The sequence below is a fragment of the Streptomyces sp. NPDC002888 genome (assembly GCF_042888465.1).
Classification (GTDB): domain Bacteria; phylum Actinomycetota; class Actinomycetes; order Streptomycetales; family Streptomycetaceae; genus Streptomyces.
This window is the reverse complement of record NZ_JBIAPU010000054.1, coordinates 1-41,110: the sequence shown is the minus strand read 5'-3', so window position 1 is coordinate 41,110 and position 41,110 is coordinate 1. Positions and strand designations below refer to the sequence as shown.

Genomic DNA, 41,110 nt, shown 5'->3' with positions numbered 1-41,110 from the left:
GCGGGTTGGGGGGGGGGGTGGGGGGGGGGGGGGGGGGGGGCGGGCGGCGCGCCCCCCCCCCCCCCCCCCCCCCCCCCCCCCCCCCCCCCCCCCCCCCCCCCCCCCCCCCCCCCCCCCCCCCCCCTCCGCCCGGACTCCACACTGAAAACCGATCAGTTTCCATTCTGTTGAAATCGAGTTAACCTCGCAGCATGACCACCGAGGCGAAGCCCAGCCCCCGAGAGCGGCTGCTGAATGCGGCGGCCACGCTCACCTACCGAGACGGTGTCGGTATCGGCGTCGAGGCCCTGTGCAAGGCGGCAGGGGTGTCGAAGCGCTCCATGTACCAGCTGTTCGAGAGCAAGGACGAACTGCTGGCGGCGAGCCTGGAGCAGCGCACCTCCGCCTTCGTGGCGACACTCCTGCCCGCGGCGGACGACCGTCGTTCACCTCGCGAGCGAATCATGCACGTCTTCGAACAGGTGGAACGGCAGGCGGGTACGCCCGAGTTCCGAGGCTGCCAATATCTGGCTGTCCAGATCGAGCTCAAGGATCAGAGTCACCCCGCGAGCCGGGTCGCCCATCAGGTCAAGGCGAACCTGACCGCCTTCTTCCGCGCCGAGGCCGAACAGGGCGGGGCAAGCGATCCCGATCTGCTGGCCCGGCAGCTCAGCCTGGTCTTCGACGGCGCCAGCGCCCGCGCGGGGATCGGAGCGGACAAACTGACGGGGCTCATCGCGCCCACGGTGACCACCCTGCTCGACGCAGCAGGCATGCGCTGACCCGTCACCTTTCCAGAACGCCCCGTTACCGCCCGGCGCTCGGGGGAAGCCCAATAGCCGCAAGCGTGTTACCGAGCATGCCGCAGGCGAAGAAGCTCGCCGTCTCGTCGGCATCGGCGCCCAGCGACAGGTAAACGGTTTCCCAGATCCTCAACCAGCCGACCCGGACAACCTCACCGATCAAGTCGTCACCCTGCGCCTCGGCGGCCGCCACCACGGCGTATCCCTGCATCTGCATCAGGAGCGTTTCGGGACGCGTCGAGATCAGCTGCGCGTAAGCGTCCGCCATGGCAGGGAGCGCCCGCTCGCCGCCCTCCGCCCCGTCGGCCGCCCTCTCGAAAGCCAGGCGAGTGTCTTCCATGCTCCGCATCAAGGCGGCGACGAAGATCGCCTTCTTGTCCGGGAAGAGCCGGAAGAGATACGGCTGCGCGACGCCGACGCGCTTGGCGATCGCCGCGGTGGACGTGCCGTAGTAGCCCCTGAGCGCGAATTCGGCGACCGCCGCGCGAATGACGCTCTCACGCCTCTCCGGCGCACTGATCCTGTCCATGCCGTCATTCTGCCCGCCTGAGCTTGCACCCGGAAACCGATCGGTTTACAGTGATGGAAACCGATCGGTTTCTCGATGTACAGGAGTCCATGATGACGACAGATCGGCCGGTGGCACTCGTAACGGGTGCGTCCTCCGGCATAGGCAGGGAAACCGCGCTCGCACTGGTCGCGGCGGGTTTCGACGTGGTCGGAACAGGCCGCGACACCTCACGTGTCACCCCGCTCGGCGGTGTGACGTTCCTCGACCTCGACGTGGTCAGCGAAACCTCGGTCACCGCAGTGGTCCAGGAGGTGAGCGAGCGGTTCGGGCGGATCGACGTCCTGGTCAACAACGCCGGCGTCGGCTCGATGGGTGCGGCCGAGGAAACCTCCCTCGCGCAGACCCAGGGCATGTTCGACACCAATGTCTTCGGGGTCATGCGCATGGTGAACGAGGTCCTGCCGCACATGCGCGCTCAGCGACGCGGGCGCGTCATCAACATCTCGTCCGTGCTCGGGTTCCTGCCCCAGCCCTACATGGCCGCATACGCCGCCTCCAAGCACGCGATCGAGGGCTACACCGAGTCCCTGGACCACGAGATCCGTGACCACGGCGTCCGGGCGCTCATCGTCGAACCCGCCTACACCAGGACCGGATTCGAGGCCAACAGCGCGAAGCCCGACACCCCCCTGCACGCGTACGCGAAGCAGCGACAGACCGTCGACCGCGTGATGGCGGAGGCCGTCAGGGACGGCGACGCTCCCGCCGTCGTCGCCAAGGCGATCGTCGCGGCAGCGACCGACCCCAAGCCGAAGCCGCGCTATACCGCCGGCCCCCTGGCCGGACGCGCACGCGTACTGCGCCGCCTCGCTCCCGCCCAGGTCTTCGACAAGCAGATCCGCAAGATGAACAAGCTGGCCGGCTGACGCGCAGGCGCTCCCCGGGCTTTCTGGCCAGATCACCAGCCGGGGAATCGTCCAATACGCCTTCCCCGTCCTGAATCCGCAGATCACCGCATCCACGGGCTGGTCGGCGACCGCCACCACCGCCGCCTTCTCAGGCGGGGGCGGAGTGGAGTTGGCGTACCAGCTGCGGGGTGAGCAGCTCGCCGGCACGATCGGCGAGGACGGCCATCTCATAGCCGACGAGGCCGACGTCGCACCGTTCGGCGGCGAGGACGCCGAGGCAGCTGCCGTCGCGGATGCGACCGACCATGAGGAAGCCCCCGAGCATTTCGATCATGACGAGCTTCATGCCGTGGAAGCCGTGTGCCGTCGCCGCGTTCTGGGCGAGGCTGGTGATGCCGGAGACGACGGCGGCGAGGTGGTCGGCGCGATCTCGGCCGAGGCCGTCCGAGGCGGCCATGAGCAGGCCGTCGGAGGAGACGGCGACGGCGTCGGTGACGCCGTCGGTGGCGCGTACGAACTCCGAGACGAGCCAGCCGAAACTCTGGACGGCGGTGGTCACGATGACGCTCCTTGGGGGTTTCTGGCTTCGGCGCGGGCTACACCTGCCCGGAAGCCGTTGAGGAGGGAGGAGACAGCGGGTCTGGCAGGCGGGGGCGGGGTGGAGGTGGAGGGGCCCTCGGCGGGTGCGAGGAGGCGCCCGGGGAGGGCGAGGAGTGCGGACAGGCCGCCGCCAGGAGTGTCGAAAAGGTGGACTTGGGTGCCTTCACCGAGGCGGTGGGCGAGTCGGCCGACGACGAGGTGGCCGAGGAACCGGGTGGGCGCGGCGAGGAGGGCCTCCTCGCCGGAGTCGGAGAGGAGGGCGACCGCACGTTCTTTGTCGGCTTCGGACATGCCGACGCCATGGTCGACGACAGCGAGGCAGTACGTGTCGTCCTCGGTGTCGTACCAGCCGTGCACCTCGACCAATTCCGTCGGTGGCGAGAAGTTCAGCCCGTTCTCGATGAGTTCGGCGAGGATGTGCGCAACATCCGCGACGGCGTGCCCACGCACCCGCATCGGCTCCACTGTCGAGATCAGGACTCGGCGGTACTGCTCCACCTCGGCGACGGCGGACTGGACGACCTCCAGGCCGTCGGCGGGTACTGCCGTGGGCCGCGGGGGGTTCTGCCCGGCCAGGACCAACAGGCTTTCGGCGTTGCGCCGCATACGGGTGGCGAGGTGGTCGAGCTCGAAGAGCTCGGCGAGCGCGTCCGGGTCGAGTTCCTGCCGTTCCAGGCGGGTGATGAGGGTGAGCTGGCGACGCACGAGGTTCTGGTTGCGGCGGCCGAGGTTGGCAAGCGATTCGGTGGTGTTGCGACGCAGGCCGGCCTGCTCGGCGGCCAGACGGAGGGCGGTGTGTTCCACCTGGTGCAGGGACGCCGCGACCTCGGTGATCTCGGCCGCGCCGCGCAGGAGCCGTGCGTCGGGGTTGCCCGCGTCCGCCGGCGGGAGGATCTCCGCATGGTCCTGCGGGGACTGCTGGATACGGGCGACGGCCTCGGGCAGCCGCTGCCGCGCCACGTCCTGGGCGGTCGCGGCGAGCGCACGGAGTGGGCGAGTGAGGGACCGGGAGGCGAAGGCGGCGAGGCTCACGACCAGGAGGGCGATGAGCGTGCCCGCGACGAGGTAGGCGGCGAGGGCCAGTTGTGCGTCGTGGCTGAGCCGGTCGGCCCGGTGCCGTACATCGTCACCGACCGACTGCTGGACGGCGTACAGATCGTCGACGAGCACGGTCATCGCGTCCCACCAGGTGCCGGCGTCGGCGCGCAGCGGGGAGTCGTCGGCGGCGCCTTCCGCCTGTTCCTCGTAGGCGGCAGCGCGTTCGGCGTCCTCGGTTGCGAAGGCTTTCTTCAGGGCCGCACGCTGAGGTGCGGTCGCGACCTGCTGGAAGCGGGCGAGGGCGGCGACGCGTGTGGCACGTACCTCGGTGAAATCGATGTACGCGTGGCCGCTGAAGGCGCCTTGGGCGAACACGCCGTTGAGAAGTCCGCGTTCGAGAGCGACGGACTCGGTGGCGGTGGCCAGTTCCCGCAACGCGGCCAGCCCGTCGCGCAGTTGACGGTCGGCGCCGGTCGCGGTCTCCGCCACCGGATCGACGGCGTTCAGGGCCTCGACGGCGCCGGTGTAGAAGGTGAGGGTCGCGGACTGGTCGGCGGTGCCTCTGTCGGCGGCGGCGCGGATGTCGGGCAGGCGCCGCACGTGCCGCTGGACGACGTCCTCGACCGCGCTTTCGCGACGCATTCCGCGCAGCGCCGTGTCGACGCGCTTGCGGGTGGCGGCGAGCGGTGGACGGAACTCCTCCTCACCGCCCAACAGGCCGTTGGTCAAGCCTCGTTCGCGTTGCAGCTGGTGCACCAGAGCCTGGATGCGCAGGCTGAGGCCGACCTCGGCACGGGTCGTCCGGGCATCGCCGAGGGCCTCGGCGCGGCCGTGCACGGCGAGACCGGCCACCGCCAGCAGCAGGCAGATCGGGACCGTGATGACCACCGCCACCCGGCCCCTGATGCTGCGCCAGCCAGGCATCGTCCGCAGGGCGGGAGCCGTTCGGCCACCGCGACGGCGCACTGAACCGCCCTTGCCGAATCCGCCCTTGCCGATCGCGGCAAGCCTGCCGTGCAGCGGCCGTACCGGCATCGACACCCTCATGTCACAAAGCTAGTCCGACCGCCGTAGCGGCCGGTTTCCCGCCTGTTAGGCCGCATGGGACATTGCGTTGCGCCGGTCTCACACCACGGGGCAGGAGATTGTGACCGCGGATCGGTCGAGCATCCTTGACCTGCGCCCGGCACCTGGACCCACGTGCACGGATCGCCGATCGACGAGGCGCTACTACGATCGCCGGTCATGGACTGGCTCGAGCGCGCCGCGAAGCTGAGGCAGTGGAGCAGAAACGGGGCCCGCGCTCCGCACAAGCCGCTGCTGTTCCTGTACGCGCTCGGCCGGTTCCAGCAGGACGTCGACGGCGAACTGCGGTACAGCGCGGTGGAGGACGACCTCGGGCGACTGCTGGCCGAGTACGGCCCGCCCAACAGGACGACGCCCGCCTACCCGTTCCACCACCTGGTCAGCGACGGCGTGTGGGAAGTACGCACCGATCGCGGGCCGGGCAGCCCCGGCAGCGGGGTGCGGGAGCTGCGAGCGGCAGGGGCCGCGGGGCGGCTGGCGCCGGAACTGCGGGCGGCGCTGCGGCACGAGCCGTCGCTGCTCGGCCGTATGGCACGGGTCCTGCTCGACTTGAACTTCCCGCCCTCACTCCACGGCGAACTGTGCGAATACGTCGGGCTGGAGCTGGAGCCTGCGGAGACCGGACAGCTCTCGGTCGTGCGCAAGCAGCGGGACCGACGCATGCGGGAGCTGGTCCTGACGGCCTACGAGTACCAGTGCGCTTTCTGCGGCTACGACGGCATGATCGGCACGGTGCCCGTCGGGCTGGAGGCCGCGCATGTGCGCTGGTGGGCGTTCGGCGGACCCGACGACGTCGACAACGGGCTGTGCCTGTGCTCGCTGCATCACAAGCTCTTCGACAAGGGCGTCCTCGGCATGGGCGACGGCCACCGCATCCTGGTCTCGCAGCGCTTCGTCGGCCGCAGCCCCGCCGCCCGCGAGCACGTCACCGCACTCGCCGGCCGTCCGCTCATCGGCCCTCAACCCGGCGCCCGGCCCATCGCCGCCGCCCACCGCTCCTGGCACACCAGCCAGGTCTTCCACGGCGCTCCACGCCCTGCCACGGCCCCGTGATCACCGAATCGTCGGTCACGTGGCCCGCTGCACGGCCACGAGTACGCGATCAACGCCGTACTCGCCGTCATCGCGCGACAGCAGAAAGGGCAGATCATCCCCTTCACCTCAGACGTGGACGACTTGGAGAAGCTGGTCCCGGACACTGTCGTCGTCAGGAAGGTGTGACCCGGCCCACGTTGGTCTCAGTTGCCAGATGCAGAGGTCACAGTCACGCTCAAGGAGGGTTTCCCTTCGGTCGCGGACGTGGACAGCCGCCGCCGCTGGCGCATACTGGCGACAATGACAAAGCCAGCTGCACCGAAGCGTCATCTGCCTACCAGCCCCTTCAAGGCCCCGGTCGCGCCACCTCTCAAGCAGTTCGAGGTGGGTGACCAGGTCACACACGACATGCACGGCCTCGGCCGGGTGATCGGCATCGAGGATGGGATCGCCGCGCTTGTGGACTTCGGTTCGACGCAAGAGCGGATCTTGAGTCCGTACTCCAAGATGAGCAAGCTGTAGGACCGCTGTGCCCGGTCACGGCACGCCAGGCGCCTGCATGGCCCTGTACCGAATGGGAGAGCTCTCATCGACCTGACCTCATTGTTCTCCGCCCCGCAAGGGGCGCCACGCAGTACCACCGCGACATCGCCGCCCCCGGCGACGAACCCCTTCCAGGCCCCGGATTTCGGGGAGAACGAGACCTTCCTGATCAAGGATGCGCACGCATCCGCGTCGGACATGGGTACGGCCCGACCCGACGCAAGCTAGCTCCGGCCCGAGACAGAGATCGCCGGCGCCGACGGAGCTGGTCAGCTGCGGCTCGTCGGGCGTGGCCGCCGCCACGCGGTCGTACCCCGCCATCAGCCGTTCGGCTGATGCTGCTTCGAGCGGGTTGGCCGATGTCTGTGCCTGCCCTGTCCCGGCACGCTCTTGTGCATGGCAATCATCGAAGTCAGCGGCCTGCACAAGGCCTACGGCGGCAGGAAAGCCGTGGATGGCGTGTCCTTCGCCGTCGAGGCAGGGGAGATCTTCGGGATCCTCGGTCCCAACGGTGCCGGCAAGACCACCACTGTCGAGTGCGTGGAGGGGCTGCGGCGGCCCGACGGCGGCACCATCCGCGTCGACGGGCACGACCCTGTAGCTGACCGCGGGCCCGTCACCCGGATCCTGGGCGCGCAGTTGCAGGAGAGCGAGCTGCAGCCCAAGATCACCGTCCGGGAGGCGCTCGAACTGTATGCCGCCTGCTGTCCGGACCCCGCCGATTGGCGTGTCCTCGCCGAGCGCCTCGGGCTCACCGAGAAGCTCCGCACCCGCTTCGCGAAGCTCTCCGGCGGGCAGAAGCAGCGCCTGTTCATCGCGCTCGCCCTGATCGGCAATCCGCGCATCGTCGTCCTGGACGAGCTGACCACCGGGCTCGACCCGCGGGCCCGCCGCGACACCTGGCAGCTCATCGAGGACGTACGCGACAGCGGTGTCACCGTGATGCTGGTCACGCACTTCATGGAGGAGGCACAGCGCCTCTGCGACCGGATCGCCCTGATCGACAAGGGCCGCGTCACCGCGCTGGACACCCCGGCCGGGCTGATCGGCCGGGCCGCGAGCGGCACGGCGATCTCCTTCCGTCCCTCCGCCCCGCTGGACACACGGCTGTTGGCGGAGCTGCCCTCGGTCGCGTCCGTGACGCGGACGGAGAAGGACGGCCGGATCGTCGTCAACGGCACCGACGAGACGGTGGGCGCCGTGCTGTCGCTGCTCGCCGGGCAGGGCGTCACCGCCCACCAGCTCCGGGTCACCGAGGCCACCTTGGACGACGCCTACCTCGACCTGACGGGACTGGACGCATGACCGCCATCACCCCCGCCCACACCCACACGCGCCCCACCGCCGTCAAGGGCAGCGCCGTCGCCGTCCTCAGGGCCGAGGCACGTCTCTTCCTGCGGGAGCCCGCCGCCCTCTTCTGGGTCCTCGCCTTCCCCACGGTCCTGCTGTGCATCCTGGGCTCCATCCCGTCCTTCCGGGAGCCGTCGGACGATCTGGACGGCCTGCGCGTCGTGGACCTGTACGCCCCCGTCGCCGTACTGCTCGCCATGATCATGTCCGGCCTCCAGGCGATGCCGCCCGTGCTGACCGGCTACCGCGAGCGGGGCATCCTGCGCCGCATGTCCACCACACCCGTGCGGCCGGGCGCCCTCATCGGCGCGCAGATCGTGCTGCACGGCGCCGCCGTGGTCCTCTCCGCCTCGCTCGCCCTCGCGGTGGGCCGGATCGTGTTCGACGTGGCCCTGCCCCGCCAGTCGGCCGGGTACCTGGTGGCCTTCGTCCTTGCCACCCTGGCCACCCTGGCGCTCGGCGGCACCGTCTCCGCCGTGAGCCGCACGACCAAGATCACCCAGGCGGTAGGGTCCGTGGTGTTCTTCCCGGCCATGTTCACCAGCGGTGTCTGGTTGCCCGTCTCGACCATGCCCGACGCCCTCCAGCGCATCGTGGACCTCACTCCCCTGGGTGCCGCCGCGCAGGCCCTCGACGCCGCCGCCGCAGGGGACTGGCCCAGCTGGACGCATCTCGGGGTCACGGCGCTGTGGGCGGTGCTGCTGATGGCCGCCGCCCGGCGCTGGTTCAAGTGGGAGTAGGGCAGGCTCGTATGAGGACGACGGTCGAGGGAGGCGTCACGGCGACGGTCGAGGAACGCTGGGCGCAGTTCTTCCGGTACGGCCCGTACGCCCTGCTGGGCCTCGCCACGCTCATCGGTGCCGCGGCCGCCGACGCCGTGATGACCCGGCGGGAGATGTACGTCGCGGGGGGCCTGGTTCTCGCCTCGCTGGTCCTCCAGGCGTGGTGGGCGCGGGCGGTGCCGCGGCTGCCGGCGCCGGATTCCGCGGCGAGCTGCGCCGACAGCGGCGCCCCGGATGGGGGCCCCGTCCGTGTGGCGTCCGCCCGCTTCGGCTTCGGTGCCCGCATCCCGCCCGGGGGTACCACCACGGGGTACGTCTACTTCGCGCTGCGCACCGCCCTCGCCTTCGCACTCACCTGGCTCAACCCCTTCTTCGCGATCTACGCGTGCCTCGGCTACTTCGAAGCCGGACCTCTGCTGTCACCGCGCGCCGCCCGGGCCGGGCTCGTGGTCACCGCCGTCACCATGGCGGGCTCCCAGTCCGGCGGCCTGCCGCCCGCCTCCCCGATCAACTGGGTCGTCTTCGGAGCCCTGTTCCTCGTGAACACGGCGCTCGCCATCGTCATGAACCACCTCACGGCCCAGGAGGCCGAGAAGGCCAGGGAGCGGGCCGAGACCATCGCCGCCCTGGAGCAGGCCCTCGCCGAGAACGCCGCCCTGCAGGCCCAACTCGTCGTCCAGGCACGGGAGGCGGGCGTGGCCGACGAACGCCGTCGCCTCGCGGCCGAGATCCACGACACCATCGCCCAGGGTCTGACCGGCATCATCGCCCAGCTCCAGGTGGTCGTCTCCACCGCCGACCCGGCCCTGGCCCGCACACATCTGGACCGCGCCCAGGCGCTGGCCCGGCAGTCCCTGGGCGAGGCCCGGCGCTCCGTACAGAACCTCTCCCCGGCCGCCCTGGAGCACGACACACTCCCCGAGGCACTGAAGAAGACCGTCGCCGAGTGGTCCGAACGCACCGGTGTCACCGCCCGGTTCACGGTCACCGGCACCGAGGAACCACTGCACGACGAGGTCGCCGCCACCCTCCTGCGGATCGCCCAGGAAGCCCTCGCCAACGCGGCCGGACACGCCGGTGCCGGCCGCGCGGGCGTCACCCTCTCCTACATGGGCGACGAGGTCACCTTGGACATACGCGACGACGGACGCGGCTTCGACCCCCTCGCCCTGCCGCCGCGCACCGGCACCGGCGGCTTCGGCCTCGACGGGATGCGCGCCCGCGCCGAACGCATCGCGGGCACCGTCACCGTCGAGTCGGAACACGGCCAGGGCACCGCGATCAGTGCTCGCGTACCGTTGGTGCGCCATGACTGACCGCGTCATCAGCCTGCTGATCGTCGACGACCATCCCGTCGTACGGGACGGTCTGCGCGGCATGTTCGCCTCCGATCCCGGCTTCGACGTCCTCGGCGAGGCCGGCGGCGGCGTCGAGGGAGCCGAACTCACCCTGCGTCTCGACCCGGACGTCGTCCTCATGGACCTGCGCATGCCGGCCGGCAGCGGCGTGGAGGCCATCGCCGAGCTCACCGGGCGCGGCGCCCGTGCCAAGGTCCTCGTCCTCACCACGTACGACACGGACTCCGACACGATCCCCGCGATCGAGGCGGGCGCCACCGGCTATCTCCTCAAGGACGCGCCCCGTGAAGAGCTGTTCGCGGCGGTCCGGGCCGCCGCCGAGGGCCGTACGGTCCTCTCGCCCGCCGTCGCCTCCCGCCTCGTCTCCGCCGTCAGGAAGCCCGCCGTGCCCGCGGGCGAGGTGCTCTCGGCCCGCGAGCGCAAGGTGCTCGAACTGGTCGCCAAGGGCACCTCGAACCGTGAGATCGCCCGGGAACTCTTCATCAGCGAGGCGACGGTCAAGACCCACCTCACCCATCTGTACGGCAAGTTGGGCGTGCGGGACCGCGCGGCCGCGGTGGCGGTGGCGTACGACCGCGGCATCCTGGGGTGAGCCGGTCAGGCGTCGCTGGAGTCGGGGTCGGGGTGTGGGGGCGGGCCGCCGTAGCCGTGTTCCGAGAGGGTCCCGGTGGGGTGGGTGACGCGGATCTTGGACTGGCCGTGGGGGAGCTGTTCCCAGTCGGTCATGAAGCGGGCCGAGAGGCCGTGTTGCTCGGCGAGGGCGACGAGGGTCTCGGTGCGGTAGTAGAAGTCCTCGCGCAGGACGTGGTGTTCCTCGCCCTCGGTGCGGTCGAAGGTGAAGTCGAACCAGCCGCCCGGTGCCAGCACGCGGCCGACGTTGGCCAGGCACTCCTCGATGACCGGGAGCGGGGAGTGGGAGAAGACGCTGTGGGCGTGGATCACGTCGAAGTGGGCCGCGGGGAGGAAGCCCAGGGTCAGGTCGCGGACCGGGGTGAGGGTGGGGAGCCGTTTCTGGAGCCCCATGGTCACGATCGTGTCCTGTGCGGCGGCGAGGATGTCGGGGGAGATGTCGATGCCGTAGTAGTGCTGCGGTTCCAGGTGCCGGATGAACCGCCAGCCGGCCCGCAGGTTGCCGCAGCCGATCTCCAGCATCCGGTGTTCCGGGCGCAGGCCGTGACCGAGCAGGTAGTCGAACTGCATCGCCCCCAGTGCCAGCCACCGCTCGCGGCTGCCGCTGCCGACCGCCGCGTCCGGGTCGGCGCGGGTGTCGGAGCGCATCACCGCGCGGTAGTAGGAGACGTGGTCCGGCCAACGGTGGCGCAGCCAGGCGTCCCGTGCGGCGCGGGCCATGTGGCGCGGGACCCGCTCGGGGTGGCGCAGGGCGTAGGCGATGCGGTGCCCGAGGGCGGAGCGGTCGACGGTGACGTTCTTGGCCGGCACGCGGGTTGTTCCTCTCGTCGGCGCGGACGAGGCGGCCGGGCCGCCGCGTCTCGCGGGTCTTCATGCCAGCCTGGGTGCAGGAGCGGGGGCCTGGCGCGGCCGTACGGATCCGATACGGGGGCGGTTCGGCGGATGCCGGTGTCAGCCGATCGGGGGTTGCGGCGCCGGGTCGGGAACGGTAGGCACGCCAGGCGGGTGGGCGAGGGCAACCGCCTGTGAGGAGGGGCCGGGTGAGGCTGTGAGGAGGCCATGGGTGCGGCGCGGAGGACGGTCATGGCGACCGTGGCGGACATGGCAGATTTGGCAGTCGTGCCAGGTGTGCGGCCGGTGACCGCGGCGATCGGGCGGCTCTCCCGAGGAGAGTCGGGAAGGCCCGATGGGGGCGAGCCGGGCGGTCCTGACGACCGGTGGCTGACGGTCGTCATGCACGCCGCGTTCTTTCTGCTGCTGGGCTCGTCGCTCGTCCGGTTCCTGACCCGTGACCAGGGGGGTGGTCGTACCGCATGGGTCGTCGCGCTGTTCGGCGCCTTCTGTACGGTCTACGTCCTCGGACAGTTCCTGGCGCCCGCACCGCGCCGCGGTGCCCGGCCCACCGCCCGGCATCTGGTCTGGCTGGGTGGGGTCTCGGCGGTCTGGGTCGCGCTGCTGGCGCTGGCGCCGAGCGCCACGTGGTGTGCGATGCCGCTGTTGTTCGCCGGTCTGCACACCCTGCCCGCGCGGATCGCGGTGCCGGTGGTGGCCGGGCTCACGGCGCTGGTCGTCGCCTCACAGGTACGGGTGTCGGACGGCGGCATCAACCCCAACATGGTGGTCGCGCCGCCGGCCGTCGCCGCGGTGGCCACCGCCGTCCTGGTCCATCTGCAGCGCCAGGCGGCCCGGCAGCGCGCCCTGATCGACGACCTGGTCCGCACCCGACGTGACCTGGCCGCCACCGAGCGGCGGGCCGGCATCCTGGCGGAGCGGCAACGCCTGTCGTCGGAGATCCACGACACCCTCGCGCAAGGGCTGTCCAGTCAGCAGATGCTGCTGCAGGCAGCGGAGCGCGTCTGGCAGGCGGACCCGGAAGCGGCCCGCGGGCATGTCCGGGACGCGGCCGGGATCACGTCCCACAGCCTCGCCGAGGCCCGGCGGTTCGTCCATGACCTGGCCCCGGCCGACCTCGCCGAACACACCCTGGCCGAGGCGCTCGGTGCCCTGGCCGAGCGGGCGAGCGGTCCGGGGCTGACGGTGGTGTTCCGGCTCGACGGCACGCCGGGACCGCTGCCGGAGCGGGTCGAGGCGGCACTCCTGCGCATCGCGCAGGGCGCGCTGGCCAATGTGCGCGAGCACGCCGCGGCGACACGGGCCGCGCTGACCCTGACCTGTCTGGAGGACCACATCTCGCTGGACGTCGCCGACAACGGCCGCGGCTTCGATCAAGACGGCGTCCCGGCTCCCGAAACGGACCGGGCACGCGGGCACGGGCTGCCGGCCATGCGGATCCGGGCACGGCAGTCGGGCGGCACACTCACCGTGGAGTCCACACCCGGCGAGGGCACGGTGGTGTCGGTGGCCGTTCCGCTCACCCCCACCCCGACCACACTCGTCCCCGACGCTCACGCTCCTCGTCCGAGAAAGGCCGCACCATGAACTCGCCGGAGTCCTCAACGCCCATACGGCTGCTGCTGTGCGACGACCACGCGGTGGTGCGGGCCGGGCTGCGTGCGCTGCTGTCCAGCACCCAGGGCATGGAGGTGGTCGGTGAAGCGGCAAGCGGCGAGGAGGCCCTGGCCATGGCCGCCCGTGTCCGGCCCGACGTCGTGCTGATGGACCTCCAGCTCGGCGGCGGCATGGACGGCGTGACGGCCACCCGGCAACTGTCGTCCACAGGTGGGGAAAACTCACCGTGTCCGCGCGTGCTGGTGCTCACCATGTTCGACACCGACGCCGACATCACCCGCGCCATCGAGGCGGGCGCGACCGGCTACATCCTCAAGGCCGAACGGCCGGAGGAACTGTTCGCGGCGATCCGCAACGCGGCGTCCGGCCGCACCGCGCTGTCGGCCCCGGTCGCCGACCGGGTACTGGCCCAACTGCGCAGCCCGCGCCCCGCCCTGTCGGAGCGTGAGCGGGACATCCTGCAGCAGTTGGCCGGCGGGCTGGGCAACCGGGAGATCGCGCGTGCCCTCTTCATCAGTGAGGCCACGGTGAAGACCCATCTGGGGCGGATCTACGGCAAGTTGGGTGTGGAGACCCGGGCAGCGGCGGTGGCGGTCGCCAAGGAGCGGCGGTTGCTGCCCTGACCGAACAGCGCGGCCGAAGCGTCTCCGCTGTCCCGCGCATCCCTCCGCCGTGTGACCTACGAGGCCGGTGCCTGGGTAGGTTCGCCCCACGACGCTTCGGATGTGACCGTCGGGATGACGGAGTCGTCCAGCTCCGGGGACGCCGTCGGGGCGGGTTCGGTGGCGGGGTTCGAGGTGAGGGCGGAGGGGCTGGTGGGTGTGGGCGCCCAGGGGCTGGAGGGTACCGGCGAGGGGGCGGTGGACGGGTCGGACGGTATGTCGGAAGGTTCGGCTGTGGGGCCGGCCGGTGTGGGTGAGGGGCTGTTCGCCGGTGACGGCGGGGCCATGGGGACCGTCGGGGTCGTGGGCTTCTCGGGTGCCGTGAGGCGCAGGGGCAGCGCGACCAGGGCCGCGACCGCGCAGACCAGGCCGGCACCGGCCGCGGTGCGCAGCATCCGGCGCCGGAACGCGCCGCGGCGGATCGCCTCGTAGTGGCCGGGCGGCGGTCCGAGATAGGCGGACGAGGGTGGTCGCAGGATGACGGCGAGAGGGTCGTCGGGGTCGAAGTCCGGACCGTCGTCAGAGTGTGTGATCAAGACTTCTCCTCAGGTGGGCGCGGAGCAGTTCGCGAGCCGTGTGAAGGTCGGCCTTGACGGTTCCTTCCTTGCGCCCGGTCAGCACGGACACCTCCCGGATCGGCATGTCAGCGTAGTAGTGCAGCAGGATCGGGACGCGCAGCCGTTCCGGCAGCGACTGCACGAGCAGGCGTACCGAGGGATCCGCCTGTTCCGGCTGCGGTCGTACGGCGGCCTCGGCGGTGGCGCGGTGCACGGCCCTGCGTTCGCGTTCGAGCTTGCGCCAGTGGTCCCGGACGAGGTTGGCCGCGGTGACGTAGAGGAAACCGCGGGGCTCCGCCACGGACGTCCAGCGGGCCCAGAGCCGGGTGAACGCCTCCGAGGCGATCTCGTGGGCCGTCTCGTCGTCGTCGACGAGACGGCGGCACCAGCCGGCGAGGCGTGGGTAGAGGGCGGCGAACAGCTCGGACGCTGCCTTCTCGCGGGACCGTTTCAACGCTCTCCAGGGTCGTGGGGCACCCGTACGGGGGTGGGGTCAGGGGGTGGCGGAGCTCAGCTCGGCGAAGACGATCACGTTGTCGCGGTAGCCGTCACCGGTACGGGGGCCACCGCACGTGATGAGCCGGAGCACCGGGCGGTTCACGTCCCCGTAGACCGCCCGCGTCGGGAAGTCCGCCTTGGCGACCGTGCGTACGGTGTCGACGGAGAACTCCGCCGTCGTGCCGTTCCCCAGGCGCGCCTCGATCCGGTCGCCCCGCCGGAGTCGGGCGAGGTCGTGGAAGACGCCGTCCCCGTAGGCGCCGACGGTGGCGTGGCCGAGGATCACCGACGGGCCGACCTGGCCCGGCGTCGGCGAGTGCCCGTACCAGCCGGCCTGGTCGTGGGCCGTGATCGGGGGCACCTGCACGCTGCCGTCCGCGGCGAGGCCCAGCCGCATGAGCGGGGTGTCGACCTCGACGGCGGGGATCCGCAGCCGGACCGGGACCGAACGCGCGAGGGCGTGGGCCGCGTTCGGGGAGGGCCGCGAGGGGGCCGGCGTACTGCCGTCGGTGCGCGGGCCGTTCGAGGCCGGGCCGGTCCGGCCGGACTCGTCGGACCCGCCGCCGCAGCCCACGAGCAGCGTGGCCAGCGCCGCGGTGAGGCAGGCGCGCCTGGAGAGCGAGGTCATGCCCCGGTCGCCCGCCGGCGCCGTACGACGAAGACGGTCGCACCGCCGACGAGGAGGGCCGCGGCGGCGCCCCCGCCGATCACACCGCCGTGGCCGCCGTCACCGGAACTCGACGCCACCGCGCCGGTGTCGGGGGCGCCGCTCGGTACGACGCTGACCTGGCTGCCCCAGGACGGCACGGCGCTCGGGTCGGCACCGGCCTGGCCCGGTGTGGGCGCGACGGTCGGCTCGGCGCTCGGGTCCTCGGTCGGCGGGAGCGTCGGTTCGGCGCTGGGGGCCGTGGTCGCCGAGGCGGTGGGGACCGGGGTCGCCGTGGCGGTGGGGACCGGGGTCGGCTCGTCCGCCAGCGCGGGCGCGGTGCTCGCCAGTACGGCGGTGCACGCGAGTGCCACGGCACTGAGGATGGTTCGGCGCATCAGTCGCTCTCCTTGGTCGGTCATTGCTCGGTCAGCCGGGCCGGTGGGCCGGGGGCTGCGTTGCTGATCGACGGGAGAGACGAGGGGGCGGCGGGGCAGGTTGTAAAGAGATGGCAAAGTCGCGGGACACGGTGCCGCCGAGCAGGCGGCGCCCCGCCCCGACCGGTGGTCAGCCCTCGATACGGACCTGCTTGGTCTCGCTCACCTGGTCCACGTCCGACACCCGCACCGTCACCTTCATGTCCCAGGTGCCGGCGATGGGCAGGTTGAAGGAGTCGGCGCCCCAGTAGCCGCCCTTGTCGGTGACCCGGGTGTCGAGGGGGCCGATCTTCTGGCTGGGGAGGGTGAAGGAGACGCGCAGTTCGGGGACGATGGCCGCGGTTCCGTCGAGGCCGAAGACGATGGCCTCCACCGCGTTGTCGCCGGCCCGGTTGGACTCGAGAGTGACCTGGACGCGGCCGCGCGCCCTGCCGACCTCGAAGGGGACGTCGGTGACGGAGGCGGCGATCACCGCGTCGGAGCCGGAGGGGGCGGACGCCTCGGCCTGCGCGCGGCCCGGGAGGGTGTTCGTCAGTACGGTCGTGATCATCAGCACCACGACGGAGACGGCGACCTCGACCAGCACCGAGCGGCGCAGGGCCTTGCGGTGGGCGTCCTCCGCGCCGGACACAACGGGGGCGACAGCACTGGGGGCGTCCTCCCGGCTCTCGGGCGCGGAGGGTCCGTCAGCCGCCGGTCCCCCCACCTGCGCGGGCACGTCAGACGCCGGTCCCCCCACCTGCGCGGGCACGTCAGACGCCGGTCCCCCCACCTGCGCGGGCACCCGTTCCTTCACAGCCACCTCGGCCTCCGTCTCTGTCTCCGTCTCCGTCTCTGTCTCCGTCTCCGCCGTCACCAGCCGAGCCGTCCAGCGCCGTGAGTAGCCCGCCGCCGCCAACAGCAGCGTCACCGCCGCCAGCTTGACGAGCAGGATGCGGCCGTACGACGTCTCCGTCAGCGCGTTCCAGGAGCCGAGGCCGCGCCAGGACTGGTAGACGCCGGTGACCGCCAGGACGATGACGGAGGCGAAGGCCAGCCGGGAGAAGCGGGCGACGGTGAGCGCGGGGAGCGGGCCGCGGTGGAGCAGGGTGAGCAGCGCGGTCAGGCCGCCCAGCCAGGCCGCCGTCGCCAGCAGGTGCAGCACGGAGGACGTCATCGCCACCGGGACCTGGATCCCGGCCGACGCATGCTCCGCCGAGGCCCAGGTCAGCGCCAGGCCGACAGCGACCGCGGCACCCGCGCCCACGGTCAGCCGGGTGGCCCGTTGCTGCTTCCGGGCGCGCAGGAGCACCGCGGCCGCGACCAGCAACAGCAGCAGGCGGGCCAGCAGGGCCAGGCCCGGCCGGGTGTCCAGGGTGCGGCTCAGGGTGGACGGGTCGAAGGCGGCCGCCGGCCCGGTGCCGGACTCGTAGGGAGCGCGCAGCAGGAGGAGGACAACGCTGGAGGCCAGCAGCGCCCACCAGCCGACCACGAGCGTCCTGCGCAGCCGGCCGGGCTCGGGCGGGCGGCAGACGACGAGGAAGACGGCCGTACCGACGAGCAGCGCCGCGGCGCCGTACGCGATGTAGCGGGCGAGGTCGTAGAGACTTGCGGTGGCCGGGTCCTCGACGGGGCCGGTGTTGATCACAGCCGGGGTCGGGGACGGCTTGCCGACGGAGTAGGTGAAGGCGCCGGCGACCGGGTGGCTGTCCGCGGACACCACCCGCCAGGCCACGATGTAGGTGCCCTCGGTGGCCTTCGCGGGCAGGCTGACCTGCACGGTGTCCGACCGGCCCGACGCGTGCCGTGCCTCGCCCTCGTCCACCCGGCGGTTGTCGGGGTCGAGGACGCGCAGGGAGTCGTCGAGCAGGCCTACGGACTCGGTGAAGGTGAGGGTGAGGGAGCGGGGTGCCGTCTTGAGGACGGTTCCGTCGGCGGGGTCGGTGTCGCGGAGGGCGGCGTGGGCCGACGCCGGTCCCGCGCCGCCGAGGACGAGCAGGACCAGCATGGCGCCCAGCAGCACCAGCCCTTGAAGTCGCCGGGTTCCGCCTCGTCGTCCGCCATCGCGTCCTTCGCCCACGTCACTTCTCCGTCTTCGGACTCGCCGCTTGGGCTTACGTACGGATGAGAGCCTCCCCGCGCTCACCTCGGGGTCGCGGTGACACGTCTCACCACGTGGGCCGCGCCGACACCCCACCGTCGACCACCAGATCCTGCCCGGTGATCCAGGACGCGAGCGGCGAGGCCAGGAACACGCACGCGTCGCCCACGTCCTCCGGCCGTCCGAGCCGGTCCAGGGCGACCGCCCGCCGCCACCGCGTCACACCCTCCGGCCATGCCTGAGCCAGCCCTTCGCGGTCGATCAGGCCGGGCGAGACCGTGTTGACGCGGATGCCGTACCGGCCGTACTCCAGGGCCGCCGACCGGGCGTGCATCACGACCGCCGCCTTCGAGGCGGCGTAATGGGCGTGGCCGTCGGCGGGCAGTCGGGCCTCGACGGAGGCGATGTGGGTGACCGTGCCGCCGCCGTCCTGTTCGCGCATGATCCCGGCGGCCGCCTGGGTGCACTGGAAGACGCTGGTCAGGTTGGTGTCCACCACGGCCCGCCACTGCGCCGAGGACATCTCGGCGAGCGGGCGGACCGGCTGGACGCCCGCGTTGTTGACGAGGGTGGTCAGCCGGCCGCCGCCCCACTCGGCGGCCTCGCGGACCAGGCGACGGCACTCCTCCTCGTCGGTCAGGTCGGCGCGCAGCACGACGGCCCGGCCGCCCAGCTCACCCACGAGGGACGCCACTTCGCGCGCGGAGTCGACGGCGGTACGGCAGTGCAGCGCCACCGCCGCGCCCTCCTGCGCGAACCGCAGCGCGATACCCCGGCCGATGCCGCCGCCCGCGCCCGTGACGAGGGCGATCCGGCCCGCCAGCAAGCCCCGTGGCTCCGGCGGCGCCAGACCTTCGCCGTTGCTCATGGACGGCACAGTTCCACGATCCGCGACGCCCACGCCGGATAACGCGCCGTCAGCTCCGCCGCGTCCCCGTGCTCGTACCCCTCGTCCGTGAACCCCGGCGCCATCGTGCAGCCGAAGAACGTCCACGCGCCGCCCGCCACCACCCGGCCGCCCATCCAGGTGCCCGCGGGCACGGTGAGCTGAAGGTGCTGCCCGGCCAGGACGTCCGGGCCGAGGACGGCCGTGCGGGAGGTGCCGTCGGGGGCCAGGAGCAGCAGTTCCAGCGGGTCGCCGAGGTAGAAGTGCCAGACCTCGTCGGAGGGCAGGCGGTGCAGGGCGGAGAAGTCGTCCGCGGTCAGCAGCGCCACGATGGCGGAGCCCTCCGGGCGGCCGTCGGCGCGCGCGGGTCCCGCCCAGGTACGGCGGAACAGGCCGCCCTCGCGCGGGATCGGCTCCAGTCGGTAGTGGGCGACGAGCTCCTCGGGGGTCACCCCGGGAAGGCTACCTCCCGGCGGAGGAAGGCGAGTTGGGCCTGCTTCTCCGGCAGGTACACGTCCGGCAGGTCGATCTCCGGCAGCGTGACGACCGGGCCCGCCTCAAACCCCTGCCGCAGGAAGCGGGACACCGCCTTCACGTTGGCCACGTCCGGGTCCACCACGACCCGGCGCCGGCCCAGGCCCAGCAGGACGTACGAGGCGATGACCGACACCAGCACCGCGGTCCAGCCGGGACGCGCGCCCTCGGGGCCGGCGGGGGCGAGGAGCAGGTGGACGCCTATGTCGCCGGGCTCGACCCGGTAGCACTCACTGACCCGGTCGGCCTCCGGTTCGTACGTCTGGAGGAGGGCGGCGGGTTCGCCGTCCTTCACGACGAGGAAGGCGTGGTGGGTGTCGAGGGTGTCCATGTGGGCGTAGATCTCGGCGACCTGGTCCCTCGTCAGGCCGTTCATGCCCCAGAAGGAGGCCCGTTCCTCGGCGGCCCAGCGGTGGATCACCTCGGCGTCGGCCCGCGGGTCGAGGTGCAGGACACGGACGGTGCCGAAGCCGTCGAGGACCTGCTCGTGGACGGGGGTGCGCTGGTCAGACATCGGTTTCCTCCGTGAGACGGCCCCGGTCGGCGCACACGGGGATGAGCTCCCCGCGGAGCCACAGCGGGTGTTGGTCGTGGTGGTGCGGGTCGCCGGGGTCGCCGGACGCGCCGAACGGCACCACCCAGCGGCTGTCCTCGCGCCGGGCCAGGTCCCACACGTAGCGGGCGGCCGGGCCGCGCGCGGCGAGATCGGTCCAGCCGGGCACGGCCGAGGTGCACAGCACGCAGTCGTGGTCGCCGGACAGGGCGGTTCCCTCGTACGAGGGGTCGGTGAGCGCGCGCCAGGGGGCGAGGCGGTGGGTGTCGCCCCAGCGGGCGGGCGGCACTGCGGCGACCTCCTCGACGGCCGCGCGGACCGTCGCGGGGCGGTCGACGCCGTACAGCTCCTCGGCGCGCAGCAGATGTTCCAGCGCGAAGCCGATGCGCGGGACGAGGGCGAGCCAGGGGAGGAGGACCTCCGGGTAGGCGGGCGGGGTGGTCAGCGCGGCGAACGCCGGGTGGGCGGCGAGGAGACGGACCACCGCGCCGCGCACCGCCGCGTAGGCGGCCGCGTCCCGGCTGTCCGCGTCCATGCGGCGGTCCCAGCGCAGGAGGCGGTCGCGCAGGGCGGCGCCCTCGTCGGACAGGTCGTCGAGGGCGGCGAGGTGGTCGAGGAGGGGTCCGGCGGAGCCGAGGTGGGTGTCCGTGTGGATCGCGGGCATGTCCGCCGCGGACCACTGGCGGCGTTCGTCGAGGAGGGCGCGGATGCGGTCGGCGCGGTGCGGCGGGGCGAACTCGACGCCGAGCGGGGCGGCCGGGCCGCGCTGGTTGGCCATGACCGCGATGCCGTCGGTCAGGCCCGCGCGGGGCATCTCGTGCCAGCCGGTCCACTCGTGGCCGGGCTCCCAGGCGGGCACCAGGCGGGTGCGGTTGGCCTCCGCGCGCACCGGGACCCGGCCCGCCACCCGGTGCAGCAGGCCGCCCTCGGTGTCGGCGGCCTGGACCACGTTGACGGGTTCGGCCCAGGCGTCGAAGGCGCGGTCCACGTCGGCGACCCGGCGGGCCCGCAGCAGCGGGAGCAGGGCGCCGAAGCCGAGGTCGGCGGTGACGCGGGGCGGGTGGCGCAGGCTGAGGGCCAGTGGCGTGCCGTCGTCGAGTCCTTCCGGCCCACCGGCGATCACCGGTCCCCGCTCGGTCTCGATGACCTCGACCTCGACGGGCTCCTCGCCGGCCACCCGCACGAGTTCGGTGTGCCGCGTGGCGCGCCGCCACACCCCGTCCGGGCCGAGAGCCTCGACGCCGGCGCCGGTGCGTCGCAGCCGCTCCCGGTAGAGGTCCTGGTAGTCGGCCATGGCGTTGGTGATGGCCCAGGCGACCGCGCCGGTGTGCCCGAAGTGGGCGATGCCGGGGACGCCGGCGACGGCGAGGCCGACGACGTCGAACTCGGGGCAGACCAGGTGGATCTGCTGGTAGACGCCGGGGTCCTCGATGAAGCGGTGCGGGTCGCCCGCGATGACCGCCTGACCGGTCACCGTGCGCTCCCCGCTCACCAGCCAGCCGTTGCTGCCGGAGGTGCCGGGACCGTCCGTCGCGAACAGCCCGACCGCCTCCGGCCCCAGGTGGCGCACGGCCTCCTCCCGCCACAGCTTGGCGGGAAAGCCGGCGAAGAGGATGTGCGTGGCCAGCCAGACACCGAGCGGCGTCCAGGGCTCCCAACGCCCGGGGGCGAGGCCGACCCGGGCGAACTCGGGGGCGGCGGTGCTGACGCTTGGCCCTGTGGAGCCGGGGGCGATGCCGCTGCTCGGGCTCGTGGGCGCGGGGGCGATGCCGCTGCTCGGGCTTGTGGGCGCAGGGGCGATGCCGCTGCTCGGGCTTGTGGGCGCAGGGGCGACGCCCTCACTCGGGCCCGTGGGCGCAGGGGCGACGCCCTCACTCGGGCCCGTGGGCCCAGGGCCCGCTGCGCCGCTCGGCGCCGTGGGCCCGGAGGCCGCCGCACCACCCAAACCCGAGGACCCCGAGGCCGCCGCATCACCCAGGCCCGAGGAGCCGGGAACCGCCGCGCCGCTCGGCCCCGTGGACCCGGGAGCCGCCGCACCACCCAAACCCGCGGACCCCGAGGCCGCCGCACCACCCAAACCCGAAGACCCCGAGGCCGCCGCACCACCCAAACCCGAAGACCCCGAGGCCGCCGCACCACCCAAACCCGAGCACCCGGAAGCCCCCGCGCCACCCGCGCCCGGGCCCCCCGGCGTCGCTGTGCCGGTCAAGCCCTCGTTGACGCCGTCGACGTAAGCCCTCACCCACTCCGCCGTCTCCGGGTCCGACTGCTCCAAGGCCGTCCAGCAGCGGCGGGCGGTGTCGTCGAGGCGGGCGCGGCGGGCGAACACGTCCCAGGCCACGGCCTCGGGGCCGAGGAAGGACGCCGAGGTGCCCTGGGCGCGGTGCCGTTCGACCTCCAGCTGCCAGGCGCGGTCGTGGGCGGTGACGCGGCCCTGGGCGCGGGCGAGCGCGAGGGGGCTGTCCGCGCGGACGTGCGGGACACCCCAGGCGTCTCTGTGGATCTCGGTGGTCACCCTGTGGCCCCTTTGCGCTTTAGGTTAGCCTTGCCTAAGTCGACTGTGGCGGAATCGTACGCGAGGGGTGAAGGCGCGATGGCGCAGGGGCGGGGATGGGAGGGCGCGGTCCTCAGGCTGATGCGCGCCAAGGACTTCGAGTTCACGGTGACGGACGCAGAGGACGTCACCGGGCACTACCGGCGCCTGCGCCTCACCGACGGCGGCATGCTCGCCGCGACCGGCGTCCACCCCACGATGTGGGTCCGGCTCTGGTTCGACAACGCGGGCAGGCCCCACCAGCGGGCGTACACACTCGTCGACCCCGACCCGGCCACCGGCACCTTCTCCCTGGAGTTCGCCCTCCACGAGGGGTGTGCCAGCGACTGGGCCCGGGCGGCCAGGCCCGGGGACACCATCGATGCGACGGTCCAGGGCACCGGCTTCGAGCCGCCCCAGCCGGCCCCCTCGCACGTCTTCGCGATCGGCGACCCGGCGTCGCTGCCCGCCCTCAACTCCCTGCTGGCGGAGTTCGAGGCCCCGGCGACCGTCTGGTTCGAGGGCTCCCCCGACGACCTGCCCTTCCGCACCGACCCCGCCCGCCACGACCTGCGCCCGGTCCCCCGCCGCGACGCCGGGGCCCACCTCGTCGAGCGGGTCCGGGCCGACCTCCCGGACCTGCTGAGGGCCACCCCGGAGCCGTACGTGTGGATCGCCTGCGACACGGCGACGACCCGCGCCCTGTCGTCGTACGTCCGCAAGGAGCTCGGCATCCCAAAGCAGCGCACGCACGCGCTGGGGTACTGGCGCGCGACCTGATCCCGTACGCGGGATCATCGACGCATGGACGTCACCCTGCACCTCGCCCAGGACCCCGAGGCCGACGAGCTCCTCGGGCGCTCCCCGCTCGCCGCGCTGACCGGCATGCTGCTGGACCAGCAGGTTCCGATGGAGTGGGCGTTCAAGGGCCCCCGCACGATCGCCGACCGGCTCGGCTCGTCCGACCTCGACGCGCACGAGATCGCCGCCCAGGACCCCGAGGCCTTCGCCGCCCTGCTCTCCGAGAAGCCGGCCGTGCACCGCTACCCCGGCTCCATGGCCAAGCGCATCCAGCAGCTGTGCCAGTACCTCGTCGAGCACTACGACGGTGACGCCGAGGCCGTCTGGAAGGGCGTAGGCGAGGGGCGGGAGCTGCTGAAGCGCCTGGAGGAACTCCCCGGGTTCGGCAAGCAGAAGGCACAGATCTTCCTGGCGCTGCTCGGCAAGCAGCTCGGCGTGCGGCCCGAGGGCTGGCGGGAGGCGGCGGGCGCCTACGGCGAACCGAAGTCCTTCCGGTCCGTCGCCGACATCACCGGCCCCGAGTCCCTGACCAAGGTGCGCGCGCACAAGCAGGAGATGAAGGCGGCGGCGAAGGCCGCCAAGACCGGGAGGACCGGGAAGCAGTAGGCGTCAGCCGGGTGGCCCGCCCCCGATGGCGGGCCGGTCGCGGCCGGTCCCAGCATGGACCATGACCGAGCCACCGACCGGCTCCCCCCAGGGCCCGGACTACGACGACCGAAGGGTGCACGCCCGCCACACCGCGTCCGCGCCCACCGCGTCCACGCACACCGCGACGGCCCACGAGCCCGAGCCGCCCTTCGAGGGCCCCCTGCACGCGCTGTCCCGCGCCGCCTGGCAGGTCGTCCTGGTCACCGGCGTCGCCTCCCTGGTCATGGGCGTCCTGGTGCTGGTCTGGCCGGGCGCCTCGCTGTTCGCGGCCGGCATCCTCTTCGGCCTCTACCTCGTGATCAGCGGCGTCTTCCAACTGGTCGCCGCCTTCGGCACGCACAAGACCACCTCGCTGCGCGTCCTGGCCTTCATCAGCGGCGCCCTGTCGATCCTGCTGGGCCTGTTCTGCTTCCGCGGCCCCATGCAGTCGATCCTGCTGCTCGCCCTGTGGATCGGCATCGGCTGGCTGATCCGCGGCATCACCCAGACGCTGGCCGCCGCCTCCGACTCCTCCATGCCCGCGCGCGGCTGGCAGATCTTCCTCGGGATCGTCACCGTCGTCGGCGGCATCGTGCTGATCGACTCGCCCTTCGAGTCGGTCGCCGTCCTCACCCTCGTCGGCGGCATCTGGCTGGTCGCCGTCGGAGTCGTCGAGATCGTCGTCGCGCTCACCATCCGCAGGCGGGCCCGCCAGGTCCCGCACACCGTGTGATGCCCCCCGTCCCCCGTCCCCCGTCCCCCGTCCCCCATCCCTCATCCCTCATCCCCCGTCCCCACGTACGCCTCGTCCCTCCCGTACGCCGTACGAGCGGATTTGGCGGCCGACGCGATGAACGCCCCGGGACCGGCGGGGAGATGACCCCCGTGAGCACCGCACGAGGCCTTCCGCGCGGCCGCGCCTGGCTGCGGGTGCTCGTGGTGCTGCTCGCCGTACTGGTGCCGGGCGCGCACGCCGAGGCGCCCACGGCGCCCGTCGGGGCCGCCGTCGGGGAGAGCGTCGAGTACGACGCCCTCGACACGCTCCTACGACCCCCGTCCCGCCACGCCCACCGCTCCGCCGCACCCCTGCGTCCCGCACCCCTCCCGGCCTCGCCACCCGGCGTCCTCGCGGACCTGCCGCTGCCGGCGCCGCCCGGCCCGCCGTACACCCCGCACATCCTGCGCTCCGTGGTCCTGCGCTGCTGACGTGCCTGCCCGCCTCCCCGGGCCGACCGGCACAACTCCCCTCACGGGAAACCCAGCACGCGAGACAAGGACCGAGGAACACAGCCATGCCCACAGACCCGTACGCCGTCCTGCGCGCCCTGCTGCGCGCGGAGGCCGCCCGCAGCACCTCGAAGCCGCAGCTGAAGGAAGCGAGGCCGCAGCAGCAGCGGCCCCCGAAGGAACGCGGACGCTGAACTGCCGGCGGAGGCGGGCCGACCGCCTCCGCCACGCGCACGTGACGAAGAACACATCACCCCCTTGGGAGGGAATCAGCTGAAGCATCCGGGGAAGGGAACGCGCGCTGGGTGCGCCCGGATCGAGGACCGGGCGCGTTCTTTCCGGTTCGCCCCCTTTCACGGCACCTTTCCCCCCTCACACTCCGTCGCCATGGCTGCGCCCGGAAGGTCTGGGCCGGTAGGCTTTCCGTGTGATCTTCAAGCGCATCGGAAACGGCCGGCCGTACCCCGACCACGGCCGGGAAAGCACCCGGCAGTGGGCGGACGTCGCGCCGCGCCCGGTCCGCCTCGATCAGTTGGTGACGACCAAGCAGCAGCTCGACCTGGAAACGCTCCTCGCCGAGGACTCGACGTTCTACGGCGACCTCTTCGCGCATGTCGTGAAGTGGCAGGGCGACCTCTACCTGGAGGACGGGCTGCACCGCGCGGTGCGGGCCGCGCTGCAGCAGCGCCAGGTGCTGCACGCGCGCGTGCTCGAGCTGGACTGACGTAGGCCGGTTGCGGGTTGGCCCTTTCGGGTTCTCCTGAGCGGTGCCGAATGATCATCTAGTAGGCATGGCCGCCCGGGCGCACTACGCTGCGCTCATGAGCATGCTGACTCCCCCGGGCATGGGCGGCAAGTACCGGATCACGGGGGACAAGTACCCACGAATGCGCCCTCACCGACGGCGCGGCAGGCTCGCCGTCGTGACCGTCGCCTGTGCCGCCGCGCTCGGAGTCGCGGGCTGGGGAACCCTGCAGCTCATCGATGTCTTCACCGGTGGCGGCGGAACGGCCTCGGCGGCCGGTACCAAGGCGGACTGTGACACCAAGGCGAGCCCCTCGGCGGGCACGACGCCCGCCGCCGCGGCCGTGCCCGAGCCGGGCCGGATCACCGTCAACGTCTTCAACGCCACGCCCCGCAGCGGGCTCGCCAAGAAGACCGCCGACGAGCTGAAGAAGCGCGGCTTCCGGATCGGCGACGTGGGCAACGCGGGCAAGCAGTACGACAAGAAGGTCGACGGGACCGGCGTCCTGCTCGGTCCCGCCTCCTCCCTGAACAGCTCGCTGCCCGTCCTCGCCACCCAGCTCGCCGGCGCCGAGCGCCGCACCGACGCCGCCCGCAAGGGCGACACCGTCGACCTGATCATCGGCACCGGCTTCAAGGAACTGACCAAGCAGGCGGACGCCGACAAGTCGCTGGCCGCGCTGGCCGCGCCTAAGCCGACGCCCAGCGCGGGCAAGAAGAGCTGCTGAGGCAGTCCGTACGGCTCAGGGGGCCTTATCCGTACGGCTCAAGGGTTTTTATTCGGCCGCGCCGTAAAGCCGGTCCCCCGCGTCTCCCAGGCCGGGGACGATGTAGCCGTGCTCGTTGAGGTGGTCGTCGACCGCGGCCGTGACGACCGTGACCGGCGAACCCGCGAGCTCGCGCTCCATCAGCTCGACACCCTCCGGGGCGGCCAGCAGCACCACCGCGGTCACATCGTCCGCGCCGCGCTTGATCAGCTCCCGGATCGCCGCGACCAGGGTGCCGCCGGTGGCGAGCATCGGGTCCAGGACGTACACCTGACGCCCGGAGAGGTCCTCCGGCATGCGCGTGGCGTACGTGGACGCCTCCAGCGTCTCCTCGTTGCGGATCATGCCGAGGAAGCCCACCTCGGCGGTCGGCAGCAGCCGCACCATGCCGTCCAGCATCCCGAGGCCGGCCCGCAGGATCGGCACGACCAGCGGGCGCGGGTAGGAGAGCTTGACGCCGGTGGTCCCGGCGACCGGGGTGATGATGTCGACCTGCTCCGTGCGCACATCGCGCGTGGCCTCGTAGGCGAGCAGGGTGACCAGTTCGTCGGCGAGACGGCGGAAGGTCGCGGAGTCCGTGCGCTGGTCGCGCAGCGTGGTGAGCTTGTGGGCGACCAAGGGGTGGTCGACGACGTGGAGACGCATGACCACAACAGTAACTGGGCCCCATGGCACCAGCGCCCCCACGCTCCGTAAGGCTCTGCCCATTGCCCTCACCCGTCCGCAGGTATCAAACCCGCCGACCGGGGGAAAGTGGTGGGAACGGACTGGGGTGGTGAGCCGATGCCCGACCTGCCTGACCGCACATCCGAACATGGCCCCTCGCGGGAGCCCGAGACGGACGCTGAGCGCCGCCGACGCCGCGCCCAGTTCCTGCGCGATCTCGCCGAGGCCCGCGAACTGCGCGACCGCGTCCAGCCCCGCCGCGCGAAGGCCGCCCGGCTGCGGCACGCGATGCGAATGCGGACGTTCCGCTGGTAGGGGCGTACACCGGGAAGATCCACGCCCACTGGGGCGTTGCGGCGGCGGGTGTGAGCGGACGCCTGGGAAAGCCGCGTACGATCCGCAGGTGGCCGCAACGAGTGTGCTGGTGAGTTGCTTCGGACGTGCTCAGGGACGTGCGATCAAAACCACCGGACACAGGGAGCGGAAGACGTCCCCTGAACGCCTTGTTTCTGCCACGATTCCGAGTGGGTGGGGCTCGGAGCCAAGCTCTCTCCGCCCGTAACCTCCGCCGGGGGGACCCCCAACCGGCACGCCTAAGACCAGTGGGAGAGTCACGGTGTACTTCGCCGCACTGCTCGCGCGCACCGAAGACGGGTGGGAAGCGAGCGACACAGAGCTCGACGATGTGGAAACCCTGTCGGATCTGGCCGACCTCGCCCGGGAAGCCTCCCCCGACGAGGACACGGTGCTCGTGCTGATCGAGCAGGAGGACGCCTGGTTCGGCGTCGTCCGCATCGACGGCGAGGAGGACCCTCGCATCTATGTCTCGGATGCCGCCGCCGCTGCCCGCAGCAGCTACGGCGAAATCCTGCTCACCGACGAACTGCTCGGCAGGGATCCCGGCGACGACGACGCCGACCTGGACTCCCTCGACCTCGACGGCACCGAGGACGGTGAGGACGGGGACGACGACACCGAGGACGGCGGCTCCGCCGACGCCGTGCCGCACGGCCCCGTCGGTGACGTCGGCATCCTCGACGACCTCGGGGTCACCGAGAAGGAGCTGAAGTTGCTGTCCGCGGACGCGGTCACGGAGATCGCCGACGCCCTGGGCGCCTCGGAGACCCTGGAGACCGTCCGCTGACCGCACCGACCGCGGGAGGGACGCCCGACCCGGTACGCGACCGGTGGCGGGCCGCGATGCGGCTCGCCCTCGACGAGGCCGGGCAGGCCGTCCAAGGCGGTGACGTCCCGGTCGGCGCCGTCGTGCTGGCCGCGGACGGCACGACCGTACTCGCGACCGGACACAACGAGCGCGAGGCCATCGGCGACCCGACCGCGCACGCGGAGGTCCTGGCGATCCGGCGTGCGGCCTCGCGGCTGGGCGAATGGCGGCTGTCCGGCTGCACCCTCGTCGTGACGCTGGAGCCCTGCACGATGTGCGCGGGCGCCCTCGTCCAGTCCCGCGTGGACCGAGTCGTCTACGGCGCCCGTGACGACAAGGCGGGCGCGGCCGGCTCCCTCTGGGACGTCGTACGGGACCGGCGGCTCAACCACCGTCCCGAGGTGATCGAGGGAGTGCTCGCGGACGACTGCGCGCGACTGCTCACCGAGTTCTTCCGCTCCCCCTGAATACCGATTTCAAAGCAGGCCACGCCGTGCTGTAAGGTCTCCCTCGGTAGCGTGTCCGAGCGGCCGAAGGAGCTCGCCTCGAAAGCGAGTGTGGCGCAAGTCACCGAGGGTTCAAATCCCTCCGCTACCGCTCTTGACGAGGGGCTCGATCCGATGGATCGGGCCTCTCGTGGCGTTCGGGCTCCGCTTGCCCAGGTAGAGCCAGACGAGGCCGCCGAAGACCGGGGCGTGGAACAGGAAGAGCAGCCACAGCAGCTTCGGCACGAACCGGAACTGGTCCGACGGAGTGCGGACGCAGTCGATCAGGGTCGTCACCGACATCAGGACCACGAGGCCCACCAGGGCACAGGTCAGCAGTTGCACCATTCGTCTCTTCTCCCTTTTGCGTCGGCCTCGGAGAGGCGTTCACTGCCTCATCGGACGAGACCCCGCGAACGGTTCACGGCACTTCACGGCACTTCACGGCCCGTTCCTGGACGCCGAGCTGTTGATCCTTAAATAGGACATGTAGTTACACTCACCGTCGTCGGCAACAGGGGGCCCTACGGGCACAACAGTCACAGGGAGGCCGCGGTGGCGGTGAACGCCAAGAAGATCGCCGTGTACGTGCTCGTGGTCTTCGCGCTGTACGTGATCATCACGGACCCGGCCAAGGCCGCGGACTACGTCCAGATAGGGTTCGAGGGCATATCGGACGCCGCCAAGGCCGTGGGCGAGTTCATGACGTGGATCGCAGGCGGAGCCAAGTAGCCAGGTCCACCGCACGCGCCAGGCCCACCGCACACGCTGGGAGTGCCCCATGATCCGCCACCTGGTCCTCTTCAGGCTCAACGAGGGCGTCGAGCGCGACGACCCCCGGGTCGTGGCGGGCGTCGCGGCCTTCCGCGCCCTCGGCGACACGATCGAGGAACTGCGCTTCTGGGAGCTGGGCTGGAACATCAGCGACCGGCCCATCGCCTACGACTTCGCGATCAACTCGGCGGTCGAGGACGCGGACGCCCTGAAGCGCTACCTGGAACACCCCGACCACCAGGCGGGCGTCGCCCTGTGGCGGGAGTTCGCCACGTGGGCGGTCGCGGACTACGAGTTCTGAGCAAATTCCGGGCCCCACACTCCCGAAGCCCTTCGCCGATACGGCGGAGGGCTTTTGTGCTCCATATGCCCAATTATCAGCCTCAACACGGGTATATGGGGTGCTTGCACACAGTGCACATGTCTTGTGATGCTATGACCGCTTTTGACGGATGAGTTGACCGATGAAGAGGTGGCGTTGACCGTGTCGGCCAGTACTGCGCCGCCCCAGGAAGAGACTCCCGCCCAGGCCCCGACGCCGGCGCAGGCCGAGCCGCCCGCCCCCGAGAAGCGCCGCGGGGCCGACACCCGGGCGCTCACCCAGGTGCTCTTCGGCCAGCTCAAGGAGCTCCAGCCTGGCACGCCGGAGCACAACCGCGTGCGCGCGGCGCTCATCGAGGCGAACCTCCCGCTCGTGCGCTACGCGGCCGCCCGCTTCCGCTCCCGCAACGAGCCCATGGAGGACGTCGTCCAGGTGGGCACCATCGGCCTCATCAACGCCATCGACCGCTTCGACCCGGACCGGGGCGTGCAGTTCCCGACGTTCGCGATGCCGACGGTCGTCGGCGAGATCAAGCGGTACTTCCGCGACAACGTCCGCACAGTCCACGTACCGCGCCGGCTGCACGAGCTGTGGGTGCAGGTCAACACCGCGACCGAGGACCTCACCACCGCCTTCGGGCGCACCCCGACGACCGCCGAGATCGCCGACCGGCTGCGCATCACCGAGGAGGAGGTGCTGTCCTGCATCGAGGCCGGACGGTCGTACCACGCGACCTCGCTGGAGGCCGCCCAGGAGGGCGACGGGCTGCCGGGCCTGCTGGACCGGCTCGGCTACGAGGACCCGGCGCTGGACGGCGTGGAGCACCGCGACCTGGTCCGCCACCTCCTCGTCCAGCTCCCGGAGCGGGAACAGCGCATCCTTCTCCTGCGCTACTACAGCAATCTGACCCAGTCACAGATCAGCGCGGAACTCGGCGTCTCCCAGATGCACGTGTCGCGGCTACTCGCGCGTAGCTTCCAGCGACTGCGATCCGCAAACAGGATCGAGGCGTAACTCCCAGGAGCGAATCGCTCACCTGGGCTGTTCCCGACAGTTCTGGGCTGAAAATCCGTCAGACCCCCTCTTTCCAGGGTCGTTTCGTTACTGAGATATCGACATGTCACTACAGCGTGTTGCCGACATGTGACATTCTGCGGGAAGCGCGTTTGCCGAGGCTCCGGCTCCGGTATTCAGGTGAAGGTCGGCGTTCCTCGATCGGGAGTGTTCGCCGCGACCGTCCCGCGACCCAAAGGGGGTGGCATGTCCGTAGACCAGGGCAGCTCGAAGGTGCTCACGCTCACGAAGAGCGAGTCCGCGCCCGACGCCGCGCTCCACGACGTTACGGCCGTCGAGGCCACCCCGGCCCCGGCCCCGGCCTTCACGGCATCGGAAGCCATCGACACCCGCACCCTGTCCCGCTCCCTGTTCCTGCGGCTCGCCGCCCTGGACGAGAACAGCCCCGAGCGCGCCTACGTCCGGGACACGCTCATCGAGCTCAACCTCCCCCTCGTGCGCTACGCGGCGGCCCGCTTCCGCTCGCGCAACGAGCCCATGGAGGACATCGTCCAGGTCGGCACCATCGGCCTGATCAAGGCGATCGACCGCTTCGACTGCGAACGGGGCGTGGAGTTCCCGACGTTCGCGATGCCGACGGTCGTGGGCGAGATCAAGCGCTTCTTCCGCGACACGTCATGGTCGGTGCGGGTGCCGCGCCGGCTCCAGGAGCTGCGCCTCGCTCTCACCAAGGCCAGCGACGAGCTGTCCCAGAAGCTGGACCGCTCCCCGACGGTCACCGAACTCGCCGCGGTCCTGGGCGTCTCGGAGGAAGACGTCGTGGACGGCCTTGCCGTCGGCAACGCCTACACGGCGTCCTCCCTCGACTCCCCGGCCCCCGAGGACGACGGCGGCGAGGGCTCCCTGGCGGACCGCCTGGGCTACGAGGACACGGCGCTGGAGGGCGTCGAGTACCGCGAGTCCCTGAAGCCGCTGCTGGCCAAGCTGCCGCCCCGCGAGCGCCGCATCATCATGCTGCGCTTCTTCGCCAACATGACCCAGTCCCAGATCGGCGAGGAGGTCGGCATCTCCCAGATGCACGTCTCCCGCCTCCTGACCCGCACGCTGCAGCAGCTGCGCGACGGGCTCATCTCCGACTGAGCCGTGGGGCCCCCGAGGGGTTCCTTCCTGACGCACCGTCAGCCACACTGACGCGATGCGTCGAGCGACATGGACACGGACACATGGCCGCCGCCGCGCCTTGATCGGCGCGTCGGCGGCCGTCGTCTGCCTGGGCGGAGTCCTGGGAGCATGCGGAGCGGACGGCGACGGCCACGGCTACGTGGCGATCGGCTCCGGGGGCGACCCGTCGGCGTCGGGGGCGGGGGCGAGGCCGACGGAGGGCGTGAGGTTGGTACCGCTGGATGAGCCGGCGGGCCGGCCGGGGGATGCGCCGGGGAGTGGTGGCGACGGCTCCGGGACCGACAGCGGGTCCGGGGGCGACAGCGGTTCGGGGAACGGCAGCGGCCCGGAGAGCGGAGAGGGTTCGGGAAGCCAAGGGACCCCGGGAACCCCAGGAACCTCGGGAAGCACGGCAAGCACGGAGGGCTCGGGGAGCGCAGAAGGAACGGGGAACTCAGAAGGCTCGGCACCGGACCCGCAGCCCGACCCCGGCACCCCACGCCCCACACCGAGCCCCGACATCACCCCGAACGCCCCCACCCCCTCGCCCACGAGCCCAACACCCCGCCCGCCCTCAGGCAGTACGCCGGCCCCCTCCCCCGCGACCCCCGCCGCCCTCACCGCAGGCACCCCGGAGCGCGAGCCCGCGGACCAGCGCTGGTGCGAGAAGGTCACCGTCGCCTTCCACAACAGCGGGGGTACGCCGGTCCGCTCGGGCACGGTGACCTTCGGAACGCACATCATCGGCGCGCTGGGAGTCGACTGGGCGACGATCGAGTCGACGCAGGAACTCCCCGCACCGATCGCACCCGGCGCCCGCAAGGAAAAGACCTGGACGGTCTGCGTCGACGCCTGGCGCGTGCCGCTGGGCATGCACGTGGAGACACGGGACGTGTCCGTCGAGTGGGAGTGACGCCGCCAGGCGGTATGCCTTCGGCAGGCCTGCCGACGGGAAAGGGAGCCCCATGGGCAGGCATGCCTACGAGGACGCCCCGGACGCGCCCGAGGTGAACAGCCTCGTACCGGCGGCCGGTCGACGTGGTCGACGAGGTGGGGCGGATCCTGCTTCAGCGCCGGACCGGCAACGGCATGTGGGCGCTTCCGGGGGGCGCCATGGACATCGGTGAGTCCACGGACGTCCGCTGGTTCGAGCAGGCCGAAGTCGACGCGCTACCCATGCTCCCCAGCATCCGCAAGCGTGTGAACGCCTGGCTCAAGGGCGACATGCCCTCCCTGCGGCAGCCGCCGAGGGTTCGTGGCGTGGGGCGCGAGTTCGCCGTAGCGGGTCGGACCGCGCCCCTCCGAGCGCCTACTTCAGCGCCAGCCAGGCCACCGCCGCCACGATCGCCACCGCCACGATCACGCCGATGATGAGGCCGACGCGCGGGCCGGAAGGGGCCTGCTGCTGCCTGCCTGCGGGGGCCTCGTCTACGAAGGCGCGGAACATCTGGGTGCTGCCGGAGGGGTCGTGGTTGCCCTGGGGGCCCTGGGTGTTAGCCATGCCCCGAGACACTAGCGAATCCGGGGGTGTGGCCCAAGTGGGGGCTAGGGGGCCCTATCGCCGCACTTCACCTGCGTGTTTACGGTCGCAATACTTGCCTTTGCCAAGTTTTTGCGACACGGCTTCCCGTTTTATTTGCCTGTAGCAACCAAGCGGTTCTATGGTTGCCCTAAGCAACGATAACGGGAGGTGCGATGGCAGAGCAGGCGCAGTACGAGGAGCTCGCGCGTCAGCTCAGGGCCGTCGGGGCTGTGAAACGGGACCTCGGGCGGATTTTGCCGCCCGACTGCCCGGCCGGCTCGGCCGCCGTACTCACGCTGCTGGGACGGGACGGCGACATGCGCATGAGCAAGCTCGCCGAGCTGCTCGCGGTGGACATGTCGGTCACCAGCCGGCATGTGGCGCACGTGGCCGATCGGGGCTGGATCCAGCGCTCCCCCGACCCGGCGGACAAGCGCTCGCGCATCCTGCGCCTCACCCCGGCGGGCAGCGCGCAACTGGACGAGCTGTCCCGGCGCAGCACAGACCTGCTGGCCGATCGCCTGAGCGACTGGACCGACGACGAGGTCGAGCAGCTCGTGCGGTGCCTGTCCCGGCTACGGGCCAGCTTCGGCGACTGCCGCTCGGCGCCCCGGTCGGCCGCACCCCGGCCACCCGCGCCCCGGCCGCCCGCACGGCCCACACCTGCCGTACTCGACATGACCACCCGTACACCCGCAAACACGTAAGAAAAGGAAGCCCATGGCAACGACCACACCAGCCGGTGTGCGGGCTCACGCCAAGCACGGGGGAGGTTCCCACGGGTCCTCCGGCGGCGCGCCGATGACGCACCGGCAGATCATGGAGGCGCTCTCCGGGCTGCTGCTCGGCATGTTCGTGGCGATCCTGTCGTCCACGATCGTCACCAACGCCCTCCCCGAGATCATCGGCGACCTCGGCGGCGGCCAGTCCGCCTACACCTGGGTCGTCACCGCCGCGCTGCTGTCCATGACCGCGGCCACTCCCCTGTGGGGCAAGCTCGCCGACCTGTACAGCAAGAAGGCACTCGTCCAGATAGCCCTCGTCATCTATGTGCTGGGATCGGCCGCCGCGGGTCTGTCGCAGAACCCCGGCATGCTGATCGCGTGCCGCGTGGTGCAGGGCATAGGCGTCGGCGGTCTCTCCGCCCTCGCCCAGATCGTGATGGCCGCGATGATCTCCCCGCGTGAGCGTGGGCGTTACTCCGGCTACCTCGGCGCGACCTTCGCCGTCGCCACCGTCGGCGGTCCGCTGCTCGGCGGTGTCATCACCGACACGAGCTGGCTCGGCTGGCGCTGGTGCTTCTACGTCGGTGTGCCGTTCGCGATCCTCGCGCTGATCGTGCTGCAGAAGACCCTGCACCTGCCCGTCGTGAAGCGGGACGTGAAGGTCGACTGGGGCGGCGCCTTCCTCATCTCCGCCGCGGTCTCGCTGCTGCTGGTCTGGGTCACCTTCGCCGGTGACAAGTACGACTGGCTGTCCTGGCAGACGTACGCGATGGTCGGCGGCTCGGTCGTTATCGGCCTGCTGTTCGTGCTCGTCGAGTCCAAGGCGAGCGAGCCGATCATCCCGCTGCGGCTGTTCCGCAACCGCACCATCACCCTGTCGTCGCTCGCCTCGATGTTCGTGGGCGTCGCGATGTTCACCGGCACCGTCTTCTTCAGCCAGTACTTCCAGCTGGCGCGGGACAAGTCCCCGACCATGTCGGGTGTCATGACGATCCCGATGATCGGCGGGCTGTTCGTCTCCTCCACCGTCTCCGGGCAGTTCATCACCCGCACCGGCCGCTGGAAGGCCTGGCTGGTCAGCGGCGGTGTGCTGGTGACGGCCGGAATGGGTCTGCTGGGCACCATCCGGTACGACACGGACTACTGGAAGATGGCCGTCTTCATGGCGCTGCTGGGTCTCGGCATCGGCATGATGATGCAGAACCTGGTGCTCTCCACGCAGAACCAGGTGGCCCCGTCCGACCTGGGCGCCGCCAGCTCCACGGTCACCTTCTTCCGTTCCCTCGGCGGTGCGGTCGGCGTCTCCGCGCTGGGCGCGGTCATGGCCCACCGGATCACCGACTACGCCCAGGACGGCATCGCCGGCCTCGGCCCCAAGTACGCCTCCCTGGCGAACGGTGCGAGCTCCACCGGCGAGATCCCCGACATGGACAAGCTGCCCGCGCCGCTGCGCACGGTGATGGAGAGCGCGTACGGCCACGGCATCGCGGACGTCTTCCTGATCGCCTCGGGCCTGGCGCTGCTCGCCTTCCTCATCACGCTGTTCATCAAGGAGGTCCCGCTGAGGACCAAGGGCGCGCTGGAGCAGGGCACCGCGCAGGAGACTCCGGCCGACGCCGAGGCCTCCGTCGCGGCCACGGCCGAGACCGGGGAGAAGTCCCCCAGCTGGGCCACCGCCTCCACCGAGACCGACCCGACCGGCCCGACCGGCCCCGAGGGCACCCAGCGCCTCGCCGCCGCCGTCGCGGTGGCCACGAAGGAGTCCGCCGGTTCCGGCGCCTCCGGCGGCATCCCGGTCCGCGGCCATGTCCGCGGCGCCGAGAGCGCGCCCGTCCCGCAGGCCGCCGTCACCCTGATCTCGCTCTCCGGCCGCCAGCTGGGCCGCTCGGTCGCCCAGGCCGACGGCGCCTACGCCCTGGACGCGCCGGGCACGGGATCGTACGTCCTGATCGCCTCCGCCGACGGGTTCCAGCCGCAGGCGTCCACGATCGTCGTGAACGGTGACGAGCCGATCGCCTACGACATCCTGCTCAGCGGCACCAGCGGGCTGAACGGCACCGTGCGGGCCGCGGGGACCGGGCTGGCGGTCAAGGACGCGATGGTGATCGTGACCGATGTGCGCGGGGACCTGCTGGCCACCGGGACCACCGGTGAGCAGGGCGAGTTCGGCTTCGCCGAGCTGGTGCCGGGTGCCGTGACCGTCGCCGTCAACGCCGCCGGGTTCCGGCCGCGCGCCCTGCCCGTCGAGGTGGGCGGCACCGGCGTCACCCGCGTCGAGGTCGAACTGGACGCGGGGGCCCAGCTCCAGGGCGTCGTACGGGCGCCGCACGGGCCGCTGGCCGACGCGCGCGTCACCCTCGTCGACGCGGCGGGCAACGTGGTCGGCACGGCGACGACCGGGGTGGACGGGGCGTACGCCTTCGCCGACCTCGACGGCGGCGAGTACACGGTCATCGCGACCGGTTACCCGCCGGTGGCCACCGCGCTGACGGTGAACGGCACCGGAGTCGACGGCCACGACATCGAGCTCGCCCACCCCGGCGAGTAGTCCGACCCCGGCCCGTGGCGGGCCGCGCGCTCCGGATCTCGGGCGCGCCCCGCCGCGGGCCGGTTCCATGTGCGCCATGTGTGCCAGGTGCGCCATGGGTTCCACTTGTTCCATGTGAGGAGTTGCTGAGATGGGACTGACCGCGAGGATCCACACCCGTGACGGATGGGCCGTGTCGCACGCGGTCGTCACGGTGACCGACATGACGGGCACGCAGGTGCTGCGCGCCGAGGCCGACGCGGACGGCGTCGCACGGGACGCGACGGCGCTGGCGCCGGGGGCGTACACCGTCATCGTCACGGCCGTCGGGTACGCACCCGTCGCCTCCAGCGCGATCGTCACCGCGAGCGGACGGGCCGAGGTGGGCACGGTGACGCTGGCCCGCCAGGGCGGCACCGAGCTGCCGCCGCCCGGGCCGTGGACCGTCGACCCGGCGCACTCCACGGTTGGCGCCGTCGCCCAGCACCTGGGTATCTCCAGCGTGCACGGGCGGTTCACGGACTTCACCGCCGCCATCGAGATCGCCCCGGACGACGTCACCAAGTCCCGGGTGGAGGCCGTCATCCGCGCAGCCTCCATCGACACGGGCAACGGCATGCGCGACGGCCACCTGAAGTCCGCGGACTTCCTGGACGTCGAGAAGTACCCCGAGATCACCTACCTCTCGACGGGCCTGACGGCTTCCGGCCCGGACCGCTGGACCGTGCACGGGGAGCTGACCCTGCACGGCGTCGTACGCCCCGTCGACCTGGACCTCGCCTACCTCGGCACCGGATCCGACCCCTGGGGCGGGACGCGGGCCGCGTTCCGGGCGACGACGGAGCTGCGGCGCGAGGACTTCGCCATGAACTACAACCAGGTCGTGCAGGCCGGCATCGCCGCCATCGGTACGACCCTCAAGGTCGAGCTGGACGTCCAGGCCGTGCAGGGCGAGTCACTGCCGCAGACATAGGCACGGCAGGGTCAGCCGAAGCGGCACCCCGAGCGCCTAGGCTGGCGCCATGGCACCGAACATCGCGACCAACACGCGCGTCTCCCTGGACGAGTTGCTGGACTTTGTACGCCCCCGCCACCGCGCCCTCCTGCTGACCCGCCGCGCCGACGGCAGCCCCCAGGCGTCCCCTCTGACCTGCGGTGTCGACGACTCCGGGCGGATCGTGGTCTCCACGTACCCCGAGCGCGCCAAGACCCGCAACGCCAAGCGGGACCCGCGCGTCAGCGTCGTCATCCTGAGCGACGACTGGAACGGCCCGTGGGTCCAGATCGACGGCACCGCCGAGATCGTCGACACGCCCGACTCCGTCGAACCGCTCGTGGAGTACTACCGCAACATCGCCGGTGAACACCCGGACTGGGACGAGTATCGGGCGGCGATGGTCAAGCAGGGCAAGTCGGTCATCCGGATCACACCGGAGAAGTGGGGACCAGTGGCCACCGGTGGCTTCCCGGCGCGGCTGGTCGCCGAGTAGCCGGCAGCTGCCCTCAGCCGCGCTCCACCATCGCCTCGATCCCCGCGATCAGCAGGTCCAGGGCGAAGGTGAAGTCGCGGTTCAGCATCTCCTCGACCGTATCGCCGCCGCGGGCCGCCATGATCTCCTTCGACTCCTCGATGATCTGGGCGGCAGCGGGCGCCTCGGTCACCGAGGTCATGGCGTGCTGGAAGTAGTCGTCCGGGGTCATGCCGGCGTCCTCGACGCGGGCGAAGAAGTGGCCCTCGATCGTGCCGTAGCCGTACACGAACTGGAAGACCGCGGAGATCGCGCCCGTCACGCCGTGCGCGGGCAGCCCGGTGCGGCGGATGACGCGCTGGACCGTGCGGGAGAAGGCGAGCGCGTTCGGCCCGATGTTGAGGTAGCGCCCGGCGAGCGGTGACACCCAGGGATGGCGGACCAGCTGGGTGCGGTAGGCCGTGGCCAGCGTGCGCAGCTGGTCGCGCCAGTCCTCGTCCTCCGCCTCCGGGTCGGGCAGGCCGAGCTCGCCGAAGACCGCGTCCAGGGCGAGTTCGAGGAGTTCGTCCTTGTTGTCGACGTACCAGTAGACCGACATCGCCGTCACGTTCAGCTCGGCGGCCAGCCTGCGCATGGAGAACTTGGCGAGCCCCTCGGCGTCCAGCAGCCGCACGGTGACCTCGGTGATGCCCTCCCGGTCGAGCCCCGACGGCTGCCCGCCCCTGCGACCACCCCGGCGCGCCTTGTCCTCCAGCCACACACTGCCCCGCGCGGCCCGCTCGGCTGCCTTCACCATGGCGCACCTTCCTCACTCGGTCACTTCTCAAGATGCTAGGTGGCAGCCAACCTCTTAAGGGGCGCGGGACTGCGCCGATATGCGGCTCCGCCGCGTGGGCGCGATCAACCACACACAACCCGCACTCACGCGACATCCCCAGCCCCCGAGCTCTCAGGCCACCAATGCCGCCGCTTCCTCCCTCGCCGCCCTGCGCAGCAGCACCGTCGCCACCACACCCCCCAGCAACACAGCCAACGCCCCCACCAGCAAACTGGTCTCCAACCCGGAGGAGAACGCGTCGACAACGCGCCCCTTCTCCTCGGCCGAGCCCGCCGCGGCGACCGTCGCCGGCAACGACGCCGCCGCCCCCGGAACCAGCGCCGCGAACCGGGAGTTGAGGACAGCCCCCAGCACCGCCACGCCCAACCCGGTCCCGAACTCGGCCAGCGTTCCGTTGATTCCCGCGCCGACCCCCGCCTTCGCGGGCGGGATCGCGCTCATGATGGCGTGGGCCATGGCCGGGCTGGCGACCGCGGTCCCCACCCCGATGAGCAGCAGCCCGAGCAGCGTCCCGGCGTATCCGTGCGCGGCGAGCATGGCGATCGACGCCAGGCCCCCGGACATGAGCACCATCCCCAGCAGGATGGACACGGGTCCACCGAGCCTGGCCATCACCTTCGCCGACAGCCCGGTGAAGTTGAGGGCCACGACGGTCAGCGCCAGTGGCGCGGTGCGCAGGCCGGCCTCCAGAGGGCCGTATCCGAGGACGAACTGCAGGTGCTGGGTGAGCAGGAACAGCGCGCCGCCCATCCCGAAGGTGACCAGGACCGCGCCGGCCACCGCGCCCGTGAACCGGCGGTCACGGAAGAAGTGCGGGTCGAGCATGGGGTACGGGATCCTGCTCTCCCAGTAGGCGAACAGGGCGAGGACGACGACCGCGACGGCCGCGCTCACCAGCACCCGTGACGACGTCCAGCCGTGCGTCGGGCCGGAGATGATCGCGAAGACGAGCGAGGCCATGCCGATCGTGGAGAGCAGCGCGCCGAGCAGGTCGGGGCGGTCGCCCTGCGGGTTCTTGGACTCGGGGACCAGGGCGACGACCGCCGCCAGGCCCAGCGCGGCGACCGGCAGGTTGATCAGGAAGATCGCGCCCCACCAGAAGTGGTTCAGCATGAAGCCGCCGATGAGCGGTCCGGCGGCGAAGCCCAGCGAGTTCACCGCGGCCCAGATGCCGATCGCCTTCGGCTGTTCCTCGGGCGTGAAGATCTGCATCGCCACGGCGAGGGTGGTGGTCAGCAGCAGCGCGCCGCCGACGCCCATGCCGGCCCGCGCGGCGATCAACTGGCCGGTGGAGTCGGCGAGTCCGGCGACCAGCGAGCCGACACCGAACAGGGCCAGTCCCGTTATCAGCATCTTCTTGCGGCCGTAGCGGTCGGCGGCGCTGCCCGCGGTGAGCAGCAGTCCGGACTGCACGAGCGAGTACGCGTTGATCATCCACTGGATGTCGGAGGTCGCCGCGTCCAACTCCTCGGTGAGGGAGGGGATCGCGACGTTCAGGATCGTGTTGTCGAGCAGCACGGTGAGCTGCGCGAGACAGATGACGCCGAGGATCAGCCAGCGCTGGGGGTGGCCCTGGGTGTGCGTCTGGGCCTGTTCCTGGGGGGACGTTGTCATGCTGTACACCGTAGAACGACTCCCATACGGTGTACAACGGAGATATGAGGAAGGGGGGGGGGGGGGGGGGGGGGGGGGGGGGGGGGGGGGGCCGGGCGCCCCGCGGCCGCGGGGGGGCGGCCGGGGGCGGCGCAGCGGGGAGCGAGGGCGTGGGAGGTGGCTGTGTGAGGCGAACGCAGAGGGG

At 71.7% G+C, this 41,110-nt stretch carries 47 protein-coding genes, 1 tRNA gene and 1 pseudogene; 32 read left to right on the top strand and 17 right to left on the bottom strand.

Features of this window, described 5'->3' with window-relative positions; genetic code table 11:
- The first annotated feature begins 191 nt into the window (after nt 1-191).
- Nucleotides 192-761 carry a TetR/AcrR family transcriptional regulator gene (locus tag ACFYWX_RS47125; protein ID WP_389431703.1) on the top strand — a complete coding sequence of 190 codons (570 nt, stop codon included), beginning with the start codon at nt 192-194 and terminating at the stop codon, nt 759-761.
- Between the two features lie 25 nt (nt 762-786).
- Here the strand turns inward: ACFYWX_RS47125 and ACFYWX_RS47120 are convergent, their stop codons facing one another.
- Complete coding sequence (locus tag ACFYWX_RS47120) at nt 787-1,311, bottom strand: TetR/AcrR family transcriptional regulator (RefSeq protein WP_389431702.1); 525 nt, start codon at nt 1,309-1,311, stop codon at nt 787-789.
- A gap of 92 nt (nt 1,312-1,403) precedes the next feature.
- Here ACFYWX_RS47120 and ACFYWX_RS47115 point away from each other — a divergent pair, with 92 nt between their 5' ends.
- Both ACFYWX_RS47115 and ACFYWX_RS47110 read left to right on the top strand, forming a co-directional pair.
- A complete protein-coding gene (locus ACFYWX_RS47115; RefSeq protein ID WP_389431709.1) occupies nt 1,404-2,219 on the top strand; it encodes an oxidoreductase in 816 nt (271 codons plus the stop codon).
- Between the two features lie 7 nt (nt 2,220-2,226).
- A pseudogene (locus ACFYWX_RS47110) lies at nt 2,227-2,352 on the top strand (MFS transporter); the annotation flags it as partial.
- On the opposite strand, the gene ACFYWX_RS47105 reads toward ACFYWX_RS47110, so the two are convergent.
- Both ACFYWX_RS47105 and ACFYWX_RS47100 read right to left on the bottom strand, forming a co-directional pair.
- Nucleotides 2,350-2,760, bottom strand: coding sequence for a roadblock/LC7 domain-containing protein (locus ACFYWX_RS47105; protein WP_389431701.1), 411 nt, complete (start codon nt 2,758-2,760; stop codon nt 2,350-2,352). The pseudogene ACFYWX_RS47110 and the gene ACFYWX_RS47105 overlap by 3 nt on opposite strands.
- Nucleotides 2,757-4,886, bottom strand: a complete 2,130-nt coding sequence (locus ACFYWX_RS47100; RefSeq protein ID WP_389431700.1) for a nitrate- and nitrite sensing domain-containing protein — start codon at nt 4,884-4,886, stop codon at nt 2,757-2,759. Before ACFYWX_RS47100 ends, ACFYWX_RS47105 begins: the two co-directional genes overlap by 4 nt.
- Before the next feature lie 198 nt (nt 4,887-5,084).
- On the opposite strand from ACFYWX_RS47100, the gene ACFYWX_RS47095 reads away from it, so the two are divergent.
- The 6 genes from ACFYWX_RS47095 (at nt 5,085) to ACFYWX_RS47070 (ending at nt 10,585) form a co-directional block, all read left to right on the top strand.
- Nucleotides 5,085-5,978 carry a phosphorothioated DNA-binding restriction endonuclease gene (locus ACFYWX_RS47095; RefSeq protein ID WP_389431699.1) on the top strand — a complete coding sequence of 298 codons (894 nt, stop codon included), beginning with the start codon at nt 5,085-5,087 and terminating at the stop codon, nt 5,976-5,978.
- A gap of 282 nt (nt 5,979-6,260) precedes the next feature.
- On the top strand, nt 6,261-6,482 hold the full coding sequence (locus ACFYWX_RS47090; protein ID WP_389431708.1) for a CarD family transcriptional regulator: 222 nt from the start codon (nt 6,261-6,263) through the stop codon (nt 6,480-6,482).
- Between the two features lie 417 nt (nt 6,483-6,899).
- Nucleotides 6,900-7,808, top strand: coding sequence for an ABC transporter ATP-binding protein (locus ACFYWX_RS47085; protein WP_389431698.1), 909 nt, complete (start codon nt 6,900-6,902; stop codon nt 7,806-7,808).
- Nucleotides 7,805-8,593 carry an ABC transporter permease gene (locus tag ACFYWX_RS47080; protein ID WP_389431697.1) on the top strand — a complete coding sequence of 263 codons (789 nt, stop codon included), beginning with the start codon at nt 7,805-7,807 and terminating at the stop codon, nt 8,591-8,593. Before ACFYWX_RS47085 ends, ACFYWX_RS47080 begins: the two co-directional genes overlap by 4 nt.
- 11 nt (nt 8,594-8,604) lie before the next feature.
- A complete protein-coding gene (locus ACFYWX_RS47075) occupies nt 8,605-9,951 on the top strand; it encodes a sensor histidine kinase (protein WP_389431696.1) in 1,347 nt (448 codons plus the stop codon).
- Nucleotides 9,944-10,585 (top strand): response regulator, encoded by a 642-nt coding sequence (locus ACFYWX_RS47070; RefSeq protein ID WP_389431695.1) that lies wholly within the window; start codon nt 9,944-9,946, stop codon nt 10,583-10,585. The genes ACFYWX_RS47075 and ACFYWX_RS47070 overlap by 8 nt, the downstream gene beginning before the upstream one ends.
- 5 nt (nt 10,586-10,590) lie before the next feature.
- Here the strand turns inward: ACFYWX_RS47070 and ACFYWX_RS47065 are convergent, their stop codons facing one another.
- A complete protein-coding gene (locus ACFYWX_RS47065; RefSeq protein ID WP_389431694.1) occupies nt 10,591-11,433 on the bottom strand; it encodes a class I SAM-dependent methyltransferase in 843 nt (280 codons plus the stop codon).
- Nucleotides 11,434-11,856: 423 nt separating this feature from the next.
- Here ACFYWX_RS47065 and ACFYWX_RS47060 point away from each other — a divergent pair, with 423 nt between their 5' ends.
- From ACFYWX_RS47060 to ACFYWX_RS47050, 3 genes are all read left to right on the top strand, one after another.
- The gene (locus tag ACFYWX_RS47060; protein ID WP_389431707.1) at nt 11,857-13,062 is read left to right on the top strand and encodes a sensor histidine kinase; all 1,206 of its coding nucleotides are present in this window, start codon (nt 11,857-11,859) and stop codon (nt 13,060-13,062) included.
- On the top strand, nt 13,059-13,715 hold the full coding sequence (locus tag ACFYWX_RS47055) for a response regulator (RefSeq protein ID WP_389431693.1): 657 nt from the start codon (nt 13,059-13,061) through the stop codon (nt 13,713-13,715). Before ACFYWX_RS47060 ends, ACFYWX_RS47055 begins: the two co-directional genes overlap by 4 nt.
- 102 nt (nt 13,716-13,817) lie before the next feature.
- Nucleotides 13,818-14,186 (top strand): hypothetical protein, encoded by a 369-nt coding sequence (locus tag ACFYWX_RS47050; RefSeq protein WP_389431692.1) that lies wholly within the window; start codon nt 13,818-13,820, stop codon nt 14,184-14,186.
- 87 nt (nt 14,187-14,273) lie between these two features.
- Here the strand turns inward: ACFYWX_RS47050 and ACFYWX_RS47045 are convergent, their stop codons facing one another.
- From ACFYWX_RS47045 to ACFYWX_RS47010, 8 genes are all read right to left on the bottom strand, one after another.
- The gene (locus ACFYWX_RS47045; protein WP_389431691.1) at nt 14,274-14,765 is read right to left on the bottom strand and encodes an RNA polymerase sigma factor; all 492 of its coding nucleotides are present in this window, start codon (nt 14,763-14,765) and stop codon (nt 14,274-14,276) included.
- 39 nt (nt 14,766-14,804) lie between these two features.
- A complete protein-coding gene (locus ACFYWX_RS47040) occupies nt 14,805-15,437 on the bottom strand; it encodes a class F sortase (RefSeq protein ID WP_389431690.1) in 633 nt (210 codons plus the stop codon).
- The gene (locus ACFYWX_RS47035) at nt 15,434-15,853 is read right to left on the bottom strand and encodes a sortase-dependent protein (RefSeq protein WP_389431689.1); all 420 of its coding nucleotides are present in this window, start codon (nt 15,851-15,853) and stop codon (nt 15,434-15,436) included. Before ACFYWX_RS47035 ends, ACFYWX_RS47040 begins: the two co-directional genes overlap by 4 nt.
- A 169-nt stretch (nt 15,854-16,022) precedes the next feature.
- Nucleotides 16,023-17,894, bottom strand: a complete 1,872-nt coding sequence (locus ACFYWX_RS47030; RefSeq protein WP_389431706.1) for a copper resistance CopC/CopD family protein — start codon at nt 17,892-17,894, stop codon at nt 16,023-16,025.
- A gap of 145 nt (nt 17,895-18,039) precedes the next feature.
- Entirely contained in the window at nt 18,040-18,840 is an 801-nt protein-coding gene (locus ACFYWX_RS47025) for an SDR family NAD(P)-dependent oxidoreductase (RefSeq protein ID WP_389431688.1), read from the bottom strand.
- The gene (locus ACFYWX_RS47020) at nt 18,837-19,310 is read right to left on the bottom strand and encodes a cupin domain-containing protein (RefSeq protein WP_389431687.1); all 474 of its coding nucleotides are present in this window, start codon (nt 19,308-19,310) and stop codon (nt 18,837-18,839) included. Before ACFYWX_RS47020 ends, ACFYWX_RS47025 begins: the two co-directional genes overlap by 4 nt.
- Nucleotides 19,307-19,906, bottom strand: coding sequence for a GNAT family N-acetyltransferase (locus ACFYWX_RS47015; RefSeq protein WP_389431686.1), 600 nt, complete (start codon nt 19,904-19,906; stop codon nt 19,307-19,309). Before ACFYWX_RS47015 ends, ACFYWX_RS47020 begins: the two co-directional genes overlap by 4 nt.
- Nucleotides 19,899-22,460, bottom strand: coding sequence for a penicillin acylase family protein (locus ACFYWX_RS47010; protein ID WP_389431685.1), 2,562 nt, complete (start codon nt 22,458-22,460; stop codon nt 19,899-19,901). Before ACFYWX_RS47010 ends, ACFYWX_RS47015 begins: the two co-directional genes overlap by 8 nt.
- Before the next feature lie 78 nt (nt 22,461-22,538).
- Between ACFYWX_RS47010 and ACFYWX_RS47005 the strand changes: the two genes are divergently transcribed.
- The 7 genes from ACFYWX_RS47005 (at nt 22,539) to ACFYWX_RS46975 (ending at nt 26,605) form a co-directional block, all read left to right on the top strand.
- A complete protein-coding gene (locus ACFYWX_RS47005) occupies nt 22,539-23,258 on the top strand; it encodes a siderophore-interacting protein (RefSeq protein WP_389431684.1) in 720 nt (239 codons plus the stop codon).
- Between the two features lie 24 nt (nt 23,259-23,282).
- Nucleotides 23,283-23,885, top strand: coding sequence for an HhH-GPD-type base excision DNA repair protein (locus tag ACFYWX_RS47000; protein WP_389431683.1), 603 nt, complete (start codon nt 23,283-23,285; stop codon nt 23,883-23,885).
- A gap of 61 nt (nt 23,886-23,946) precedes the next feature.
- Complete coding sequence (locus ACFYWX_RS46995) at nt 23,947-24,639, top strand: HdeD family acid-resistance protein (protein ID WP_389431682.1); 693 nt, start codon at nt 23,947-23,949, stop codon at nt 24,637-24,639.
- Nucleotides 24,640-24,791: 152 nt separating this feature from the next.
- Nucleotides 24,792-25,112, top strand: coding sequence for a hypothetical protein (locus ACFYWX_RS46990; protein ID WP_389431681.1), 321 nt, complete (start codon nt 24,792-24,794; stop codon nt 25,110-25,112).
- Nucleotides 25,113-25,198: 86 nt separating this feature from the next.
- Complete coding sequence (locus ACFYWX_RS46985) at nt 25,199-25,327, top strand: hypothetical protein (RefSeq protein ID WP_389431680.1); 129 nt, start codon at nt 25,199-25,201, stop codon at nt 25,325-25,327.
- A 233-nt stretch (nt 25,328-25,560) separates the two neighbouring features.
- Nucleotides 25,561-25,857 (top strand): type II toxin-antitoxin system VapB family antitoxin, encoded by a 297-nt coding sequence (locus tag ACFYWX_RS46980; RefSeq protein ID WP_004943146.1) that lies wholly within the window; start codon nt 25,561-25,563, stop codon nt 25,855-25,857.
- Nucleotides 25,858-25,978: 121 nt separating this feature from the next.
- Nucleotides 25,979-26,605, top strand: a complete 627-nt coding sequence (locus ACFYWX_RS46975) for a LytR C-terminal domain-containing protein (protein WP_389431705.1) — start codon at nt 25,979-25,981, stop codon at nt 26,603-26,605.
- 48 nt (nt 26,606-26,653) lie between these two features.
- Here ACFYWX_RS46975 and upp read toward each other — a convergent pair whose 3' ends face one another.
- The gene (upp, locus tag ACFYWX_RS46970) at nt 26,654-27,289 is read right to left on the bottom strand and encodes a uracil phosphoribosyltransferase (RefSeq protein WP_389431679.1); all 636 of its coding nucleotides are present in this window, start codon (nt 27,287-27,289) and stop codon (nt 26,654-26,656) included.
- Nucleotides 27,290-27,427: 138 nt separating this feature from the next.
- Between upp and ACFYWX_RS46965 the strand changes: the two genes are divergently transcribed.
- The 4 genes from ACFYWX_RS46965 to ACFYWX_RS46950 all read left to right on the top strand — a co-directional run bounded on the left by ACFYWX_RS46965 (nt 27,428) and on the right by ACFYWX_RS46950 (nt 29,072).
- Nucleotides 27,428-27,625, top strand: a complete 198-nt coding sequence (locus ACFYWX_RS46965; RefSeq protein ID WP_389431678.1) for a hypothetical protein — start codon at nt 27,428-27,430, stop codon at nt 27,623-27,625.
- A 301-nt stretch (nt 27,626-27,926) separates the two neighbouring features.
- Complete coding sequence (locus tag ACFYWX_RS46960) at nt 27,927-28,454, top strand: hypothetical protein (protein WP_389431677.1); 528 nt, start codon at nt 27,927-27,929, stop codon at nt 28,452-28,454.
- Nucleotides 28,455-28,510: 56 nt separating this feature from the next.
- A complete protein-coding gene (gene tadA / locus ACFYWX_RS46955) occupies nt 28,511-28,942 on the top strand; it encodes a tRNA adenosine(34) deaminase TadA (RefSeq protein WP_389431676.1) in 432 nt (143 codons plus the stop codon).
- A gap of 45 nt (nt 28,943-28,987) precedes the next feature.
- A tRNA-Ser gene (locus ACFYWX_RS46950) sits at nt 28,988-29,072 on the top strand.
- Here the strand turns inward: ACFYWX_RS46950 and ACFYWX_RS46945 are convergent.
- Complete coding sequence (locus ACFYWX_RS46945; RefSeq protein ID WP_389431675.1) at nt 29,054-29,308, bottom strand: PLD nuclease N-terminal domain-containing protein; 255 nt, start codon at nt 29,306-29,308, stop codon at nt 29,054-29,056. The two genes, ACFYWX_RS46950 and ACFYWX_RS46945, sit on opposite strands and share 19 nt — an antisense overlap.
- A 207-nt stretch (nt 29,309-29,515) precedes the next feature.
- On the opposite strand from ACFYWX_RS46945, the gene ACFYWX_RS46940 reads away from it, so the two are divergent.
- From ACFYWX_RS46940 to ACFYWX_RS46920, 5 genes are all read left to right on the top strand, one after another.
- The gene (locus ACFYWX_RS46940; protein WP_389431674.1) at nt 29,516-29,692 is read left to right on the top strand and encodes a hypothetical protein; all 177 of its coding nucleotides are present in this window, start codon (nt 29,516-29,518) and stop codon (nt 29,690-29,692) included.
- A gap of 49 nt (nt 29,693-29,741) precedes the next feature.
- Nucleotides 29,742-30,035: a Dabb family protein gene (locus ACFYWX_RS46935; RefSeq protein ID WP_389431673.1), complete on the top strand. Its 294-nt coding sequence runs from the start codon at nt 29,742-29,744 to the stop codon at nt 30,033-30,035.
- A 177-nt stretch (nt 30,036-30,212) separates the two neighbouring features.
- Nucleotides 30,213-31,070 (top strand): RNA polymerase sigma factor SigF, encoded by an 858-nt coding sequence (locus ACFYWX_RS46930; RefSeq protein WP_389431704.1) that lies wholly within the window; start codon nt 30,213-30,215, stop codon nt 31,068-31,070.
- 246 nt (nt 31,071-31,316) lie between these two features.
- Entirely contained in the window at nt 31,317-32,210 is an 894-nt protein-coding gene (locus ACFYWX_RS46925; RefSeq protein ID WP_389431672.1) for an RNA polymerase sigma factor SigF, read from the top strand.
- A gap of 55 nt (nt 32,211-32,265) precedes the next feature.
- Entirely contained in the window at nt 32,266-33,144 is an 879-nt protein-coding gene (locus tag ACFYWX_RS46920; protein WP_389431671.1) for a hypothetical protein, read from the top strand.
- Between the two features lie 396 nt (nt 33,145-33,540).
- On the opposite strand, the gene ACFYWX_RS46915 is transcribed toward ACFYWX_RS46920, so the two are convergent.
- Entirely contained in the window at nt 33,541-33,732 is a 192-nt protein-coding gene (locus tag ACFYWX_RS46915) for a hypothetical protein (RefSeq protein WP_389431670.1), read from the bottom strand.
- A 194-nt stretch (nt 33,733-33,926) separates the two neighbouring features.
- On the opposite strand from ACFYWX_RS46915, the gene ACFYWX_RS46910 reads away from it, so the two are divergent.
- The 4 genes from ACFYWX_RS46910 (at nt 33,927) to ACFYWX_RS46895 (ending at nt 38,495) form a co-directional block, all read left to right on the top strand.
- A complete protein-coding gene (locus ACFYWX_RS46910; protein WP_389431669.1) occupies nt 33,927-34,460 on the top strand; it encodes a MarR family winged helix-turn-helix transcriptional regulator in 534 nt (177 codons plus the stop codon).
- Between the two features lie 13 nt (nt 34,461-34,473).
- Nucleotides 34,474-37,026, top strand: coding sequence for an MFS transporter (locus tag ACFYWX_RS46905; protein ID WP_389431668.1), 2,553 nt, complete (start codon nt 34,474-34,476; stop codon nt 37,024-37,026).
- Between the two features lie 130 nt (nt 37,027-37,156).
- Nucleotides 37,157-37,978, top strand: coding sequence for a YceI family protein (locus ACFYWX_RS46900; RefSeq protein ID WP_389431667.1), 822 nt, complete (start codon nt 37,157-37,159; stop codon nt 37,976-37,978).
- Between the two features lie 49 nt (nt 37,979-38,027).
- Nucleotides 38,028-38,495 carry a PPOX class F420-dependent oxidoreductase gene (locus ACFYWX_RS46895; RefSeq protein ID WP_389431666.1) on the top strand — a complete coding sequence of 156 codons (468 nt, stop codon included), beginning with the start codon at nt 38,028-38,030 and terminating at the stop codon, nt 38,493-38,495.
- A 13-nt stretch (nt 38,496-38,508) separates the two neighbouring features.
- On the opposite strand, the gene ACFYWX_RS46890 is transcribed toward ACFYWX_RS46895, so the two are convergent.
- Both ACFYWX_RS46890 and ACFYWX_RS46885 read right to left on the bottom strand, forming a co-directional pair.
- Nucleotides 38,509-39,270, bottom strand: a complete 762-nt coding sequence (locus ACFYWX_RS46890; protein WP_389431665.1) for a TetR/AcrR family transcriptional regulator — start codon at nt 39,268-39,270, stop codon at nt 38,509-38,511.
- Between the two features lie 153 nt (nt 39,271-39,423).
- Nucleotides 39,424-40,926 (bottom strand): MFS transporter, encoded by a 1,503-nt coding sequence (locus ACFYWX_RS46885; protein ID WP_389431664.1) that lies wholly within the window; start codon nt 40,924-40,926, stop codon nt 39,424-39,426.
- Nucleotides 40,927-41,110: the final 184 nt, after the last annotated feature.

Excerpts from the sequence above, each read along its gene's own strand:
- ACFYWX_RS47090 (WP_389431708.1), top strand. The coding sequence starts at position 6,261 with ATGACAAAGCCAGCTGCACCGAAGCGTCATCTGCCTACCAGCCCCTTC.
- ACFYWX_RS47000 (WP_389431683.1), top strand. The coding sequence starts at position 23,283 with ATGGACGTCACCCTGCACCTCGCCCAGGACCCCGAGGCCGACGAGCTC.
- ACFYWX_RS47060 (WP_389431707.1), top strand. The coding sequence starts at position 11,857 with ATGCACGCCGCGTTCTTTCTGCTGCTGGGCTCGTCGCTCGTCCGGTTC.
- ACFYWX_RS47070 (WP_389431695.1), top strand. The coding sequence starts at position 9,944 with ATGACTGACCGCGTCATCAGCCTGCTGATCGTCGACGACCATCCCGTC.
- ACFYWX_RS47035 (WP_389431689.1), bottom strand. The coding sequence starts at position 15,853 with ATGCGCCGAACCATCCTCAGTGCCGTGGCACTCGCGTGCACCGCCGTA.
- ACFYWX_RS46915 (WP_389431670.1), bottom strand. The coding sequence starts at position 33,732 with ATGGCTAACACCCAGGGCCCCCAGGGCAACCACGACCCCTCCGGCAGC.
- ACFYWX_RS46995 (WP_389431682.1), top strand. The coding sequence starts at position 23,947 with ATGACCGAGCCACCGACCGGCTCCCCCCAGGGCCCGGACTACGACGAC.
- ACFYWX_RS46905 (WP_389431668.1), top strand. The coding sequence starts at position 34,474 with ATGGCAACGACCACACCAGCCGGTGTGCGGGCTCACGCCAAGCACGGG.
- ACFYWX_RS46935 (WP_389431673.1), top strand. The coding sequence starts at position 29,742 with ATGATCCGCCACCTGGTCCTCTTCAGGCTCAACGAGGGCGTCGAGCGC.
- ACFYWX_RS47120 (WP_389431702.1), bottom strand. The coding sequence starts at position 1,311 with ATGGACAGGATCAGTGCGCCGGAGAGGCGTGAGAGCGTCATTCGCGCG.
- ACFYWX_RS47095 (WP_389431699.1), top strand. The coding sequence starts at position 5,085 with ATGGACTGGCTCGAGCGCGCCGCGAAGCTGAGGCAGTGGAGCAGAAAC.
- ACFYWX_RS47005 (WP_389431684.1), top strand. The coding sequence starts at position 22,539 with ATGGCGCAGGGGCGGGGATGGGAGGGCGCGGTCCTCAGGCTGATGCGC.
- ACFYWX_RS47085 (WP_389431698.1), top strand. The coding sequence starts at position 6,900 with ATGGCAATCATCGAAGTCAGCGGCCTGCACAAGGCCTACGGCGGCAGG.
- ACFYWX_RS46890 (WP_389431665.1), bottom strand. The coding sequence starts at position 39,270 with ATGGTGAAGGCAGCCGAGCGGGCCGCGCGGGGCAGTGTGTGGCTGGAG.
- ACFYWX_RS47025 (WP_389431688.1), bottom strand. The coding sequence starts at position 18,840 with ATGAGCAACGGCGAAGGTCTGGCGCCGCCGGAGCCACGGGGCTTGCTG.
- upp (WP_389431679.1), bottom strand. The coding sequence starts at position 27,289 with ATGCGTCTCCACGTCGTCGACCACCCCTTGGTCGCCCACAAGCTCACC.
- ACFYWX_RS47100 (WP_389431700.1), bottom strand. The coding sequence starts at position 4,886 with ATGAGGGTGTCGATGCCGGTACGGCCGCTGCACGGCAGGCTTGCCGCG.
- ACFYWX_RS46985 (WP_389431680.1), top strand. The coding sequence starts at position 25,199 with ATGCCCACAGACCCGTACGCCGTCCTGCGCGCCCTGCTGCGCGCGGAG.
- ACFYWX_RS46925 (WP_389431672.1), top strand. The coding sequence starts at position 31,317 with ATGTCCGTAGACCAGGGCAGCTCGAAGGTGCTCACGCTCACGAAGAGC.
- ACFYWX_RS47125 (WP_389431703.1), top strand. The coding sequence starts at position 192 with ATGACCACCGAGGCGAAGCCCAGCCCCCGAGAGCGGCTGCTGAATGCG.
- ACFYWX_RS46975 (WP_389431705.1), top strand. The coding sequence starts at position 25,979 with ATGGGCGGCAAGTACCGGATCACGGGGGACAAGTACCCACGAATGCGC.
- ACFYWX_RS46900 (WP_389431667.1), top strand. The coding sequence starts at position 37,157 with ATGGGACTGACCGCGAGGATCCACACCCGTGACGGATGGGCCGTGTCG.
- ACFYWX_RS47055 (WP_389431693.1), top strand. The coding sequence starts at position 13,059 with ATGAACTCGCCGGAGTCCTCAACGCCCATACGGCTGCTGCTGTGCGAC.
- ACFYWX_RS47080 (WP_389431697.1), top strand. The coding sequence starts at position 7,805 with ATGACCGCCATCACCCCCGCCCACACCCACACGCGCCCCACCGCCGTC.
- ACFYWX_RS46945 (WP_389431675.1), bottom strand. The coding sequence starts at position 29,308 with ATGGTGCAACTGCTGACCTGTGCCCTGGTGGGCCTCGTGGTCCTGATG.
- ACFYWX_RS47015 (WP_389431686.1), bottom strand. The coding sequence starts at position 19,906 with ATGTCTGACCAGCGCACCCCCGTCCACGAGCAGGTCCTCGACGGCTTC.
- ACFYWX_RS46920 (WP_389431671.1), top strand. The coding sequence starts at position 32,266 with ATGCGTCGAGCGACATGGACACGGACACATGGCCGCCGCCGCGCCTTG.
- ACFYWX_RS46895 (WP_389431666.1), top strand. The coding sequence starts at position 38,028 with ATGGCACCGAACATCGCGACCAACACGCGCGTCTCCCTGGACGAGTTG.
- ACFYWX_RS46910 (WP_389431669.1), top strand. The coding sequence starts at position 33,927 with ATGGCAGAGCAGGCGCAGTACGAGGAGCTCGCGCGTCAGCTCAGGGCC.
- ACFYWX_RS47040 (WP_389431690.1), bottom strand. The coding sequence starts at position 15,437 with ATGACCTCGCTCTCCAGGCGCGCCTGCCTCACCGCGGCGCTGGCCACG.
- ACFYWX_RS47075 (WP_389431696.1), top strand. The coding sequence starts at position 8,605 with ATGAGGACGACGGTCGAGGGAGGCGTCACGGCGACGGTCGAGGAACGC.
- ACFYWX_RS47115 (WP_389431709.1), top strand. The coding sequence starts at position 1,404 with ATGACGACAGATCGGCCGGTGGCACTCGTAACGGGTGCGTCCTCCGGC.
- ACFYWX_RS46885 (WP_389431664.1), bottom strand. The coding sequence starts at position 40,926 with ATGACAACGTCCCCCCAGGAACAGGCCCAGACGCACACCCAGGGCCAC.
- ACFYWX_RS46965 (WP_389431678.1), top strand. The coding sequence starts at position 27,428 with ATGCCCGACCTGCCTGACCGCACATCCGAACATGGCCCCTCGCGGGAG.
- tadA (WP_389431676.1), top strand. The coding sequence starts at position 28,511 with ATGCGGCTCGCCCTCGACGAGGCCGGGCAGGCCGTCCAAGGCGGTGAC.